Origin of the sequence: Aeromonas sobria, from assembly GCF_006243315.1 — a bacterium.
Lineage (GTDB): Bacteria > Pseudomonadota > Gammaproteobacteria > Enterobacterales > Aeromonadaceae > Aeromonas > Aeromonas sobria_A.
This window is the reverse complement of the sequence record NZ_NKWE01000012.1, coordinates 1-57,671: the sequence shown is the minus strand read 5'-3', so window position 1 is coordinate 57,671 and position 57,671 is coordinate 1. Positions and strand designations below refer to the sequence as shown.

General features: G+C 56.1%; 51 protein-coding genes (1 of these 51 running past the window's edge). 13 read left to right on the top strand and 38 right to left on the bottom strand.

Annotated elements, in window-relative coordinates; genetic code table 11:
* Positions 1-403: the 5' portion of a DUF3450 domain-containing protein gene (locus CF137_RS03415; protein WP_162515816.1), read on the bottom strand. The gene continues 359 nt to the left of window position 1, outside the view; 403 of the gene's 762 nt are visible here — the first part of the coding sequence; it begins with the start codon at positions 401-403; the stop codon falls past the left edge of the window.
* 209 nt (positions 404-612) lie between these two features.
* Here CF137_RS03415 and CF137_RS03410 point away from each other — a divergent pair, with 209 nt between their 5' ends.
* The gene (locus tag CF137_RS03410; protein WP_101317690.1) at positions 613-1,389 is read left to right on the top strand and encodes a helix-turn-helix transcriptional regulator; all 777 of its coding nucleotides are present in this window, start codon (positions 613-615) and stop codon (positions 1,387-1,389) included.
* Positions 1,390-1,448: 59 nt separating this feature from the next.
* On the opposite strand, the gene glmS is transcribed toward CF137_RS03410, so the two are convergent.
* Together glmS and CF137_RS03400 are read right to left on the bottom strand one after the other, a co-directional pair.
* On the bottom strand, positions 1,449-3,281 hold the full coding sequence (gene glmS / locus CF137_RS03405) for a glutamine--fructose-6-phosphate transaminase (isomerizing) (protein ID WP_139717948.1): 1,833 nt from the start codon (positions 3,279-3,281) through the stop codon (positions 1,449-1,451).
* 53 nt (positions 3,282-3,334) lie between these two features.
* Positions 3,335-4,108, bottom strand: coding sequence for a DeoR/GlpR family DNA-binding transcription regulator (locus CF137_RS03400; protein WP_098971462.1), 774 nt, complete (start codon positions 4,106-4,108; stop codon positions 3,335-3,337).
* Positions 4,109-4,230: 122 nt separating this feature from the next.
* Here CF137_RS03400 and blrA point away from each other — a divergent pair, with 122 nt between their 5' ends.
* From blrA to creD, 4 genes are all read left to right on the top strand, one after another.
* The gene (gene blrA, locus CF137_RS03395; RefSeq protein ID WP_139717946.1) at positions 4,231-4,905 is read left to right on the top strand and encodes a beta-lactam response regulator transcription factor BlrA; all 675 of its coding nucleotides are present in this window, start codon (positions 4,231-4,233) and stop codon (positions 4,903-4,905) included.
* Positions 4,902-6,323: a beta-lactam sensor histidine kinase BlrB gene (gene blrB / locus CF137_RS03390; protein WP_139717944.1), complete on the top strand. Its 1,422-nt coding sequence runs from the start codon at positions 4,902-4,904 to the stop codon at positions 6,321-6,323. The genes blrA and blrB overlap by 4 nt, the downstream gene beginning before the upstream one ends.
* Before the next feature lie 83 nt (positions 6,324-6,406).
* Positions 6,407-7,201: an OXA-12 family class D beta-lactamase gene (gene blaOXA / locus CF137_RS03385; RefSeq protein WP_139717940.1), complete on the top strand. Its 795-nt coding sequence runs from the start codon at positions 6,407-6,409 to the stop codon at positions 7,199-7,201.
* 120 nt (positions 7,202-7,321) lie between these two features.
* A complete protein-coding gene (gene creD, locus CF137_RS03380; RefSeq protein WP_139717938.1) occupies positions 7,322-8,698 on the top strand; it encodes a cell envelope integrity protein CreD in 1,377 nt (458 codons plus the stop codon).
* A gap of 59 nt (positions 8,699-8,757) precedes the next feature.
* On the opposite strand, the gene glmU is transcribed toward creD, so the two are convergent.
* From glmU to CF137_RS03265, 23 genes are all read right to left on the bottom strand, one after another.
* Positions 8,758-10,119 (bottom strand): bifunctional UDP-N-acetylglucosamine diphosphorylase/glucosamine-1-phosphate N-acetyltransferase GlmU, encoded by a 1,362-nt coding sequence (gene glmU, locus CF137_RS03375; protein ID WP_139717936.1) that lies wholly within the window; start codon positions 10,117-10,119, stop codon positions 8,758-8,760.
* A 95-nt stretch (positions 10,120-10,214) separates the two neighbouring features.
* Complete coding sequence (locus CF137_RS03370; RefSeq protein ID WP_162515814.1) at positions 10,215-10,643, bottom strand: F0F1 ATP synthase subunit epsilon; 429 nt, start codon at positions 10,641-10,643, stop codon at positions 10,215-10,217.
* 18 nt (positions 10,644-10,661) lie between these two features.
* Positions 10,662-12,050, bottom strand: coding sequence for a F0F1 ATP synthase subunit beta (atpD, locus tag CF137_RS03365; protein WP_101323150.1), 1,389 nt, complete (start codon positions 12,048-12,050; stop codon positions 10,662-10,664).
* A 33-nt stretch (positions 12,051-12,083) separates the two neighbouring features.
* The gene (atpG, locus tag CF137_RS03360) at positions 12,084-12,950 is read right to left on the bottom strand and encodes a F0F1 ATP synthase subunit gamma (protein ID WP_101323151.1); all 867 of its coding nucleotides are present in this window, start codon (positions 12,948-12,950) and stop codon (positions 12,084-12,086) included.
* A 43-nt stretch (positions 12,951-12,993) separates the two neighbouring features.
* A complete protein-coding gene (gene atpA / locus CF137_RS03355; protein WP_101323152.1) occupies positions 12,994-14,535 on the bottom strand; it encodes a F0F1 ATP synthase subunit alpha in 1,542 nt (513 codons plus the stop codon).
* A gap of 15 nt (positions 14,536-14,550) precedes the next feature.
* Positions 14,551-15,084 carry a F0F1 ATP synthase subunit delta gene (atpH, locus tag CF137_RS03350; protein WP_101323153.1) on the bottom strand — a complete coding sequence of 178 codons (534 nt, stop codon included), beginning with the start codon at positions 15,082-15,084 and terminating at the stop codon, positions 14,551-14,553.
* A gap of 13 nt (positions 15,085-15,097) precedes the next feature.
* Positions 15,098-15,568, bottom strand: a complete 471-nt coding sequence (atpF, locus tag CF137_RS03345) for a F0F1 ATP synthase subunit B (RefSeq protein ID WP_101323219.1) — start codon at positions 15,566-15,568, stop codon at positions 15,098-15,100.
* Between the two features lie 54 nt (positions 15,569-15,622).
* Complete coding sequence (atpE, locus tag CF137_RS03340; RefSeq protein ID WP_414731091.1) at positions 15,623-15,853, bottom strand: F0F1 ATP synthase subunit C; 231 nt, start codon at positions 15,851-15,853, stop codon at positions 15,623-15,625.
* Positions 15,854-15,892: 39 nt separating this feature from the next.
* Positions 15,893-16,672 (bottom strand): F0F1 ATP synthase subunit A, encoded by a 780-nt coding sequence (atpB, locus tag CF137_RS03335; protein ID WP_101323155.1) that lies wholly within the window; start codon positions 16,670-16,672, stop codon positions 15,893-15,895.
* 8 nt (positions 16,673-16,680) lie between these two features.
* Positions 16,681-17,070, bottom strand: a complete 390-nt coding sequence (locus tag CF137_RS03330) for an ATP synthase subunit I (protein WP_240038503.1) — start codon at positions 17,068-17,070, stop codon at positions 16,681-16,683.
* Positions 17,071-17,278: 208 nt separating this feature from the next.
* On the bottom strand, positions 17,279-18,187 hold the full coding sequence (locus tag CF137_RS03325; protein ID WP_139717934.1) for a ParB/RepB/Spo0J family partition protein: 909 nt from the start codon (positions 18,185-18,187) through the stop codon (positions 17,279-17,281).
* Entirely contained in the window at positions 18,184-18,987 is an 804-nt protein-coding gene (locus CF137_RS03320) for a ParA family protein (protein ID WP_042022953.1), read from the bottom strand. The genes CF137_RS03325 and CF137_RS03320 overlap by 4 nt, the downstream gene beginning before the upstream one ends.
* 26 nt (positions 18,988-19,013) lie before the next feature.
* Complete coding sequence (gene rsmG, locus CF137_RS03315; protein WP_139717930.1) at positions 19,014-19,640, bottom strand: 16S rRNA (guanine(527)-N(7))-methyltransferase RsmG; 627 nt, start codon at positions 19,638-19,640, stop codon at positions 19,014-19,016.
* Positions 19,641-19,661: 21 nt separating this feature from the next.
* Complete coding sequence (gene mnmG / locus CF137_RS03310) at positions 19,662-21,551, bottom strand: tRNA uridine-5-carboxymethylaminomethyl(34) synthesis enzyme MnmG (protein WP_042023015.1); 1,890 nt, start codon at positions 21,549-21,551, stop codon at positions 19,662-19,664.
* A 508-nt stretch (positions 21,552-22,059) separates the two neighbouring features.
* Entirely contained in the window at positions 22,060-22,509 is a 450-nt protein-coding gene (mioC, locus tag CF137_RS03305) for an FMN-binding protein MioC (RefSeq protein WP_162515812.1), read from the bottom strand.
* A gap of 520 nt (positions 22,510-23,029) precedes the next feature.
* Positions 23,030-24,391 (bottom strand): tRNA uridine-5-carboxymethylaminomethyl(34) synthesis GTPase MnmE, encoded by a 1,362-nt coding sequence (gene mnmE / locus CF137_RS03300; RefSeq protein WP_042022960.1) that lies wholly within the window; start codon positions 24,389-24,391, stop codon positions 23,030-23,032.
* A 110-nt stretch (positions 24,392-24,501) separates the two neighbouring features.
* Positions 24,502-26,148 (bottom strand): membrane protein insertase YidC, encoded by a 1,647-nt coding sequence (gene yidC / locus CF137_RS03295; protein WP_101345823.1) that lies wholly within the window; start codon positions 26,146-26,148, stop codon positions 24,502-24,504.
* A gap of 5 nt (positions 26,149-26,153) precedes the next feature.
* Complete coding sequence (gene yidD / locus CF137_RS03290; protein WP_010672280.1) at positions 26,154-26,402, bottom strand: membrane protein insertion efficiency factor YidD; 249 nt, start codon at positions 26,400-26,402, stop codon at positions 26,154-26,156.
* Positions 26,369-26,728, bottom strand: a complete 360-nt coding sequence (gene rnpA, locus CF137_RS03285; RefSeq protein ID WP_101317671.1) for a ribonuclease P protein component — start codon at positions 26,726-26,728, stop codon at positions 26,369-26,371. Before rnpA ends, yidD begins: the two co-directional genes overlap by 34 nt.
* On the bottom strand, positions 26,728-26,862 hold the full coding sequence (gene rpmH, locus CF137_RS03280) for a 50S ribosomal protein L34 (protein ID WP_005307156.1): 135 nt from the start codon (positions 26,860-26,862) through the stop codon (positions 26,728-26,730). Before rpmH ends, rnpA begins: the two co-directional genes overlap by 1 nt.
* Positions 26,863-27,130: 268 nt before the next feature.
* Positions 27,131-27,865: an amino acid ABC transporter ATP-binding protein gene (locus tag CF137_RS03275; RefSeq protein WP_139717928.1), complete on the bottom strand. Its 735-nt coding sequence runs from the start codon at positions 27,863-27,865 to the stop codon at positions 27,131-27,133.
* Positions 27,866-27,877: 12 nt separating this feature from the next.
* Entirely contained in the window at positions 27,878-28,546 is a 669-nt protein-coding gene (locus CF137_RS03270; RefSeq protein WP_139717926.1) for an amino acid ABC transporter permease, read from the bottom strand.
* A complete protein-coding gene (locus tag CF137_RS03265; protein WP_139717924.1) occupies positions 28,547-29,305 on the bottom strand; it encodes an amino acid ABC transporter substrate-binding protein in 759 nt (252 codons plus the stop codon).
* A gap of 311 nt (positions 29,306-29,616) precedes the next feature.
* Between CF137_RS03265 and dnaA the strand changes: the two genes are divergently transcribed.
* From dnaA to gyrB, 4 genes are all read left to right on the top strand, one after another.
* Entirely contained in the window at positions 29,617-30,987 is a 1,371-nt protein-coding gene (gene dnaA, locus CF137_RS03260) for a chromosomal replication initiator protein DnaA (protein ID WP_101317667.1), read from the top strand.
* A gap of 83 nt (positions 30,988-31,070) precedes the next feature.
* Positions 31,071-32,174: a DNA polymerase III subunit beta gene (dnaN, locus tag CF137_RS03255; protein WP_042022966.1), complete on the top strand. Its 1,104-nt coding sequence runs from the start codon at positions 31,071-31,073 to the stop codon at positions 32,172-32,174.
* A gap of 2 nt (positions 32,175-32,176) precedes the next feature.
* Complete coding sequence (gene recF / locus CF137_RS03250; RefSeq protein ID WP_042022967.1) at positions 32,177-33,280, top strand: DNA replication/repair protein RecF; 1,104 nt, start codon at positions 32,177-32,179, stop codon at positions 33,278-33,280.
* Positions 33,277-35,688, top strand: coding sequence for a DNA topoisomerase (ATP-hydrolyzing) subunit B (gyrB, locus tag CF137_RS03245; protein WP_139717922.1), 2,412 nt, complete (start codon positions 33,277-33,279; stop codon positions 35,686-35,688). The genes recF and gyrB overlap by 4 nt, the downstream gene beginning before the upstream one ends.
* A 101-nt stretch (positions 35,689-35,789) precedes the next feature.
* Here gyrB and CF137_RS03240 read toward each other — a convergent pair whose 3' ends face one another.
* Together CF137_RS03240 and CF137_RS03235 are read right to left on the bottom strand one after the other, a co-directional pair.
* Positions 35,790-36,752, bottom strand: coding sequence for a helix-turn-helix domain-containing protein (locus CF137_RS03240; RefSeq protein ID WP_139717919.1), 963 nt, complete (start codon positions 36,750-36,752; stop codon positions 35,790-35,792).
* Positions 36,753-36,843: 91 nt separating this feature from the next.
* A complete protein-coding gene (locus tag CF137_RS03235) occupies positions 36,844-37,614 on the bottom strand; it encodes an MBL fold metallo-hydrolase (protein WP_139717917.1) in 771 nt (256 codons plus the stop codon).
* A 280-nt stretch (positions 37,615-37,894) separates the two neighbouring features.
* Here CF137_RS03235 and CF137_RS03230 point away from each other — a divergent pair, with 280 nt between their 5' ends.
* Positions 37,895-38,308: an Hsp20 family protein gene (locus CF137_RS03230; protein WP_005339298.1), complete on the top strand. Its 414-nt coding sequence runs from the start codon at positions 37,895-37,897 to the stop codon at positions 38,306-38,308.
* A 92-nt stretch (positions 38,309-38,400) separates the two neighbouring features.
* Positions 38,401-38,841, top strand: coding sequence for an Hsp20 family protein (locus CF137_RS03225; RefSeq protein ID WP_139717914.1), 441 nt, complete (start codon positions 38,401-38,403; stop codon positions 38,839-38,841).
* A gap of 55 nt (positions 38,842-38,896) precedes the next feature.
* Here CF137_RS03225 and CF137_RS03220 read toward each other — a convergent pair whose 3' ends face one another.
* The 3 genes from CF137_RS03220 to CF137_RS03210 form a co-directional block, all read right to left on the bottom strand.
* Positions 38,897-40,051 carry a VopS family T3SS effector adenosine monophosphate-protein transferase gene (locus tag CF137_RS03220; protein WP_139717912.1) on the bottom strand — a complete coding sequence of 385 codons (1,155 nt, stop codon included), beginning with the start codon at positions 40,049-40,051 and terminating at the stop codon, positions 38,897-38,899.
* The gene (locus CF137_RS03215) at positions 40,038-40,469 is read right to left on the bottom strand and encodes a type III secretion system chaperone (RefSeq protein ID WP_139717910.1); all 432 of its coding nucleotides are present in this window, start codon (positions 40,467-40,469) and stop codon (positions 40,038-40,040) included. The genes CF137_RS03220 and CF137_RS03215 overlap by 14 nt, the downstream gene beginning before the upstream one ends.
* A 112-nt stretch (positions 40,470-40,581) precedes the next feature.
* Positions 40,582-41,829, bottom strand: coding sequence for a valine--pyruvate transaminase (locus tag CF137_RS03210; protein ID WP_139717907.1), 1,248 nt, complete (start codon positions 41,827-41,829; stop codon positions 40,582-40,584).
* A gap of 292 nt (positions 41,830-42,121) precedes the next feature.
* On the opposite strand from CF137_RS03210, the gene CF137_RS03205 reads away from it, so the two are divergent.
* Positions 42,122-42,355 (top strand): hypothetical protein, encoded by a 234-nt coding sequence (locus tag CF137_RS03205; RefSeq protein ID WP_139717905.1) that lies wholly within the window; start codon positions 42,122-42,124, stop codon positions 42,353-42,355.
* On the opposite strand, the gene CF137_RS03200 is transcribed toward CF137_RS03205, so the two are convergent.
* Positions 42,285-43,109 carry an AraC family transcriptional regulator gene (locus CF137_RS03200; RefSeq protein ID WP_139717903.1) on the bottom strand — a complete coding sequence of 275 codons (825 nt, stop codon included), beginning with the start codon at positions 43,107-43,109 and terminating at the stop codon, positions 42,285-42,287. The genes CF137_RS03205 and CF137_RS03200 overlap by 71 nt on opposite strands.
* A 92-nt stretch (positions 43,110-43,201) precedes the next feature.
* On the opposite strand from CF137_RS03200, the gene CF137_RS03195 reads away from it, so the two are divergent.
* The gene (locus CF137_RS03195; RefSeq protein ID WP_139717901.1) at positions 43,202-44,329 is read left to right on the top strand and encodes a multidrug effflux MFS transporter; all 1,128 of its coding nucleotides are present in this window, start codon (positions 43,202-43,204) and stop codon (positions 44,327-44,329) included.
* Positions 44,330-44,333: 4 nt separating this feature from the next.
* Here CF137_RS03195 and CF137_RS03190 read toward each other — a convergent pair whose 3' ends face one another.
* The 6 genes from CF137_RS03190 to CF137_RS03160 form a co-directional block, all read right to left on the bottom strand.
* Entirely contained in the window at positions 44,334-45,017 is a 684-nt protein-coding gene (locus tag CF137_RS03190) for a response regulator (RefSeq protein ID WP_139717899.1), read from the bottom strand.
* Between the two features lie 58 nt (positions 45,018-45,075).
* The gene (locus tag CF137_RS03185; protein WP_139717897.1) at positions 45,076-47,664 is read right to left on the bottom strand and encodes a sensor histidine kinase; all 2,589 of its coding nucleotides are present in this window, start codon (positions 47,662-47,664) and stop codon (positions 45,076-45,078) included.
* 184 nt (positions 47,665-47,848) lie between these two features.
* Positions 47,849-48,364 carry a potassium-transporting ATPase subunit C gene (locus CF137_RS03180; RefSeq protein ID WP_139717895.1) on the bottom strand — a complete coding sequence of 172 codons (516 nt, stop codon included), beginning with the start codon at positions 48,362-48,364 and terminating at the stop codon, positions 47,849-47,851.
* 63 nt (positions 48,365-48,427) lie between these two features.
* Positions 48,428-50,485 carry a potassium-transporting ATPase subunit KdpB gene (gene kdpB, locus CF137_RS03175; RefSeq protein WP_139717893.1) on the bottom strand — a complete coding sequence of 686 codons (2,058 nt, stop codon included), beginning with the start codon at positions 50,483-50,485 and terminating at the stop codon, positions 48,428-48,430.
* 67 nt (positions 50,486-50,552) lie between these two features.
* Complete coding sequence (gene kdpA / locus CF137_RS03170) at positions 50,553-52,247, bottom strand: potassium-transporting ATPase subunit KdpA (RefSeq protein ID WP_139717891.1); 1,695 nt, start codon at positions 52,245-52,247, stop codon at positions 50,553-50,555.
* A gap of 646 nt (positions 52,248-52,893) precedes the next feature.
* Entirely contained in the window at positions 52,894-57,579 is a 4,686-nt protein-coding gene (locus tag CF137_RS03160; protein ID WP_139717889.1) for an NACHT domain-containing protein, read from the bottom strand.
* Positions 57,580-57,671: the final 92 nt, after the last annotated feature.

Sequence of the window (57,671 nt, the reverse complement as noted above, 5' to 3'; positions counted from 1 at the left end):
TCAACTGTTCAACCCGCGCCAAGCGATCTTCCCGGCGCAGCGGGATGTCGTTTTGCACCAGTTGTTCCAGATCTGTCTGCATCTGCAGCATCAGCGGGATCAAGCCCTGACGGGTCTCTTGCACCGCTTCCAGCTGCTGGTTCAATTTGCCCAGCTCATTTTGCTGATCGGCCACCAGAGATTGCATGTAGCGGTTGTAGGCTTCGAGGTCGCGCAGTTGCAGCTGGGCATTTTGCAGCTCCAGTCGTGCAGCAACAGCGGCATCGGCGGCTTTTTCCACCCGCTGCTGGGAGGCTTTCCCGGCAGCTATGCTGTTGTTGAGGGCGGGAGCAACCAGCTCATCCCCGATGACAGCAAAGTGGACTGACAGTGGCAGCAGGGCCACACCCCATAAATTGTTCATTGAAACGCATCTTATTAATGATAACTATTATCATTATCTCAAATGCAACGCAGACTGGCAACGAGAGGATTTCCTTGGCCTTTATGCACAAAAACAGGATAATTTTTAAGCAGGCACGGAATAAGTGGCGCCAACCGCCACCACACAAATATAAATAACGAGAAAAATCTTTTCGATCAGTGTGATAGAGATCGAAAAAGGAGAAAGTAATGCTCAACGATGCGATCTGGGAACATATCGACAAGTTCACCAAGGCAACTAAAACCAGCGATATCCAACAGCTGCTGGAAGGCTTCAGTCATCAAATGGGCTTTGATTACTTTCGTCTGCTGATTATTTTTCCCATCAGCATGCAGAAATCCCATGTAGCGCTGTTCAATAACTGCCCTGTGGCTTGGTTTGACGCCTACAGCGAGAATCAGTATCTGACTCAGGATCCGGTGGTCTATCTGGGGCTGAAACAGACCCAGCCGATCTTCTGGAACAAGCTCGACTGCGACTCACCCTGGCTGCCCAGCGCCAGCCGGGAGGTGATGAACCTGGCGGCCGATTTCGGCGTGCGCAATGGCGTCTCCTTCCCGCTGCACACCCCGCAGGGGGAACACGGCATCTTGTCATTCATCACCAAGGACAAATCCAACTCCGACCTGATGTTTGAAAATGTCCCGCTGCTGTCGTTCTGCGCCAGCTACATCTTCAACTCGGCGCTGCAGCTGATCAAAAGCAGACCGGATATGATGAAATACCTGACCGAACTGTCGGATCGGGAGAAGGAGTGCCTGTTCTGGGCCAGCGAGGGCAAGACCTCCTGGGAGATCGCCACCATCCTCGGAATCAGTGAACGGACGGTCAACTTTCACCTGACCCAGGTGACCAACAAGACCGACTCGAAGAACCGCAGTCAGGCCATCGCCAAAGGGATCACCAGCGGCATCATAGTGCCCTCCCTCGACGAGGTAACCATCACCAACCTGCGGCTGTCGTAACCCTCAGCTGCAACAAAAAGAGCCGCAATTGCGGCTCTTTTTTCATCTCTGGGAGTGACTTACTCAACGGTCACCGATTTTGCCAGGTTGCGCGGCTGGTCCACGTCAGTGCCCTTGATCAGGGCGACATGGTAGGAGAGCAGCTGCAGCGGCACGGTATAGACGATGGGAGCGATCACCTCTTCCACATGGTTGAGGTTCATGACCCGCATGGTCTCGTCGCTCTTGAAGCCGGTGTCGGCATCGGCGAACACGTAGAGGATACCGCCACGGGCGCGCACCTCTTCCACGTTGGACTTGAGCTTCTCCAGCAGATCGTTGTTCGGCGCCACCACGATAATAGGCATCTCGGCATCGATCAGCGCCAGCGGGCCGTGCTTCAGCTCGCCAGCGGCGTAAGCTTCGGCGTGGATGTAGGAGATCTCTTTGAGCTTGAGTGCCCCTTCCATGGCGATGGGGTACTGGCTGCCACGGCCGAGGAACAGGCTGTGCTGCTTGTCGGCAAACTCTTCGGCCAGGGTTTCGATATCCTTGGCCAGCGCCAGGCTCTCTTTAATACGCAGCGGTAGGGCTTGCAGCGCCTTGACCAGTTCGGCTTCGGCAGCCGCACTCAGGTGGCCACGGCAGTGACCGACCGAGGCAACCAGCATCAGCAGACCAGCCAGCTGAGTGGTGAACGCCTTGGTGGAGGCCACGCCAATTTCGGCACCGGCACGGGTCATGAAGGCCAGATCCGATTCACGCACCAGCGAGGAGCCCGGCACGTTGCAGATGGCCAGCGAGCTCATGTAGCCGGACTCCTTGGCCAGACGCAGCGCCGCCAGGGTATCGGCGGTCTCGCCACTCTGGGAGAGAGTCACCAGCAGGCTGTTGGGGCGCACTACCGATTTGCGATAGCGGAACTCGGAGGCGATCTCCACATCGCAGGAGACGCCAGCGATCTCTTCGAACCAGTAGCGGGCCACCATGCCGGAGTGATAGGAGGTACCACAGGCGACGATCTGGATGTGATCGACCTTGTCAAAGATGGCACGGGCACCGTTGCCGAACGATTCGACCACCACGTGATCGCTGCCCAGACGCCCTTCTAGGGTGTTGGTAATGGCTTTGGGTTGCTCGTGGATCTCTTTGAGCATGTAGTGGCGGTATTCGCCTTTGTCACCGGCATCGTGGGAGAGTTCGGACTCTTTCTCTTCACGTACCACGGCGTTGCCGTTGGTATCAAAGATGTGCACGTCGCGGCGGGTCACCTCGGCCACATCCCCCTCCTCCAGGAAGATGAAACGACGGGTCACCGGCAGCAGCGCCATCTGGTCGGAGGCAATGAAGTTCTCACCGATGCCGCGACCGATCACCAGCGGTGAACCGGAGCGGGCCACCACCACGCGGCTGTCGTCGCGGCTATCCATCACCACGGTCCCGTAGGCACCGCGCAGCTGCTTCACTGCAACCTGCATGGCCACCAGCAGACTGGGGGCGGATTTCAGCTCGTGGTGCACCAGATGGGCAATCACCTCGGTATCAGTGTCGGAGCTGAACAGATAACCCAGCCCTTGCAGCTCGGCCCGCAGCTCTTCGTGGTTCTCAATGATGCCGTTGTGCACCACCACGATATGCTCGGAGACGTGGGGGTGGGCGTTGCGCTCGGAGGGCTCGCCGTGGGTGGCCCAGCGGGTATGGGCGATGCCGGTACCGCCATGGACGGACTGCTCGTCGAGCGCCTTGGCCAGCTCGGCCACCTTGCCCAGACGGCGTACCCGCTGCAGCGGCTGGTTGGCGCTGAACACCGCCACACCGGCGGAGTCATAACCGCGGTACTCCAGACGGCGCAGGCCCTCTACCAGAATTTCAGCCACATCACGTTGGGCTACAGCCCCGACGATGCCACACATACACTTCTCCTTGAGATGCAAAAACGTTGATTCGGTTATGTCCGTGCTCTGTATCAGCAGGCGAGCGGGGCACAGATAAGCTGGATGCCCTGAGCCTGAATATGTTCTCTGGCTTCGCTGGCCAAACCATCATCGGTGATGACGGTCTGAATGCTCGACCAGGGCAGTTCGAGATTGGGGATCTTGCGGCCGATCTTTTCCGACTCGACCATAACAATCACCTCCCGCGACACCTCGGCCATCACCCGCGACAGGCCCACCAGCTCGTTGAAAGTGGTGGTACCCCGCTCCGGGTCGATGCCATCGGCACCGATAAAGAGCTGGTCGAAGTCGTAAGATCGCAACACCTGTTCCGCCACCTGCCCCTGAAAGGATTCGGAGTGAGGGTCCCAAGTGCCACCTGTCATTAACAGGGTAGGCTCATTTTCCAGCTCGCGCAGGGCACCGGCCACATTGAGAGAGTTGGTCATCACAATGAGGCCGCGCTTGTTGCCCAGCATGGGGATCATGGCGCTGGTGGTGCTGCCGCTGTCGATGATGATGCGATTGTGATCGCGGATCCGCTCGGCAGCGGCCCGTGCAATGGCTAACTTTCGGTTCGAAACTTGTTCGGGATTGGCCTCGACCACCATCTCGCTGGGCAAGGGGACGGCGCCACCGTAACGGCGCAGCAGCAGACCGCCGGTCTCCAGCACCGCCAGATCTTTACGGATGGTCACTTCAGAGGTAGCAAAGTGTTTGGCGAGGGCGTCGACACTCACTTCACCCTGCTCTTGTACCAGGGTCACTATGGTGTGGCGGCGTTGTTGAGTATTACGTTTGGTCATTTTTAAGTTTCGATTCGAAAGAACATCGAAATATTAGCCCCTTTTTCGGAAAAATAAAACAGCAAATAGGATCCGATTTGGTTCGATGCCAGAATGGGGGGCCTATTTGCGACGAGGATGCCATGCAAAAGAGAGTCATCTGGCTGGTGGAGGATGAGGCCAGCATCGCCGACACCCTGATTTACGCCCTGCAAACCGACGGGTTTGAGGTGGAGTGGTTCATGCTGGGCCAACAACTGCTGACACGACTGGAACAGACGCGACCCGACTTCCTGATCCTCGATGTGGGGCTGCCCGACATCAGCGGCTTCGAACTCTGCAAGCAGGTGAGGGCGTTGACCGATATTCCCCTGATGTTCCTCACCGCCCGCAGCGAGGAGATAGACCGGCTGATCGGGCTGGAGATCGGTGCCGACGACTATGTGGCCAAACCCTTCTCGCCACGGGAAGTGTGCGCCCGGGTGCGGGTCATCCTGCGCCGCAGCCAACCGGTAGCCCCCCAACCCAGCGCCCTGCTGGTGCTGGATGAGGAGCGAGCCCGCATTCACTTTCGCGGCCAGCCGCTGGCGCTCACCCGCTACGAATATCTACTACTCAAGACCCTGATGCAGGCACCGGGGCGGGTCTACTCCCGTCAGCAGCTGATGGATCTGGTGTGGCAGGATGCGGAGGAGAGTCTGGATCGCACCGTCGATACCCATATCAAGACCATCCGCGCCAAGCTGCGCGAGCAGGATCCCGAGGCCAACCTGATCCTCACCCATCGCGGGTTGGGCTACAGCCTGGAGCTGGCATGAGACTCGGCCTGCAACTGCTGTGCGGGCTGCTGCTGATCTTCGCACTGGCCGCCTGGTTCGTGCTGGAGATCTTCGTCGAGGAGATCAAACCGGGGGTGCGCAGCGCCACCGAGGATACCCTGGTGGACATGACCCAGCTGCTGGCGCCACTGGCCCTCGACGATCTGCAAGAGGGCAATATGATGAACGGGCGACTGGCCAGCGCCTTCGCCCGCCTCAACCAGAATCCCATCAATGCGATGATCGACGGCCACCTCAAGCAGCAGGCGGAGTACCGCATCTATGTGACTGACCGGCAAGGCGTAGTGATTTACGACTCGGACGGTACGGATCTGGGCAAGGACTATGCGCGCTGGAACGATGTCTACCGCACCCTGCGCGGTCAATATGGCGCCCGCAGCACCCGCACCGATCCCGATGATGCCACCAGCTCGACCATGTATGTGGCGGCCCCGCTGCGGGAAGGGGCCCAAATCATCGGCTCCCTCACCGTCGCCAAACCCAATCGCACCCTGATGCCCGCCATCGAACGGGGGGAACAGCAGCTGCTGCGAGCCGGCGGCCAGATGCTGCTCATCTCGCTGCTGATCGGCAGCCTGCTGGTATGGTGGCTCAACCGCGCCATAGGCAAACTGGTGCACTACGCCGACTCGGTCAGCAAGGGGGAGGCGGCAACCCTGCCACGGCTGCACACCGTCGAACTGGATCGGCTCGGCCGCTCGCTGGAGACCATGCGCCACCAGCTCGATGGCAAGGGCTACATCGAGGACTACGTCCATAGCCTGACCCATGAGTTGAAAAGCCCGCTGGCCGCCATTCGCGGGGCAGGAGAACTCCTGGCCGAAACCCCGCCCCCCGAGGTCGCCAAGCGCTTTATCGGCAACATCAATCTGGAAACCGCCCGCATGCAGCGGCTGATCGAGCGAATGCTGCAACTGGCACGGCTGGAGTCGGGGCAGGGGCTGGATCGCCAGTCGGTGGAACCGGCGAAACTGGGCAAGCGCACCCTCGATGCCCGCCAGATCATCGCCCAGCGCCGTCAGATCCTGCTGACAGCCGAACTGGCCAGCGCGCCGAAACAGAAGTGGGATCCACTGCTGGTGGAGCAAGCCATCGGCAACCTGCTGGATAACGCCATCGACTTCTCTCCCGCCAACGGGCAGGTCACCCTGAGCGGCAGCCTGCAAGAAGAGGGCTACTGTTTTCGGGTCACCGACGGCGGCCCCGGCATTCCAGACTACGCCTTGCCACGGATCTTCGAGCGCTTCTACTCACTGCCGCGCCCGGACAAGGGCAAGAGCAGCGGTCTGGGGCTCAGCTTCGCCCATGAGGTGGCCCACCAGCATGGCGGTCGCCTGACCCTGAGCAACCGGCCGCAAGGGGGCGCGCTGGCCGAACTCTGGCTGCCATTCGCCTAGTCACCGCCCCACCACTTCACATTCACTACACAAAGCCGCACTAGACTGCCGCTTTCTCTTATTCAATTGCTCAAGGAATGCTTATGTCCCGTCTGCTTCTCTCCAGCCTGCTGGCCACCGGTCTGCTCGCAGCACAGCCTGCCTCCGCCGCCAGCGGCTGTTTTCTCTATGCTGACGGCAACGGCCAGACCCTCTCCAGCGAAGGGGATTGCTCCACCCAGCTGCCGCCCGCGTCCACCTTCAAGATCCCGCTGGCGCTGATGGGTTACGACAGCGGTTTTCTGGTGGATGAAGAGCATCCGGCGCTGCCCTACAAGCCGAGCTATGACGGCTGGCTGCCCGCCTGGCGCGAAACCACCACGCCGCGCCGCTGGGAAACCTACTCGGTGGTCTGGTTCTCCCAGCAGATCACCGAATGGCTGGGGATGGAGCGTTTCCAGCAGTACGTCGACCGCTTCGACTACGGCAACCGGGATATCGAAGGCAATCCGGGCAAGCATGACGGCCTAACCCAGGCTTGGCTCAGCTCCAGCCTCGCCATCAGCCCGGAGGAGCAGGCCCGCTTCCTCGGCAAGATGCTGAGCGGCAAGCTGCCGGTCTCGGCGCAGACCCTGCAGTACACCGCCAATATCCTCAAGGTGAGCGAGATCTACGGCTGGCAGATCCACGGCAAGACCGGCATGGGCTACCCGAAGAAGCTGGATGGCAGCCTCAACCGCGATCAGCAGATCGGCTGGTTCGTCGGCTGGGCCAGCAAACCGGGCAAGCAGCTGATCTTCGTCCATACCGTGGTGCAAAAACCCGGTAAGCAGTTCGCCTCCCTCAAGGCGAAAGAAGAGGTGCTGGCCGCCCTGCCCGAGAAGCTGAAGACCCTGTAATTCCTCCAGAAACCGGCGCAATGCCGGTTTTTTTATCCCCCTTCACCACCACTTCACACAAGCCCATCACGGCTTCACCCAAGGCTGACAGACTCGCTCCATCCAACAAGGAGACGTGTCATGGTCAAACAGATATTCACCCACAAGATCTTTCTGCTGTTGTTACTCAGCCTGCTGTTGATGGTGCCGGTGCAATCCATCATGGAGCTGAACCGGGAGCGTCAGGCTTACCGCAGTCAGGCCATTAACAGCATCATGGCCAGCAGCAGCGGCCCGCAACGGCTGATGGGGCCGATCATAGTGCAGCCCTATACCCGCTCGGTAACGGTCGAGCAGGAGGGCAAGCGCTTCGTCCGTCAGGAGCAAGTCTACCGCTACCTGCTGCCACAGCAGCTGGATATCAAGGCCAACATGGAGGTCACCCCGCGCAAGCTGGGCATCTATCAGGCGCAGGTCTATCAGACCCGGCTCACCCTCTCCGGCCGCCTGCCTACCCGACAGAGTCTGCTGGATGACGCGACCTCACCGCTTGATGAAGCGGCCGAGCTGGTGGCGGGCAAACCCTACCTGAGCCTGGTGCTCTCCGATGCCCGCGGTATCAACAGCGTCCCCGAGCTGCAGCTCGGCACCCAGCGGATCCCGTTTGCCCCCGGCGCCCGCCTCGGTGACGCACTGGCGGGTATCCATGCCCCGCTCGACAGCCTGCCGCAACAGGATGGCACCTTTCATCTGGAGCTCAATCTGCAGGGGATGAATGCCCTCGACATAGTACCGCTGGGCAAGGAGAGCACCCTGCTGCTGGCGGGCAACTGGCCCCATCCCAACTTTATCGGCGACTTTCTGCCGGGCAGTCGCACCCTGAGCTCGCAAGGGTTTGAGGCCAACTGGCAGACCAGCTGGTTCGCCAGCGACATGGAGACACGCTTCAACCGAATGATGAACGGGGGCGATAGCAATCTCTCCACCTTCAGCGTCAGTCTGGTGCAGCCGGTGGATCACTATCAGCTCAACGAGCGGGCGGCCAAATATGCCCTGCTGTTTATCGGCCTCACCTTTATCAGTTTCTTCATGTTCGAGCTGCTCAAGGGGCTGCGGGTCCACCCGATCCAGTACGCGCTGGTGGGGATGGGGCTGGCCATCTTCTATCTGGTGCTACTGGCACTGACCGAACACCTCGGCTTTGGCTGGGCCTATCTGGTGGCTGCGCTGGCCAGCGTGCTGCTCAACGGCTGCTATCTCAGTCATGTGCTGGGCGGCCCGAAACAGGGGATCGGCTTCGCGGCGCTGCTCGGGCTGGTCTATGCCATCCTCTACAGCCTGCTGCAAGCCGAAGAGATTGCGCTGCTGCTCGGCGCCCTGCTGCTGTTTGCCACTCTGGCGCTGATCATGATGCTGACCCGCAAGCTCGACTGGTATCAGGTGATGGACTACAGCGCCCCCACCACCACATGGGCAGCCCCCCAACCATCGGCCAGTGACACCAACCATCAGCCATAATCCATAAGCCAAAAAAAACCGGCGCCATCAGGCGCCGGTTCTATTTTATTGATCGGGCATCACTTCTTCTTGACCGGGCGAGCCCAGTTTTTGATGTGACGCTGGGGCACCCGGGTGATCACCAGCTCGTTCTCGGCCACATCCTTGGTGATGGTGGAACCCGCCCCCAAGGTCGCACCCTTGCCGATCCGCACCGGCGCCACCAGCTGGGTATCGGAACCAACGAACACATCATCCTCGATGATGGTCTGGAACTTGTTCACACCGTCGTAGTTGCAGGTGATGGTACCGGCACCGATATTAACTTTGGCACCGACATCAGCATCCCCCAGATAGGTGAGGTGACCGCACTTGGAACCAACCCCCAGCCGGGATTTCTTCATCTCGACGAAGTTGCCGACGTGGGCATCCTGCTCCAGCACGGCCCCCGGACGCAGACGGGCAAACGGACCGACCGAGCACTGATCGGCAATCTGGGCACCTTCGATGACGGAGTAGGGCTTCACCTCGGTGTGATCGCCAATGACGCAATCCTTCAACACTGCTCCGGCACCGATACGCACATGATTGCCCAAGACGACCTTGCCTTCGATGATGACGTTGACATCGATCACCACCTCTTCACCGATCTCGAGGGATCCGCGCAGATCGAAGCGAGCCGGGTCGATCAGGGTAGCACCTGCAATCATCAGCTTCTCGGCCTGCATCTGCTGATAGCTGCGCTCAAGGGCGGCCAGCTGAACCCGGTTGTTGGCCCCTTCCACCTCGGCAGCATGATCCGGATGTACCGCTGCGATTGGGCAACCATCGCCGTGCGCCATGGCGATCACGTCGGTCAGATAGAACTCGCCCTGAGCATTCTTGTTGTCCAGACGCGACAGCCAGCTGCGCAGCTGACCGCCGTTGGCCACCAGCACGCCGGTGTTTACTTCACGGATGGTCAGCTGCTCGGCGTTGGCATCTTTCTGCTCGACGATACCGACCACCAGACCGTTTTCACGAACGATACGGCCATAGCCGGTGGGGTTGTCCAGCACCACGGTCAGCAGTGCCATGCCATCGCTTGCCTTGGCAGCCAGCAGTCGTTGCAAGGTCTCTGGCTGGATCAGCGGGGTATCGCCGTAGAGCACCAGCACATCGTCTTCATCCTGCCAGAACGGGATAGCCTGGGCGACGGCGTGACCGGTCCCCAGCTGCTGTGCCTGCAGCACCCAGTTCACATCGGCGGCCACGATCCGCTCTTGTAACAGCTCGGCACCGTGGCCATAGACCAGATGCAGCTGCTCGGCACCGACCTGACGGGCAGTGTCGATCACATGGGAAACCATGGGTTTGTTGGCTACCGGGTGCAGTACCTTGGGCAGAACGGAACGCATGCGGGTACCCTTACCCGCTGCCAGGATCACGACGTTGAGAGACATGAATTCGACCTTGAACTTGTGTGGAAATACTCGGCGGAGTCTATCGAACGGGCAAAAAAAAAGCGACCCGAAGGTCGCTTTTTACATCACCGTTATTAGCGGTAATTCTTTTTGACGATATCGATGACTCGCAATTGAGCCATCGCCTTGGCCAGCTCGGTGGCGGCCTGGGCGTAGTCGATATCACCATGGGAGCTGTGGATCCGCTCTTCGGCTGCGCGCTTGGCTTCCTGGGCTTTCGCCTCATCCAAGTCATCAGCACGAATCGCGGTGTCCGCCAGCACGGTCACAGATTCAGCTTGTACTTCCAGCACACCGCCGGAGATGTACAACACCTCTTCAGTTCCGTTCTGCTTCACCAAACGGACCAAGCCCGGCTTGATGGCAGTCAGCAACGGAGCATGACCGTGGCGGAGACCCAACTCACCTTCGGAGCCTGATACCTGAGCGGATTGCACGCGACCGGAAAACAGTTTTCCTTCGGCGCTCACCACATCCAGGTGAAAGGAGATCATCTCTGCCATGGGCCCTCCTGTCGAGGCTTACAGTTTCTTGGATTTCTCGACGACTTCGTCGATACCACCAACCATGTAGAACGCCTGCTCGGGCAGATCGTCATACTCGCCTTTCAGGATGCCCTGGAAACCACGGATGGTCTCTTTCAGCGGCACGTATTTACCAGGAGAACCGGTAAACACTTCTGCTACGAAGAACGGCTGGGACAGGAAACGCTCAATCTTACGGGCACGGGCTACGGTCAGTTTGTCTTCTTCTGACAGTTCATCCATACCCAGGATGGCGATGATGTCCTTCAGCTCTTTGTAGCGCTGCAGTACGGTCTGAACCCCACGAGCGGTCTCGTAGTGCTCTTTGCCAACTACCAGCGGATCCAGCTGACGAGAGGTAGAGTCCAGCGGGTCAACGGCCGGGTAGATACCCAGTGCCGCGATCTGACGGGACAGTACCACGGTCGCATCCAAGTGGGCGAAGGTGGTCGCCGGAGACGGGTCGGTCAAGTCATCCGCAGGGACGTAAACGGCCTGAACGGAGGTGATGGAACCGGTCTTGGTGGAGGTGATACGTTCTTGCAGAACACCCATCTCCTCGGCCAGGGTCGGCTGGTAACCTACTGCGGAAGGCATACGGCCCAGCAGTGCAGATACTTCAGTACCGGCCAAGGTGTAACGGTAGATGTTGTCCACGAAGAACAGCACGTCACGACCTTCGTCACGGAACTTCTCGGCCATGGTCAAACCGGTCAGCGCCACGCGCAGACGGTTTCCGGGCGGCTCGTTCATCTGACCGTAAACCAGAGATACTTTGTCCAGTACGTTGGACTCCATCATCTCGTGGTAGAAGTCGTTACCCTCACGGGTACGCTCACCTACACCGGCGAATACAGAGTAACCGCTGTGTTCGATCGCGATGTTACGGATCAGCTCCATCATGTTGACGGTTTTGCCTACACCGGCACCACCGAACAGACCGACTTTACCACCCTTGGCGAACGGACATACCAGGTCGATAACCTTGATGCCGGTCTCCAGCAAGTCGTTGCTGTTGGACTGATCTTCGTAGCTGGGGGCAGCGCGGTGGATAGACCAACGCTCTTCTTCACCGATCGGACCTTTCTCGTCGATTGGCTCACCCAGTACGTTCATGATCCGACCCAGAGTCGATACACCGACCGGCACCTGGATGGATTTACCGCTATTACTTACTTCCAACCCACGACGCAGACCGTCGGAGGAGCCCATAGTGATGCAACGAACGACGCCGCCACCGATCTGCTGCTGAACTTCCAGCACCAGACCCTGACCTTGACCTTCGCTGACGACTGTCACTGCATCGTACACCTGGGGCACGGCATTCTGCGGGAACTCGATGTCCACCACAGCGCCGATGATTTGGACGATGAAACCGTTACTCATGTCAAATCCTCTAAACCTTTGATAACCCTTGCCTTACACCGCAGCAGCACCGGATACGATCTCTGTCAGTTCCTGGGTAATACTGGCCTGACGGGCCTTGTTGTACACCAGTTGCAGGTCGTTAATCAGGTTGCCGGCGTTGTCAGTCGCGGCTTGCATGGCAACCATTCGGGCTGCCTGTTCACTTGCCAAGTTTTCCACAACACCCTGGTACACCTGGGACTCGACGTAGCGAATCAGCAGGGTATCCAGCAGCTTCTTGGGATCAGGCTCATAGAGGTAATCCCAGTGGTGTTTCTTGGCAAGCTTGCTGTCTTCAGTTACGGGCAAAGGCAGCAGTTGATCGACCCGTGGTTGCTGCACCATGGTGTTGACGAACTTGTTGTACACCAGATACAGCTTGTCAATCTCACCGTTGTCGTAAGCCTTCAGCATGACCTTGACTGAACCAATCAGGTCATTGACGCTCGGGTTATCGCCCAGTCCTGCGACATGAGCTTTTACCTTGGCGCCGTGCCGTTCAAAGAAGTTGGAGGCTTTGTTACCGATCAGTGCCAGGTCAACCTTGGCACCTTGCGCGCTCCATTGCTTCATATCATTGAGGGCAGCCTTGAACAGGTTGATGTTCAGACCACCACACAGGCCACGGTCGGTGGAGACGACGATGTAACCCACTCGCTTGACCTCACGTTCCATGAGGTAGGGGTGCTTGTATTCCAAGTTACCCTGGGCGATATGGCCGATCACCTTGCGCATGGTTTCAGCGTACGGACGGCTGGCAGACATGCGTTCCTGCGCACGGCGCATTTTGCTTGCTGCCACCATTTCCATAGCGCCGGTGATCTTCTGAGTGTTTTTCACACTCCCGATCTTGTTACGTATCTCTTTTGCGCCGGCCATCTCTTACTCTCCATCAGGTGGCAGCTTGCGCTGCCACACACGCTTACCAGGTCTGGGTTGCCTTGAAGTTATCCAGCAACGCAGTCAGCTTGCCAACGATCGCGTCGTTGTAGTCGGCCTTGGCGTTGATTTCAGCCATCAGCTCAGCATGCTGGGTATTGGAGTAAGAGAGCAGAGCGGCTTCGAAGTCGACGATCTTGTTCAGCTCGACATCGGAGAGATAGCCTTTTTCCGCCGCGAACAGCACCAGCGACTGCTGGGCAACGCTCATCGGAGAGTACTGCTTCTGCTTCATCAGCTCGGTCACTTTCTGACCATGGTCCAGCTGCTTGCGAGTCGCCTCGTCCAGATCAGAAGAGAACTGGGCAAATGCCGCCAGTTCGCGATACTGGGCCAATGCGGTACGAATACCACCAGACAGCTTCTTGACGATCTTGGTCTGAGCTGCGCCACCAACACGGGATACAGAGATACCCGGGTCAACCGCCGGACGAATACCGGAGTTGAACAGCTGCGAAGTCAGGAAGATCTGACCATCGGTGATAGAGATCACGTTAGTCGGAACGAAGGCTGATACGTCACCGGCCTGGGTTTCGATGATTGGCAGGGCGGTCAGAGAACCGGTCTGGCCTTTCACGGCACCATTGGTGAACTTCTCTACGTACTCGGCGTTAACGCGAGCAGCACGCTCCAACAGACGGGAGTGCAGATAGAAAACGTCACCCGGGTAGGCTTCACGTCCTGGCGGACGGCGCAGCAGCAGAGAGATCTGGCGATAAGCTACGGCCTGTTTGGACAGGTCATCATAGATGATCAGCGCGTCTTCACCGCGGTCACGGAAGTACTCACCCATGGAGCAACCGGCATACGGAGCCAGGTACTGCAGGGCAGCCGCTTCGGAGGCAGAGGCAACCACCACGATAGTGTTAGCCAGAGCGCCGTGCTCTTCCAGCTTGCGTACCACGTTGGCGATGGTGGAGGCCTTCTGGCCAATCGCAACGTAGACACACTTAATGCCGGAATCTTTCTGGTTGATGATGGTGTCGATCGCGATGGCGGTCTTACCAACCTGACGGTCACCGATGATCAGCTCACGCTGGCCACGACCAATCGGGATCATGGCATCGATGGCTTTCAGACCGGTCTGGACCGGCTGGTCAACAGACTTACGCTCGATAACGCCCGGTGCGATCACTTCGATCGGCGAGAAGCCGTCGTTGTCGATCGGACCTTTACCGTCGATCGGCTGACCCAGGGTGTTCAACACCCGGCCCAACAGACCACGACCTACCGGCACTTCCAGAATACGGCCAGTACCTTTTACTTTCATTCCTTCTGACAGACCGTCATAGGAACCCATGATCACCGCACCGACGGAGTCACGCTCCAGGTTCAATGCCAGAGCGAAGCGGTTGCCCGGCAGCTCGATCATCTCACCCTGCATGGCATCGGCCAGGCCGTGAATACGAATGATACCGTCGCTCACAGAGACGATAGTACCTTCGTTACGCGCTTCGCTTTTGACATCAAACTGCGCAATGCGCTGCTTGATAAGCTCGGCGATTTCAGTGGAATTCAGTTGCATGCTCTAATACCCCAATCAAGATTGCAGCGCGTCAGCCATGCGATCCAGCTTACCGCGGACTGTGCCGTCGATTACCAGATCACCGGCCTTGATGAGCACCCCGGCCATCAAGGACGCATCCATGCTGCAATTCAGCTTCACTTTGCGCGCGAGACGTTGTTCCAGAGAAGCCTGAATATTGGCTTTCTGCTGGTCGGTCAGTTCGATCGCCGAAATCACGTCAGCCTGAACTTCTTTATCCAGTTCAGCCTTGAACGCTACAAATTCAGCAACGACCGCCGGCAGCACACCCAAGCGACCATTCTCGGCCATCACCTTGATCAGGTTCCGGCCATGCTCGTCGAGTTGCTCACCGCAGACACTCACAAACAGCGTTGCAAGTTCTTCGGCCGCCACAGAGCCGTTTACCAGGCTGTGCATGGTCTCGTTTTCCGCTACTTGCGCAGCGAAACCGAGCATCCCCAGCCACTGGTCAACCGCCTTGTGCTCAACGGCAAACTCGAAAGCAGCCTTGGCGTAGGGGCGAGCGATTGTAGTCAGTTCAGACATAGCCCCGTTCCCGTTACAGTTCTGCTACCAGTTGGTCAACGATGTCGCTGTTGGCAGCCTGGTCGATGTGACGCGCCAGGATCTTCTCTGCACCAGCAATGGCAAGAGCAGCAACCTGCTTACGCAGTTCTTCTTTGGCACGATGACGTTCAGCTTCGATCTCGGCACGGCCCTGAGTCAGGATTTTTTCCCGCTCAGTCTGAGCACCGATGGCGGCTTCATCAATGATCTGGGCTTTACGTTTGTTAGCCTGTTCAATGATTTCAGCAGCCTGCAGCTTGGCTTCTTTCAGCTGATCGGTGGCGTTGGCCTTGGCCAAATCCAGATCTTTCTTGGCTCGTTCAGCGGAAGAGAGACCATCAGCAATAGTTTTCTGACGGGACTCGATGGCAGCAATCAGCGGCGGCCATACTAACTTCATGCAGCACCAGACAAAAATGATGAAAGCAAGTGTCTGACCGAGGAGGGTGGCATTGATACTCACAACCAAGACCTCTCTATGTGAAATTTAAAAATTAAGTGATAACGACAGCATCACTTATCCGGCTGCAACCCCGAAAATCAGGTACAGAGCCATACCGACCACGATCATCGGGATTGCGTCGACCAGACCCATTACGATGAAGAAGTTGGTACGCAGGATAGGCATCAGGTCAGGCTGACGAGCAGCACCTTCCAGGAACTTGCCACCCAGCAGAGCGATACCAATAGCAGCACCGACAGCGGCCATACCCAGCATGATTGCAGCGGCGAAGTAAATCATTTCCATCTTTATATTCTCCAAACAGAGCGAGTAAACGTAACAGGATTAATGGTCTTCACTGGCCATCGACAAATAGACAATGGTCAACACCATGAAGATAAAGGCTTGCAGAGTAATTACCAGAATGTGGAACAGCGCCCAAGGCACGCTAAGCAGCCATTGGGACCACCACGGTAGCAGACCAGCGATCAGGATAAATACCAGTTCACCGGCATACATGTTACCGAACAGTCGCAGACCCAGAGAGATAGGCTTGGACAGCAGGGTAACCAACTCCAACGCGAGGTTAACAGGGATCAATGCCCAGTGATTGAAAGGACTGAGAGTCAACTCTTTCACAAAGCCCGAGACACCTTTCATCTTGATACTGTAAATGATGATTAAGGCGAAGACTCCCAGAGCCATGGACATGGTGATGTTAACATCGGCGGAAGGAACTACTCGCAAGTAGGGGATGCCCAGCACTTGTGCTGTGTAGGGCAGGTAGTCAACCGGGATGAGATCCATCAAGTTCATCAGGAAAACCCAGATGAACACGGTCAGCGCCAGCGGAGCGATCAGCTTGCTCTTACCGTGGAATATACCCTTGACGGTGTCATCCACAAACTCGACAACCATTTCTACAAAACACTGAAGCTTGCCTGGCACACCACTGGTCGCCGTCACGGCTACCTTGCGGAATATCCAGATAAACAGAGCGCCGAGGATAACGGAAAATATCATGGAGTCGATATTTACCGTCCAGAACCCCGAACCCACTTGCAGATGGTGCAGGTGGTGGGAGATGTATCCCTGAGTAGTCAGGGCTTCTCCGGTTGCAGCCATGAGTTTTCCTAGTAGCGGTTATTGAGAACGATCGTGATGACCCATTGGAGAAACAGGGAGAGCGAATAGGTGACATAAAGGGGAAGATGTTCCACCTCGACGTACAGGAGTACCGTCACGAAAAGTGCGACCGTACTTACCAGCTTAATCCCTGCTCCAACACAAAAATCCCACAACACCCAGCCCGCACTCCCGGGACCAAGTTTCCGGCTCAACGTAAACAGACTGAACAGGAGTTGTGGAATCAGATATACACCTCCCCCATAGAGGGAAGCGTACCCGGCCGGAATACCTCTTAGATGAGCCCAAGCAGCACTCACGGCCAGGATCAGGGTCAGTTGGCAAGCAATGATCGCCAAGGCCAGTGTCAAACCGTTCCAGGCTAATTTCTGCTCCACCAAATGCCCCCTGAACATTACAGAACTGTAAAAAAATGGGTTCCGAGGCCCCCATGTAAACAGCTCATAAAGCCGCTCAAATTATACCCGTGAGGGCGGTGATTGCAATATGGCAAAAATCCTTAATTTTTGCGGCCTTCCGCAGAGAATTAAGGTTACGTTCATATCAAAAGTAATGGATGTTTTATTACTACAAAAAGCGTAAAAATCACGATTCCGACATGCCAAAATAGCCCAATATGCAGTCCAAATCGGACAAGTTCTCGTAACTTATTACTAACTTGCCGCTATCCCGCTTGCCAGGCTGAAGTTGTACCTGATAGCCAATTTTTTCTGCCAACTGGCGTTCCAGATAACCAATTTGGGGATCCGTGACCGGTTCCAGCTTGGCCTTGGCCGGTTCGAGCGCCTTTTTCACCAGTTTTTCGGTATCCCGTACAGTCAGTCCCTTCTGGGCAACCAACTTGGCGAGATCTGACTGAGCCTGACCACTGAGCGTCAGGAGAGCACGGGCATGACCCATATCGAGGTCACCGTGCTCAACCAAGCGCTTCACGTCATCGTTGAGCTGATTGAGACGCAGCAGGTTGGTCACTGTCGTACGCGACTTGCCCACCGCCTCGGCCACCTGCTGGTGGGTCAGTTCAAATTCGGTCAGCAATCGTTGTAAAGCGACCGCCTCTTCGATGGCATTGAGATCTTCCCGCTGAATATTTTCAATCAACGCAATGACCACCGCGGCCTCATCAGGGACATCCTTGACGATGCACGGCACCACCTCGAGACGGGCCAACTGGGACGCGCGCCAGCGCCGCTCACCAGCGATAATTTCGAAGGACTGTTCGCCGAGCGGGCGCACTACGATGGGCTGAATAACCCCCTGAGTACGGATCGAGTTGGCAAGCTCTTCCAGTGCGTCCTGGGACATGTCCTTGCGGGGCTGGTACTTGCCTGACAGCAGCCACTCCACCGGCAGTTTGCGCAGTTCACCCTGATTGGTAGGGGCCATGGCCTGCTCGGTGCGCTGATCACTCATCACCTGTTTTTGGCGGGCAGCCGTACTGGTACTGAGCAGGGCGTCCAGCCCTTTGCCCAGTCCGCGTTTCTTTGGCGTCATATGCTCTCTCGGTCTGCGATGGGCAGCTGACACTCTTGCTCCTGGCGACGGAGGATCTCGCCAGCCAGTGCCAGATAGGCCTTGGCGCCCACCGATGATTTGTCGTAGTGCATGGCCGGGGCGCCAAAACTCGGGGCCTCCGCCAGTCTAACGTTGCGGGGAATGATGGTGCGGTAGACCTTGTCGCCGAAATGCTGTTTAAGCTGATCGGACACATCATTGGCCAACCGGTTGCGATGATCGAACATGGTGCGCAGCACCCCTTCGATCTTGAGCTGCGGATTGACCACCGCAGCCAGCTTGCTGATGGTGTCGACCAGGGCGGTGAGCCCTTCCAGCGCATAATATTCGCACTGCATCGGAACCAGCACAGAATCAGCGGCGGCCATGGCGTTCACGGTCAGCATGTTGAGAGAGGGGGGGCAGTCGATGAAGATGTAGTCGTATTTGTCCCGCACCGAGGCCAACGCATTGCGCAGGCGGATCTCGCGAGCAAAGAACTCCATCAAACGAATTTCTGCCGCGGTCACGTCGGCGTTGGCGGCAATCAGGTGATAACCACCTGAGGTTTCACGAATGATCACCTCAGCAACGGGGGCATCTTCGATCAGCAGTTCATAGGCAGTGCGCTCGACATCGTATTTATCGACACCACTGCCCATGGTGGCATTGCCCTGCGGATCCAGATCAATCACCAGCACCTTGCGCCGGGTGGCAGCCATGGAGGCGGCCAAATTCACACAGGTGGTGGTTTTACCCACACCACCCTTCTGGTTGGCTATGGCGATGACTTTTCCCACGCGATCCCCTAAATAAAACTGCGACCCTATTCGGGCTGGATATGTTTGAATTCCAGCAGATGACGTTCGCCTTCCAGCTCCGGCACCCGCAACTCATGGCAGGCGACCAGACGGATAGTGGCAGGCAACTGAGCAAGCTCCTGCTCGGGATATTGCCCCTTGAGCGCCAGGAAGCAACCCTGCTCGGATGGCAAATGATGACACCAGCTCAACATGTCCTCCAGCGAGGCAAAGGCCCGACTCAGTACACCATCAAACCCGATGTCCGGTTGATACTCTTCAACCCGGGATTTGACTGGCGTGACATTGGTCAGACCCAGCTCCTGGATCACCTGACGGATAAAGTTGATCCGCTTACCCAGGCTGTCGAGCAACACGAACTGCTTGTCCGGATTGATGATCGCCAACGGCAAGCCTGGCAAGCCAGGGCCGGTCCCCACGTCGATGAAGCGCTCACCGTGCAAGTGGGGACTCACCACCAGGCTGTCGAGGATGTGCTTGACCAGCATGGCGTCCGGTTCACGCACCGAGGTGAGATTGTAAGCCTTGTTCCACTTGTGCAGCAACTCGACTAGCTGCACCAGTTGGTTCTTTTGAGTATCAGTGATAACAATTTCGGCCTGCTTGAGCAGGCCGTTCAATCTTTCCAGCATGTTTTCCAACGGTAAGAATCCTCAGGCGGTTTTGCGCAGCAGGCCGTGTTTTTTCAGGTGAACCAGCAGAATGGAGATGGCCGCCGGGGTAATGCCGGAGATCCGCGAGGCCTGACCAATGGTCTGTGGCTTGGTATCGCTGAGCTTGGCTTTCACCTCGTTGGAGAGGCCGTTCACCTGGTGATAGTCCATATCCTGCGGCAGCAGGGTGTTCTCGTTACGTAGCTGCTTGGCTACTTCATCATGCTGACGCTCGATGTAACCTGCATATTTGATCTGGATTTCAACTTGCTCTGCGGCGGCATGATCGCTCACCGAGGGGCCAACCCCTTCGATGGCCATCAGCGCATCATAGGTCACCTCGGGGCGACGCAGCAGCTCTTCCAGACTCTGTTCACGGCTTAGCGGGGTAGTAACCAGCGCATTCACTGCCGCCAGTGACGGGTGTTGCGGGTGGATCCAGGTCGATCGCAGACGCTGACGTTCCAGCTCAACCTGTTCCATCTTGGTGTTGAATTTGCTCCAGCGCTCATCATCCACCAGACCCAGTTCGCGACCGACGGTAGTCAAACGGACATCCGCGTTATCTTCCCGCAGCAGCAGGCGATATTCGGCGCGGCTGGTGAACATGCGGTAAGGCTCGCGGGTACCCAGGGTGGAGAGATCGTCCATCATCACCCCCATGTAGGCCTGATCCCGGCGGGGATGCCAAGGATCCTTGTCCTGGGCACGCAATGCGGCATTCAAGCCCGCCATCAGACCTTGCGCAGCAGCTTCTTCGTAACCGGTGGTACCGTTGATCTGGCCCGCGAAGAACAGGTTTGGAATGCACTTGCTCTCCATGTTGGCCTTGAGATCCCGCGGATCGAAGAAATCATATTCGATCGCGTAGCCAGGACGAGTGATGTGGGCATTTTCAAAACCACGAACGGAGCGAATGATCTGCACCTGCACATCAAACGGCAGGCTGGTGGAGACCCCGTTCGGATAGAGTTCGTGAGTGGTCAGCCCTTCTGGCTCAACGAAAATCTGGTGTGCCGTCTTGTCGGCAAAACGAGTGATCTTGTCCTCGATCGACGGGCAGTAGCGTGGGCCGATCCCCTCGATCACCCCGGCGTACATCGGGCTGCGATCCAGGTTGTTGCGGATCACCTCGTGGGTACGCTCGTTGGTGTGGGTGACGTAGCAGGGCACCTGACGTGGGTGCTGGCTGGCATTACCGATAAACGAGAAGACCGGACGAGGATCATCGCCATGCTGGGCCTGCATCAGCGAGAAATCGACGCTGCGGGCATCGATCCGCGGTGGTGTACCGGTTTTGAGGCGATCGATGCGCAGCGGCAGTTCACGCAAGCGTTGAGCCAGCGCGATCGAGGGAGGATCCCCGGCACGACCACCCTTGTAATTTTGCATCCCGATGTGGATCAAACCGTTCAGGAAGGTGCCTACCGTCAGTACGACTGTCTTGCCGCTGATGCGGATCCCGCTTTGGGTCACCACACCTGCCACACGATCCCCGTCCATGATCAGATCATCGCAGGCTTGCTGGAAGATCTTCAGGTTCGGATAGTTCTCCAGCATATCCCGGACAACTGCCTTGTAGAGCAGACGATCCGCTTGAGCGCGGGTAGCTCGTACTGCTGGCCCCTTGGAGGAGTTGAGAGTACGGAACTGGATCCCGGCAAGATCGGTGGCACGCGCCATGATCCCGCCGAGTGCGTCAACTTCCCTGACCAGGTGTCCCTTGCCGATCCCGCCGATCGCCGGATTACAGGACATGTGTCCCAGCGTATCGATATTGTGGGTCAGCAGCAGGGTATTCATGCCCATTCGGGCTGCCGCTGTTGCTGCTTCGGTTCCTGCATGACCGCCACCGACGACGATCACATCAAATTGTTCATGGTATTGCATTGGGATCACCTTGATCTGCACGCCTGAAGATCATTATTTGCCTGGGCTAAAGGGCGAAACATTCTATCTGTTTCGCGCCCTGAGGGGAACGTCTACTTAACGTTCAGTAAGAAGGGAGGATCCGGTAATTAGATCTTAAGGATCTTTAGATCGATCTTTTATTGGATCTACTATTAGGATCCACCCTTTCTGTTGATAAGCGCTTTTTGATCATAAAGATCATTAATTTAAGAGCGATCCTAGCTTGTGGAAAAGCTTGGATCCTGGCTCGGTGAACAGGGGGATAACCAGCACTTTTATACACAGGGAAGTTGGCCATTGGATCTCATACATGGATAACTATAGGTTTTGCAGAGGTTTACACTGTAGTTATGCACAATCACCCTGGGCGTTGTGGGTAACCATGTAGAACAACTCATTCGGATCAATCTGTTAATAACCCAGTGGATAGTTGATCTGGGGATAAGTGGGAAGATCAAGTGTTTTTTCAGGATCTTCCACCCCCTGATCAGGCGATCATCGCCATCCAGTCGCTGATCCACTCTTCGGCGGCATCTTCCGGGATCTCGTGCTGGGTCACATCGATATCGAGCCGCTCGCCGATCCGGCTGGCGCCACACTCGGTCAGCAGCCGATCCAGCGTCTTGCCACCCTGGCAAAAGGTGTCATAACTGCTGTCGCCCAGAGCGATCACGCCATATTTCAGTAAGTTAAGATCCGGATGCTGCTCGGCAAGATCCTTGGCGAAGGGTTGCAGATTGTCGGGGACATCGCCGGCACCGTGGGTAGAGGTGACCACCAGCAGGATGGATCCCGTATCATCCACTACCTCGGCAAGCTTGGCCGGGTTGTGGATCCGGGTCTGGTGGCCAGCCTGTTCCAGCAGGTTGGCGACGTGGTCTGCGACATATTCGGCGGCGCCCAGCATGGAGCCGACGACGATATTGAGTTTGGCCATGGAATGGATCCTGATTTCAGACAAAGAAACGCAAAGCCGGATTCTACCGCCAAAGGGTGTGGATAAATATGGATAAAGCTTGGGGATAATGGATCCACTTAGATCATCGCGCCGGCGCCTGGGTGACGATCTTTTTTCGGCCTCTGCGACTTTTTTCCCGCTGAGCTCCCATTGAATGACACCTTTTTGCAGCATGCCGGTGATCGAGCGCAGTCATTTCGCCCGCTTGTTGCTGCTCATATGGTCGTTTATCGGTCAGTGATGGTGTCAGTGTCGCTATGGATCCTCTCTGTTTGAGGGAGGAAGGACCTAATTGGCTGTGAAAGGAGTCCGGTTTGTGCAGTACAGGGCTGTGTTGACCGGGGGCGCGGCCAGCAGATCTTTTCCGCGATAGATACCGGTTGGGCTGGTGAGGAGGTGCTTGCTTCAGCGGGCATCGCTGCCCGCCTCTAGGTTTTTGGATGAAGAACGTACAAAAAACCCGGGACGAACCCGGGTTTTGACTGTCTGCCGTACTGACTTATTTGCCGATACAGAAGCTTGAAAAGATGCGGCCCAGCAGATCGTCGGAGCTGAATTCGCCGGTGATCTCGGAGAGGGACTCCTGCGCGAGGCGCAGCTCTTCGGCCACCAGTTCCCCGGCGACATAGATTTCCAGCTGGTCTTTGGCGATCAGTAGTCGCTCGGCGGCACGCTCCAGCGCATCGAGATGGCGGCGGCGGGCCATAAAGCCCCCTTCGGTGTTGCCCTGGAAGCCCATGCATGCCTTCAGATGCTCACGCAGGGCGGGCAGGCCCAGCTCGGTCTTGGCGGAGATGCGGTAGACGGCATGACCCAGCTCCTGACTCGGTGCCAGCTCCTCGCCGGTGAGGTCGGCTTTGTTGCGAATGACGGTGAGGCCGATGTTTTTTGGCAACCGATCAACAAATTCTGGCCAAATTTCGCGCGGGTCGATAGCGTCAGTGGTGGTGCCATCCACCATAAACAGCACCCGATCGGCTTGCTCGATCTCGGCCCAGGCGCGCTCTATGCCGATCTTTTCCACCTGATCTTGCGTGTCGCGCAGACCGGCGGTGTCGATGATGTGCAGCGGCATCCCATCGAGGTGGATATGCTCGCGCAGCACGTCGCGGGTGGTACCAGCAATCTCGGTGACAATGGCGGACTCACGGCCTGCCAGGGCGTTGAGCAGGCTCGATTTACCGGCGTTGGGGCGACCGGCGATCACCACCTTCATCCCTTCCCGCAGCAGGGCGCCCTGCTTGGCTTCCCCGCGTACCCCATCCAGCTCGGCCATGATGGCGTAGAGATCGCCCGCCACCTTGCCGTCGGAGAGGAAGTCGATCTCTTCATCGGGGAAGTCGATGGCCGCTTCCACATAGATGCGCAGCCGGATCAGGCTTTCGACCAGCAATTGAATTTTGCTGGAGAACTGCCCCTGCAAGGAGTGCATAGCGCTGCGGGCGGCCTGCTCGCTGGAGGCTTCGATCAGGTCGGCGATCGCTTCGGCCTGGGCCAGATCCAGCTTGTCATTGATGAAGGCGCGTTCGCTGAACTCGCCGGGACGGGCAGGGCGAATGCCATCGATCTGCAGAATGCGGCGGATCAGCATGTCCATGATGACGGGGCCGCCGTGCCCCTGCAGCTCCAGCACATCCTCGCCGGTGAAGCTGTTGGGGGCTTTGAACAGCAGGGCTATGCCCTGATCCAGTACCTGGCCTTGCTCATCCTTGAACGGCAGATATTCGGCGTAGCGCACCCGCGGGAGCTTGCCGAGCATTATCTCGGCGACCTGTTCGGCGGCGGGGCCGGAGACCCGGACTATGCCCACGCCGCCACGGCCTGGCGCGGTGGCTTGGGCCACGATCGTATCTGTTGTCATCTTGCTTGGCTCGTTTGTTCGCTGATAGGAAAACGTAGTGGGAGACATTGTAATAAAAAAGGCGGCCCGAAGGCCGCCTCTTTTGTCATCACGGGAAGATTAGCTGCGCATCAATTGCGAGTGTGCAGGCCTTTCTTCTCCAGCTGACGATAGATGATGGTCTGCTGGGTAATGGAGATGACGTTGCTCACCAACCAGTACAGAGTCAGGCCAGCCGGGAACCAGAGGAACATGAAAGTGAAGATGATCGGCATGAACTGCATCACTTTCTGTTGCATCGGATCGGTGACAGTGGTCGGGCTCATCTTCTGCAGATACCACATGGAAGCACCCATGAGGATTGGCAGCACGAAGAAGGGGTCCTTCACTGACAAGTCAGAGATCCACAGGGCAAACGGCGCATGGCGCAGCTCGACGGATTCCATCAAGGCCCAGTAGAGGGCGATGAAGATCGGCATCTGCACCAGGATCGGCAGGCAGCCACCCAGCGGGTTGACCTTCTCCTTCTTGTACAGCTCCATCATGCCTTGAGACATCTTCTGGCGATCTTCACCGAAGCGCTCACGCAGGGCTGCAATCTTGGGCTGCAGCATGCGCATCTTGGCCATGGAGGTGTACTGGGCTTTGGTCAGCGGGAACATGATACCGCGCACCAGCATGGTCAGCATGATGATGGCCAGACCCCAGTTCTGGACGAAGCCGTGGAACACGGTCAGCAGCCAGTGCAGTGGCTGGGCGATGAACCACAACCAGCCGTAGTCGACGGTCAGGTCGAGGTGATTTGCCACCTTGGCCATCTGGTCTTGCAGCTTGGGACCGACCCACAGCTTGCTGGTCACTTCGGCCTGTTGGCCAGCGGCCACGTCTACCAGCGGGGCTTTGTAACCGATGATGGCCTGGCCTGTGCCAGGGGTCACGCGGCTGTAGAAGCTGTTGGTATCGTCAGCATTCGGTGCCCAGGCTGAGACGAAGTAGTGTTGCAGCATGGCGACCCAACCACCTTTGGTGGTCTTGTTCAGGTCGGCATCCTTCATTTCGTCGAAGGTGTACTTCTTGTAGCGAGTCTCCTCGCTGGAGAAAGCACCACCACGGTAAGCACTCGCTACCATGGCATGACCTTCCTGGTCTTTCGGGGTTGCTACGGTCTGCTTCAGCTGACCATAGAACTGCACCTGAACCGGCTCGGCAGATTTGTTGTCGATTTTGTAATCAACACCAACGGCATAGTCGCCACGCTTGAGCACGAACTCTTTAGTGAAGAGCACGCCCTTGCTGTCGGTCCAGGTCATCGGTACGACGACTTGATCCTGACCATCGGCCAGCTGGTAGCTGGTCTGGGCGGCGTCATAGGTAGGACGGCCCTGGGGCTGACTGTCAGGACCATCACGACCGACCAAGCCGCTTTGGGCGACATAGAGGCGATCAGGCACATTGGTCAGCAGCACGAATGACGGCTCTTTACCTTCTTCCAGCTTGTGGGCCAGCAGTTCGGCAGAGACGATATCGCCACCCTGGGTATCCAGGGTCAGTTTGAGCACGTCAGAGGAGACGGTGATCAGCTTGCGTGCGGCAGTCGCGTTGGCTTGCTCGGAAACCTGAGGAATGTCACCGGTTTGACCGGCTTCAGGTACGAAATGTTCGGTTTGGGCCACGGTAATCGGGGCCGGCTTCGGAGCCTTGTCGGACTCCCACTGTTGCCAGAGCAAAAAGCTCACGAACAGCAAACCGATCAGAAGTAGATTGCGTTGTGATTCCATAGTCTTCAGTTTCTTCGCTTTGGTTGCGGAACCGGGTCATAACCACCCTCGGATAAGGGGTGGCATTTTAATAGACGTTTGCTAGCTAGCCAAACGCCTTTTATGAAACCGTGAAGTCGGATGGCTTCTATCGCAAATTGGGAACAAGTTGGAGTAAAACGGCAGCGCGGCCCGAGCAGAGGGCTAATGATTAGCTGATACAGGCGTATCAGTTTGATAGCTACCCATTGCAACGGCGTGACAGAGTGCGCCATAGCTTTTCCAGTAACTTGAACAGTTCCTCGTTATCCATCTCTTTTACACCGGCCTTGGCGATCACCACGATGTCGATAGCGGGCAGCTGATGTTGTTGGAGGCGGAAACTTTCCCTGACCACCCGTTTGACACGGTTACGCCAGACGGCACGCTTGAGTGCTTTTTTGGGCACAGCGAGACCAAGACGAGAGTGTTCGAGTGAATTGGGGCAGGCGAGAAGCGTAATTTGCGGGGAAGCAGCCCGGACAGGCTCAGCGAAAACGCGTTTGAAGTGTTCGGGAGTTAACAGACGTAACTCCCGAGAGAAGGTGTGCTGGGTAGGCATTAGACTACCAGGCGGGCACGACCCTTGGCACGACGAGCGGCCAGAACTTTACGACCGTTGGCAGTTGCCATGCGGGCGCGGAAACCGTGAGAGCGCTTGCGCTTCAGGTTGGACGGTTGAAAAGTACGTTTCATGATTCGATTCCGTATTTCTGTACAGTTTTGATGTCACACTTAGCCGACGCGCCAGCTATAGCGTGTGACGACTAGCAAAAGAGGCCGAATTCTAAACAGAGTTCGGCTTTTAGTCAATCCGCCGTTCCCTCTCATCCTGCGATGGTCTTGAAAGGCCACTGCAGAGTGTAAGGATCCAGAGGATCGAGGGCTCCGGATTATACTGGCAACCCGGGGTTAAACAAGGGATCCTTCAATAAAAAAGGTGGTCAAGCTGCGAAAGCGGCGGCTATTTCAGAACTTTTCGCAAGAACTCCCGGGTTCGGGGATCCTTGGGATCAACCAATATCTGATCTGGCGGCCCCTGTTCGACGATCCGCCCCCCTTCCATGAAGATCACCCGATCAGCAATATCGCGAGCAAATTCAATCTCATGGGTCACCACCACCATGGTCTGGTGCCGGCGAGCCAGCGCCTTCATCAACCCCAGCACCTCGTCTACCCACTCGGGGTCGAGGGCGGAAGTGGGCTCATCAAACAGAATCACCTTGGAGTGGGCGGCCATGGCGCGGCCAATGCCGACCCGTTGTTGCTGACCGCCGGACAGTGACGCCGGATAGGCATCCTGCTTGTCGGCAAGGCCTATCTCTTTGAGGATGCCGAGTGCGGTGGCGCGGGCTTCTGCCTTCGGTTGCTTCCAGACGGTGATCAGCCCTTCGGCGATGTTGTCGAGCGCCGTCTTGTTGGCAAACAGGGCGTAGTTCTGGAACACGAAGGAGGTGCGTTTGCGCAACTCGATTGCCTGTTGCTCGCTGGCCTTGGCCAAATTCAGCTCAAGGTCGTCGATGGCCAGGGTGCCCGCATCCGGGGTTTCAAGCAGGTTCAGGCAGCGCAGCAGGGTCGATTTGCCGGTGCCAGAGGGGCCGATGATGACGACGATTTCCCCTTTTTTCACCTCCAGATCGATGCTGTTGAGTACCTGATTGCCGTTATAAGCCTTGGTGAGGCCGGTGAGTTTGATCATCGCTGACCTCCGTTAGTAGGCCCGATTCAGGCGAACTTCCAGCAGATGCTGCAAGCGGGTAAAGATAATAACGACCCCCCAGTAGACCAGCGCCACCGCCATGAAGCTCTCGAAGAACTTGAAGGAGGAGGAGGCTTCCATCTGTGCCTTGCCCATGATCTCGGCTACCCCCAGGGTGAATGCCAGTGAGGTGCTCTTGATCATGTCGATGAAGTAGTTCATCAGCGACGGGGTGGCGATACGTGCCGCTTGCGGCAGGATGATCCGCCGCATCGCCTGATAGCGACTCATGCCGATACTGAGCGCCGCTTCCATCTGGCTTTTGTGAATGCCGAGGATGGCAGCCCGGATCGACTCGGCCATGTAGGCGGCGAAGTGCAGGGTCAGGCCGACGATGGCGGCAGTAAAGGCATCCATCCCCACGAAGATTGGGAACAGCTGCGGTAGCCCGTAATAGAGCAGGAATAGCTGGACCAGCAGCGGCGTACCCCGAAAGAACGAGATATAGAGCATTGCCAGCCAGTGAATGACGGGGATGCGAAACACCCGCACTATCGCCAGAGCCAGCGACAGCACGAGTGCCAGTACGAATCCCCACAGGGCCATCTCCATCGTGGTGCCCAAGTACTTGAGCAGGATGGGAAACAGCCCCAGCGTGTATTCGAGGTCAAATTCCATCATTTATTTGTCGGTGATGTCGGAGGCGAACCATTTTTCGGAGATCTGACGCAGGGAGCCATCCTTGCGCATGGCGGTCAGGGCACTGTCGACCTTGTTCAGCACGGCCTGTTTCTCTGGGGTATTCAGGAAGGGCAGGGCGTTCTCGATGGTTTCGAACGGTGCGCCGGCCTGTTGCAGTGGCAGCTTGGATTCCTTGATCAACTGGGCAGTGGAGACGCGGTCCATCACGAAGGCATCGATACGACCCAGGGCGACATCTTGTTCGAAGTTGGAATCATAGGTACGGATATCGATTTTCTTGGCCGGATCGTTCTTGCGCAGCAACTCTTCGAAGTTGGAACCCAGGTTCACCGCTACCTTCTTGCCTGCCAGATCCTGGATGCCGTGGATGGTGCTGTTGCCCTTGCGCACCACGATCTGGGCGCCGTCATAGACGTAGGGTTGGGAGAAGGCGTATTTGGCCTTGCGCTCGTCAGTGATAGTGATCTGGTTGGAGATGGTGTCGATGCGACCGGTTTCCAGCATGCCGAACAGGCCGGAGAAGCTGGCGGTCACGAATTCGACCTTGTAGCCGGTGCGCTCGCCAATCTGGTTCCACATATCCACCTCAAAGCCCTGCAGCTTGTCCTGCTTGACGAAGGTGAACGGAAAATACTTGCCGGACATGCCGACCTTGATGGTCTCCTGGGCTATCGCCTGACCGGACAGGGTGGCCAGCAGAATGGCTGCGCCGGAAATCAGCTTGATGGATCTGTTCATGGTGTTTCTCGCTCTCAATGTCTTGTATTTGTAGTTGTAATCACTACGTTGCAACGCATGCTATTGGAATAAAACCTAATTAATAAATGACATTTAGTTATATTAAATAACAAGAGAGATGGGGGCGATCCGCCAATCTGGACAGTGGATCAAGCTGTGGGTAACTTTGGGGATGAAATCTGATCCAAAGCCGTGGGATCCTTGAAAGTCAAGGATCTTATTTGCTGGATCCACCGGGCGATGGCTGGAGATCAGATCGCTAAAAACGTAGAATAGCCGGTCTTTAGTTAATCAATCGACAGGAGCTTAGAGTGACTGCTTCGCTATGGCAGCAGTGCCTAAACCGGCTGCAAGATGAGTTGCCCTCGGCAGAATTCAGCATGTGGATCCGGCCGCTTCAAGCGGAGTTGAGTGACAATACTCTGACCCTGTATGCACCGAATCGCTTTGTTCTGGACTGGGTACGAGACAAGTATCTCATCCGGGTTAATGGCATCATCAATGAACTCTATGGGGTCGACGGCCCCGCCCTGCGTTTTGATATAGGCAATCGTCCTCATCCTGTCCCTGTCGCCAGAGCGCCAGTACAGGGTGCCGCGCCTGTGAATAACTTGCAGAAGAGCTGGGAACGCAAGGCAGAAAACAAGCCTGAGCCGAACCACAAGAGCAACACCAACGTGAACTATACCTTCGAGAATTTCGTCGAAGGTAAGTCCAACCAGTTGGCCCGTGCGGCTGCCCGTCAGGTAGCGGACAATCCGGGCGGTGCATACAACCCGCTGTTCCTCTATGGCGGTACCGGTCTGGGTAAAACCCACCTGTTGCACGCGGTTGGTAATGCGATCAAAGAGGGCAAAAAAGATGCAAAAGTCATCTATATGCACTCCGAGCGGTTTGTTCAGGACATGGTAAAAGCGCTGCAAAATAACGCCATTGAAGAGTTCAAGCGTTATTACCGCAGTGTCGATGCCCTGCTCATCGATGACATTCAGTTCTTCGCCAACAAGGAGCGCTCCCAGGAGGAGTTCTTCCATACTTTCAATGCTTTGCTTGAAGGTAACCAGCAGATCATCCTGACCTCGGATCGCTATCCGAAGGAGATCAACGGTGTCGAGGATCGTCTCAAGTCCCGCTTTGGCTGGGGCCTGACCGTGGCGATCGAACCACCGGAGCTGGAGACCCGCGTCGCGATCCTGATGCGCAAGGCGGACGAGAACCAGGTCCATTTGCCGGATGAAGTGGCGTTCTTTATCGCCAAACGTCTGCGATCCAACGTCCGTGAACTGGAAGGCGCCCTCAACCGGGTGATCGCCAACGCCAACTTCACTGGCCGTGCCATCAACATCGATTTCGTGCGCGAAGCGCTGCGTGATCTGCTGGCACTGCAGGAGAAGCTGGTCACCATCGACAATATTCAGAAGACGGTGGCGGAGTATTACAAGATCAAGCTGGCGGATCTGCTCTCCAAGCGTCGTTCCCGCTCGGTTGCCCGCCCACGCCAGTTGGCGATGGCGCTGGCCAAGGAGCTGACCAACCACAGTTTGCCGGAGATAGGTGATGCCTTTGGTGGCCGTGACCATACTACCGTTCTTCATGCCTGCCGCAAGATTGAGCAGCTGAAGGAGGAGAGTCACGACATCAAGGAGGACTATTCCAACCTGATCCGTACTCTTTCGTCCTGATAACAGCACGGAGTGGACAGATGCAGCGTGAATATTCCAACCTGATCCGAACCCTTTCCTCCCAATAACAACGGAGAGCACAGATGCAGCTCGAAATTAGCCGTGAGGCCCTGTTACGTCCTCTGCAACTGGTGTCCGGTGCTCTGGGTGGCCGACCGACCCTGCCGATCCTCGGCAACGTGCTGCTTGATGTCAGCAACGGTCTGCTGTCGTTGACCGGGACCGACCTCGAAGTTGAGATGATCGGTCAGGTCTATCTCAATAGTGACAGCCAGGATGGCCGCACCACGGTGCCAGCGCGCAAGCTGCTGGATATCTGCCGTGGTTTGCCAGAAGGTGCCGAGATCCGCTTCAATACCGAAGGTGAGCGCCTGATCATCCGATCAGGTCGTTCCCGCTTCAACCTCTCGACCCTGCCAGCGACCGAGTATCCGAACATCGAGGATTGGGAATCCGTGCTCGAGTTCGATATCAGCCAGCTGGAACTGAAAAAGCTGATCGATGCCACCCAGTTCTCCATGGCCAGTCAGGATGTGCGTTACTACCTGAATGGCATGTTGTTCGAGAGCGAAGGGCACGGTTTGCGTACCGTGGCAACCGACGGTCACCGTCTGGCCACTTGCCGCCGTGAGGTGGTTGCAGAATCGCTACCCGATCATCAAGTTATCCTGCCCCGTAAAGGGGTGCTGGAGCTGGTGCGCTTGCTGGAAGCTGACGACAAGCCGGTGCGGCTGCAGATCGGCCGCAGCAATCTGCGCGCTGCCCTCGATGGCTTCATCTTCACCTCCAAGCTGGTGGATGGTCGCTTCCCTGACTGGCGCCGCGTTATTCCGCGCAACAGTGACAAAGCCTTGATTGCCGGTCGTGAGGATCTGCGCCAGGCGTTTGCCCGTGCGGCGATCCTCTCTAACGAGAAATTCCGTGGGGTGCGTCTCAATCTGCAGGAAAACCTGCTGCGCATTACCGCCAACAACCCGGAACAGGAAGAAGCCGAAGAGCTGCTTGACGTACAATATGCCGCTGGCGAGATGGAGATCGGTTTTAACGTCTCTTATGTGCTCGACGTGCTGAATACGTTAAAATGTGACCAAATCCGGATTAGCCTGAGCGATTCGATCAGCAGTGCCATTATTGAGGATTTTGAACATCAGGATGCTCAGTACGTGGTGATGCCGATGCGGATCTAGTCGTGTCTCTGGTCAAACTCCAGCTCAGCGACTTTCGCAATATCCAGCAAGCCAGTCTCAAGCTGTCGCCCGGCCTCAATATCCTGGTCGGGCGCAATGGCAGCGGCAAGACCAGCGTGCTGGAAGCTATCCACTACCTTGGCTTGGGGCGCTCCTTTCGCACTCATTTGACCGGACGGGTTATCCGTCAGGGGGAGCGGGCCTTCACCCTGTTTGCCCAGTGTGAACTGGAGGGGCGTCAGGTTCCCATTGGCCTTGCCAAGGACAAGAGTGGCGAGACCCAACTCAAGATTGCCGGTACTCAGGCGCAACGTCTGGCCGACCTTGCCGAGTTGTTGCCGGTGCAGTTGATCCATCCAGATGGCTTCAACCTGCTGACTGGTGGGCCTCAAGCCCGTCGTGCCTGGCTCGATTGGGGTGTCTTCCATCAGGAACCGACCTTTTTTTCCCTGTGGGGACGAGTGCGGCGGCTGCTGAAACAGCGCAATGCGCTGCTGCGCCAGAGCACCCAGTATCGCCAGCTGGCGTTCTGGGATCAGGAGCTGGTGCGGCTCGGGGGTGAACTGGCCGAGTTTCGCGCCAGTTATTGTCAGGCCATTACGCCCCTGATCAAGGAGATGACGGCGGATTTTCTGCCGGAATTCGATATCAGTCTCGGTTTTTATCGGGGCTGGGAGAAAGATACTCCCCTCAATGAGTTGCTGGAGGCGGGGTTTGAGCGGGATCGGGCGCTGGGCTATACCGGCGTCGGGCCACAGAAGGCCGATGTCCGCCTCAAGGCGAGCGGGGTGCCCGCTCAAGATATTTTGTCCCGGGGTCAACTGAAGTTGCTGGTCTGCGCCATGCGCTTGGCTCAAGGGCTCTATTTGAATCAACATAGCAGCCGTGGCTGTATTTTTTTAATTGACGATTTTGCCTCTGAACTGGATGTCGACAAGCGCCGCTTGCTGGCCGCAAGGCTGAAGCAGTGTGCGTCCCAGGTGTTTATCACCGCCATCGACACCGGTCAGCTCGCAGACATGATGGATGCGAATGACTGCAAGTTGTTCCACGTGGAACAAGGCAAGGTCTCCGAAACGTTAGAGAAGGCAGAGAGTAAGCTATGACTGAGAATACTTACGACTCCTCGAATATCAAGGTACTGAAGGGCCTGGATGCGGTCCGCAAGCGCCCGGGGATGTATATCGGCGATACGGATGATGGCTCGGGTCTGCACCACATGGTGTTCGAAGTGGTCGATAACTCCATTGACGAAGCACTCGCTGGTTACTGCACCGATATTTTGGTCAAGATCCATTCCGATGGTTCTGTCTCTGTGCGTGACAATGGCCGGGGCATCCCGGTAGACATGCACGAAGAGGAGGGCCGTTCCGCCGCCGAAGTTATCATGACCGTGCTGCACGCTGGCGGTAAGTTCGATGACAACTCTTATAAAGTATCCGGTGGCCTGCACGGTGTGGGTATCTCCGTGGTTAACGCCCTCTCTGACAAGCTGTTGCTGACCATTCGTCGTAACGGTCATGTTTACGAGCAGACCTATCATCTGGGTGAGCCACAGGCGCCACTCAAGCAGATCGGCGACAGCTCAGGTACCGGTACCGAGGTGCGTTTCTGGCCGAGCCCGACCATCTTTACCGATACCCTGTATCACTACGAAATCCTGGCCAAGCGGCTGCGTGAGCTCTCCTTCCTCAACTCCGGTGTTTCCATTCGTCTGCATGACGAGCGTGATGGCCGTGAGGTGCATTTCTGCTACGAGGGTGGCATCAAGGCGTTCGTTGAATATCTGAACCAGAACAAGACCCCGATCCACCCGAAGGTATTTCACTTCACCACCGAGCACGATGGTATCGGCGTGGAAGTGGCGATGCAGTGGAACGACGCCTATCAGGAAGGGGTCTACTGCTTCACCAACAACATTCCGCAGCGCGATGGTGGTACTCACCTGGTGGGCTTCCGTACCGCGCTGACCCGTACTCTGAACACCTATATGGACAAAGAGGACTACAGCAAGAAGGCCAAGTCTGCCGCCAGTGGCGACGATGTGCGTGAAGGTCTGATTGCTGTTATCTCCGTCAAGGTGCCGGATCCCAAGTTCTCCTCCCAGACCAAGGACAAGCTGGTTTCGTCCGAAGTGAAGACTGCCGTTGAGCAGGCGATGGGCGAGAAACTGGGTGAGTTTCTGCTGGAAAACCCGAGCGATGCCAAGATCGTGGTCAACAAGATCATCGATGCGGCCCGTGCCCGTGAAGCGGCCCGCAAGGCCCGCGAACTGACTCGCCGTAAAGGTGCGCTGGATATCGCAGGTCTGCCCGGCAAACTGGCTGACTGTCAGGAGAAAGACCCGGCTCTTTCCGAACTCTACATAGTGGAAGGAGACTCTGCTGGCGGTTCCGCCAAGCAGGGTCGCAACCGTAAGAACCAGGCCATCCTGCCGCTCAAGGGCAAGATCCTGAACGTCGAGAAAGCCCGTTTCGACAAGATGATCTCCTCGCAAGAGGTGGGTACCCTGATCACCGCACTGGGCTGCGGTATCGGTCGTGACGAGTACAACCCGGACAAGCTGCGCTACCACAACATCATCATCATGACCGATGCTGACGTCGATGGTGCCCACATCCGTACCCTGCTGCTGACCTTCTTCTATCGTCAGATGCCGGAAATCATCGAGCGTGGTTACGTCTTTATCGCCCAGCCGCCGCTCTACAAGGTCAAGAAGGGCAAGCAGGAGCAGTATCTGAAAGATGAAGATGCACTGCTGCAGTATCAGACTTCTATGGCGCTGGATGGTGCAACCCTGCACGTCAACGAGTCTGCCCCGGCTATCGGTGGCGAGGCGCTGGAGCGTCTGGTCAACCAGCACCGCGCTGTCTCTCATCTGATCACCCGCATGTCCCGTCGCGCCCCGGTTGCCGTACTGACCCAGCTGATTTATCAGCCTGAGTTGCACGAAGCACTGCTGGCCAACGAGAGCGATCTGCTGGTTTGGTGCCAGAGCATGGAAGCGGTGCTCAACGAGAGCAACCACGGTATCCAGTACCAGATCCAGGTTCGTCGCGACGAAGAGCGCAGTCTGTTCGTGCCGCACGCTGTGGTACGTCAGCACGGTGTTGATCGTGAATACCCGATCAGCTACGAATTCCTGCAATCTTCCGAGTACCGTCAACTGGTTTCGCTGGGTAAGGAGATCGCCAACCTGATTGAGGATGGTGGTTTTATCAAGCGCGGCGAGAAGGTCAAGCCGGTTGCCAACTTCGTGGAAGCGGTCGACTGGCTGATGAGCGAAGGCAAGCGCGGCATCTACATCCAGCGCTATAAAGGGCTGGGTGAGATGAACCCGGACCAGCTGTGGGAAACCACCATGGATCCGGAAGCCCGTCGCATGTTGCGCGTCACCATCGACGACGCCGTCGGTGCCGACCAGCTCTTCTCCACCCTGATGGGTGATGCCGTTGAGCCCCGTCGTGACTTTATCGAGACCAACGCCCTGCGCGTAGCCAACCTCGACGTCTAATCGACGCAGTCAGACAGATAGTAAAAAGCCGCTCCTTGTGAGCGGCTTTTTTGTTTTTGGGGTGAGCTGAGAACATGTTCCACGTGAAACGTGGAGCCTGATTATGTTACCGGGCTACCACGAAAAGATCGTCGCCACTCGCTGGGGGAGATGGCAAAGCGGGCACGGAAGTGATTGCGCAGGGAGGTGGCACTCTTGAAGCCGACCAGCTCGGCGATGCGATCGATGGAATGGCCGCTTACCTCCAGCAGCTCCTGACTGCGCCTGAGCCGCTCCGCCATCAGCCATTCACCCACCGAGAGACCGGTAGCCTGATGAAAGCGGCGGGTAAAGGTGCGTCGGCTCATCAGGGTATGGGCTGCCAGAGAGTCCAGGGTGTGGGGCTCGGCCAGATGGGCGCGCAGGTGATCGAGCAACTGGTTCATCCGGACATCGCGGGTGGAGGCGGGCACCGGCTGCTCGATAAACTGGGCCTGACCCCCTTCGCGGTGGGGCGGGATCACCAGCCGCCGCGCCACCTTGTTGGCGATGGCCGAGCCGTGGTACTGGCGCACCAGATAGAGGCAGCAGTCCAGTCCGGCGGCGGTGCCTGCCGAGGTGACCAGCCCATCGTCATCGACATAGAGGGCATTGGTATCGAGCTGCACGCAGGGAAAGCGGCGGCAGAAATCCTGTTCGTACTCCCAGTGGGTCGATGCCTTGCGACCATTTAGCAGCCCGGCGTAGGCGAGCACATAGGTGCCGAGACAGAGCCCGACCAGCCGTGCCCCTCTGGCTCTGGCGGCGATCAGGGCATCGAGCAGCACCGCCGGTGGTCGTGCTGCCGGGTCGTGCCAGAAGGGGATAACGATGATCTCAGCTTCGGCCAGCACCTCCAGCCCATGGGGGGGCTGAATGGTGAAGCCTTGCGCCGAGTGTGAGTGACGGTTGCCGTCGCCGCAGCAGAGCTTGAGCTCGAACAGCGGCTGGCCCGGCAGGATATCGCCGAAGATGAGGCAGGGGACTGCGCAGTGAAAAGGACTGAAGTGATCGAAGGTCACCACGGCAACGATCGGGGTGGGCATGGTGTTGGCTCCTCTCTGCGCGCAGGACTCTCATCATAAGCGTTCGGTAGTGAAAGCCGAAGGGCCATGTCTGGCATGGCCCTCCTGCGGATCACAGCGATAACGTCTCGCCATCTTGCGGCACCCGTACCCGATCCGTCATGCTCCGTTCCGCCAGATAGTCGCGCAGCTCCTGGCGTGACAGCACGGCGTGGTTGACCGCCTCCATATGGCTGGCGATCAGCGTAGCCTGCGGTGCCGCCTGATAAACGGCGGCGACATCCTCCTTACCCATGATGATGGAACCGAGTCCGGGCACTTGGGCATCGCCGCAGTTGAGGATGATGACCTTGGGCTGATGCTGTTGCAGAGCTTGCTCGACCGAGGGATGCCAGATGGTATCACCGGCCAGATAGAGGCTCTGTTCATCGGGGTGGGAGAAGACCACGCCGCATACCTCTCCCATGCGCTCGCCCAGTACCGCCATCAGTTGATCGCTGCCGTGCTTGCCACCGGTTTGCTGCAGGCGAATACCGGCAAATTCGGGCTGCTCGCTCAGCAGGCGCACATTCTCAAAACCACTGGCTCGAATGGCATCGGCATCTTTCTGGTGTTGTACAAACAGTGGCAGATGCTTGGGGACCAAGGCTCTGGCGGCATCGTCCCAGTGGTCGGGATGATCGTGGGTGACGATAACGGCATCCACATCGACCAGCTCATCGATCGACAGCGGTAGCTCGACCAGCGGATTGCGCAGCTGGCTGTTGGCGGTGCCTTCAAAGCCGGGGAAGGCCCCTTTGGCCGAGAGCATGGGGTCGATCAGAAAGCGGGTGCCGGCATAGTCGAGCAGCAGGGTGGCGTTGCGAACCTGGGTAATCTTCATGGGATGGCTCCATGTTGGCTGGTGGATATGCAACCAATTATGGTGGATAGCTTGGTCAGCTATTAGTGGCCCGCGGGTCGATTATCATCACTATCGGGCCAACAGGTTGATGTTCTACAGGTCGGTGCGGCCATTTAAAAAATTTGAAAAAATCCCCTTGAAAGGAAAAAGTGAGCCCCTATATAGGTAACAAGGCCGGAACGCTCGACAGAGGTTTCGACCAGACGCCCGTCCATAAGGAGGGCAAACAATCCGTTATCGCTCATAAGAGGGTAATACTATGCGTTCTATCGACTTTTCTCCGCTCTATCGTTCTGCCATCGGTTTCGATCGTCTGGCCAATCTCATCGAATCTGCGGCCAGCAATGGCAATGCCGGTTATCCCCCCTACAACATCGAGCAACTGGGTGACAACGACTACCGCATCAGCATGGCGGTGGCGGGCTTTACCCAGGAAGAGCTGGAGCTGAGCTTTCAGGAAAATCTGCTGACTGTGAAGGGCAACAAGCAGGCCGACACCGGGCGCAACTATCTCTATCAGGGGATTGCCGAACGTGGTTTCGAGCGTCGCTTCCAGTTGGCCGACTATGTGCGGGTGAAAGGGGCCGACCTGAAAAACGGCTTGCTGCACATCGAACTGGTGCGTGAAGTGCCCGAGGCGATGAAGCCGCGCAAGATCGAGATCAACGGCTGATAGCCTGAATTCACTGAAATTTTAAAATTTCCCGGGTGCCGATGACGGGCCTGTGGAGAGTTGACCCTGTTGCTTATTAGAAGGATAGGATTATGCGTAACCTCGATTTTTCTCATCTCTATTCCAACGCCGTCGGCTTCGAGCGGATGGCCCGTGAGCTGGAAGGTCTGTTCGAGCAGAAGACCGCAGCTTACCCCCCGTACAACATTGAAAAGCGCGATCAGGATGGCTATCGCATCACGGTCGCCGTGGCTGGCTTCGAGCGCGAAGAGCTGGAGCTGGAGACCGAAAACGGCACCCTCAAGGTGACGGGGCGCAAGGGGGCGGCAGCTGGTGAGCGTCAGTTCCTCCATCAGGGGATTGCCGAGCGCGACTTCGAGCTCGCCTTCAAGCTGAGCCAGCACGTGGAAGTGCAGGGTGCCAAGCTGGAGCATGGTCTGCTGACCATCGATTTGGCTCGTGAGCTGCCGGAGGCGCTCAAGCCCCGTGCCATTCCCATCGGCAAACCCGACCAGCTGGCGCTGCCCGGTTAAGCAAACCGGGTCACGATAAACAACAAAGGCCTGCATCTGCAGGCCTTTGTGTTCTTTATTTGATCCCGTGCAGTGAATTTTCTGCTGGCAAATCGAGAGGGGCAAACCGTCCTTCACGCAGTTCGCTCAGTGCGTATAGCAATCTTCCCATTCTGCCATTTCCATCGGTAAAGCCATGGAAACCAACAACAGCCGCAAACAGCTTTTTGCCCAGTTGGGGATCCTTGCTATCAAGAGTTGCCAGATGTTTCTCCAGCATGGCAGCACCGCCAATGCTGGATGGCAGGCTGCCCCCACTGATAGCTGGTCCACGATAGTCACGGGTCAGATTGGGGACCAACTGGTGATGAAGTTGCTTGAGAACCGAGCTGTCTGTCAGGCTCTGAGAGTTCTCGCTATATTCCCTGAGCAGGGCGGTAAAATTGCTCCACTCATTGCCACCGGATGTTGAAGCCTTAAGAATCCATGCTGCTGCGCGATCTACATTTTCGGTAAAACCGGTTGGGTTGTAGAACGATTCCTCGAGGGTACCAGAAAAGACGCCTTGACCAAGATCCTGGGTGAGGAGTGCTTGCTGGTGTTGTTGGGCTACCTGCAGGTTCTTTATTTCTATCTTCAGCAAGGGGTCAAGAGCGTTGATTGCTTGTGCCGCAGACGGTTGCCGGTAAAGTTGCTCCAGGCTGGTCATGGACTGCTTTGGATCGGTAAGCTTATTCAACAGCTGAGTCATAGCCTGCTCGCCAACAAGGGCGAGTAGCTCATTTCCGGCTGGGCTCTGCTTGAGTGCCTCTGACATGGCCCGTTGAAACAACAGGGCATGTTCGCTGTCGTGTGTGGCTGGTCGCTGGGTTCTCAGTCGTTCTAACACATCTTCCGGTGTCGTAATAAGGCGGTCTTTAAACAGCATGCGAGCATGAGCAACAGCGTCATCGCTTTGCAGGCGTTGTTGTTGGGCTCCCGGGGTAGAGAAGAGCTGCTGAGTTGCGGCTTTGGCAACAGAAGTTGAGGATCCCAGACTGAACAGCTTGCCGACCCCTTCAAAAAAGCGAGCAATGTTGCTGCTTTGAGGGTGGGTACGTAAAACCTGCTGCAAGTCGGCATCGATGCGATACTCCTTGCCTGCGATCTTCAGGGAGCCTTCATTTTTAAACTGTTCTTGCTGCGGTGGCGTTGCATGCAGCAGGGCGGCCACACTTTTAAACTCGATCATGAATGCCTCTTGTTGTTGCTGTTGCTGGGGTAGAGCGCGGTAGCGAGGTCACAAATGTTCGCATCCACTCGATGAAGTCGCCCAGATGTTGTGCCAGTTGGCTGCCAGTCATCCCATCCAGCATATGGCGCCGATAGGCAATCAACTGGAACTCTGGGTGCCAGCCAATCCCGGGTTCTTTGTCGAAAGCAGGATTCAGTGCGGCCATGAGCATGCGGCGCTGTAACTCGGCATTGTCGAAAGAGAAGGTGGGGAGCACTAAAGGAGCCATGATGAGTAAGGCACATGGCTCCAAGTGCAAGATAAGCGGAAGTTCACTGTCGATAAGAAGCGGGCAATTGCCGTTCTCATCAATGGTAAGCGAAGAGAGTTGTAACAGCGTGGCCAGTTCAGCCAGCAGCATTTCACCAATATCCATGATCAACCCTTCAGTATGATGATACGGAAGGGAATTCTAGTGGGCCTCCTGATATCTCTCTGTCTAATTCAGTCCGGCTTTTTTAGAGTAAGGTTGATACTCGTGGCCATTTTCATGCATAGAGAGCGTTGATCTCCTCCGCCAGAATGGCGATACCGCGGCGCACCAGCTCCTCGCTCTGGGAGTAGTTGAGGCGGATGCACTCTTGGCTGTGACGCCACTCGGGGTCATCAATGCCGGGGAAGAAGTAGTGACCCGGCACGATCAGCAGGTTCTTCGCCTTCAGTCGCTCATAAAGTTCCTGACAGTGGATCGGCAAGCCCTCGAACCAGAGCCAGAGGAAGAGGGCCCCTTCCGGTTTATGAATGTGGAAGCGCGGGTCGAGGATCGCTTCGCGCAGCAGCTGTACCGCCAGCTCCGCCTTCTGTTGATAGAAGGGTTTTACTACCTGCTCGCTGAGGGTGATGATATCGCCGCTCTCGATCATCGGGATGGTGATGGCGGGGCCCAGACTGCCCGGCGCCAGATTGATGATGCCGCTCAGGTTGGTGATGGCCTGGATGATCTTCTCGTCGGCAATGACGATGCCGCAGCGGGTGCCTGGCAGGCCGAGCTTGGAGAGGCTCATGCAGAGGATGGTGTTGGCGTTCCAGAATGGCTTGGCTTCGCTGAAGATGATGCCCGGGAAGGGGACGCCGTAGGCGTTGTCGATCAGCAGCGGAATCCCCTTGTCGCGGGCGATCTGATCGAGGTGTTCGATCTCTTCATCGGTCAGCACATTGCCGGTGGGGTTGGTTGGGCGGGAGACGCAGATCACCCCGATGTCGTCACCCACCTGCAGGCTCTCGAAATCCACGTGGTATTTGAACTGGCCATCGGGCAGCTTCTCGATGGTGGGCTTGTAGGCCACGAAGTAGTCGTCGGTCAGCGCCGAGTCGGCATAGCCGATGTATTCGGGGGCGAGCGGGAACAGCACCTTCTTCTTGCGGCCATCGGCAAATTCACCGGCCAGCAGGTTGAACAGGTAGAAAAAGGCATTCTGGCTGCCGTTGGTCAGGGCGATATTGCGGGCCGAGATATCCCATCCCAGCTCCTTGCTGAGCAGGGCTGCCAGCGCTTTGGTGAACCTGTCTTTGCCCTGTGGGCCGTCGTAGTTGGCCATCGCTTTGACCAGCTCGCCGTTGTCGAGCAGGGTTTTGGCCTCGGCCTGAAAGCGCTCCAGCATGGCGGGGATGGGGGCCGGATTGCCTCCACCCAGCATGATGGCGTCCGGATTGGTCAGCCCCTGATTGAGGTCATCCATGAGTTGGGTAATGCCGGCGTGGCGAGTGAACTTCTCGCCGAACAAGGAAAATTCCATTCGGTGACAGATCCAGAGTCAGTTACGAAGATGTAGCACCATAGCTCAGTTTAAAAGCGGGTGTCGATCAAAAAGATGGGACGTTCCACGTGGAACATGGTGCAAAAATCAAGCGTGGTTAAAAGCACCAACTGTTGGTTTAAAAATGACCGTGTGGGATGCATTTTGCGACTCAATTTGGTATCGATATATAGTTAATTTAAACAAAATCATCATGTTATGAATTGCGTGAGGATTGGCACAACTATTGGAATAGCTATCTGGTCATCTCAACCATACCGGAGCAAACCAGATGAAAAGCCTGATCGCTACCCTGATTGTGAGTGCCCTGAGCCTGAACGTGATGGCCAACGAAAACCCGCGGCCCGAGCTGGAGAGTGTCCAGCTGGAGCAGGATGTGCAGAGCGAGTTGCTGCAGGCATCCCATGCCGTAGTGCAGGATGCGCTGCACAACCTCAAGCCGCTGGCGCTGGATACCCTGGTGGTGGAGGCGAGTCAGGCTGTGGCGACTCACCCCGAGAGTTGAGATAGCGCAGGGGGGTCTGCCCCATATGTTGTTTGAAGAAGCTGATGAAGGCGCTGTCGCTGGAGAACTCCAGCGCAGCGGCAATCCGGCTGATGGGCTCGCTTTCTGCCAGCAGCTCCATGGCGCGCAACAGCCGCCACTGCTGACGCCACGCCTGATAGCTCATGCCGGTCTCTCGCATAAAGATGCGGCCAATGGTCTTGTCACTGGCACCCACCCGTTCGGCCAGCCGGTTGAGCCGATCGGGCAGGGCATCTCCCCGTTTCAACTGCTGTAGCCAGTCGCCCAGTCTGGGGTCGGTCGGCAGTGGCAACTGCCACGACTCCCGCGGTGCCTGCCCCAACTCCTCCATAAACAGCGCTACCGTCCGTTGTTGCTGCTCTTGCGGTTTGTCCCACGGCCAGAGCGCCATCCGTTCGATCAGTTCGTGCAGTAGCGGATTGACCGCCAGCACCTCCACCGTGCCGGGCAACTCTGGGTGTGGTGTGAAGTAGAGGGAGCGGTAGGCCACCACACCACGCATCAATACTCGGTGAGTTGTGCCCGCTGGCAGCCAGGCGGCGCGGGTGGGTGGCAGCAGGCAGACCCGACCTGCCAGCTCCATGGTCATGCAGCCGGATTGGGCGAACAGCAGCTGATGGCGCTGATGCTGATGCAGGCCCGAGTCGTGCCAGCCGAGGGCGGAGGCAATGCCGATCACACTGCCCGTCAGCTGGTCGGGGTCAAAAGGGTGATCGGGAAGAATAAAGGCCATATGTCCGATTTTTGATGTTTATAGTCCTGCTTATTGTAATCAGACAATCGGCATCTCTCTAGAATGGCGACCTCTTGTGAAGGAGGTTGGTCATGAACAACAAGTTGCCACCGCTCTGGCTGGTGGTGGGATTGATGATGTTTCCCCAGATAGTGGAGACCATCTACAGCCCGGTGTTGACCCAGATCGCCAGCCAGTTTCGGGTGAGCGAGGGGCAGGCATCCCAGACCCTGTCGGTCTATTTTCTGGCGTTTGCGGTGGGAGTGGTCTGTTGGGGGCGGCTCTGCGATCTGATCGGGCGGCGTCCCGCCATGCTGGCGGGTCTGCTCACCTATGGTGTCGGCACCCTGCTGGCGCTGCTGGCTGATCAGTTTGAAACCCTGCTGCTGGCCCGTGTCATCTCGGCCTTTGGCGCCGCGGTGGGATCCGTGGTGACCCAGACCATGCTGCGCGACAGCTATCAGGGTAGCGATCTGGCGCGGGTCTTCTCGGTGATGGGTATAGCGCTCTCACTCAGTCCGGTGCTGGGGCTGCTCAGTGGCGGTCAGCTGGCGAGCGGGTTCGGCTATCTCGGGGTATTCAGCGGTTTGCTGATACTGGCGGCTCTCTTGCTGCTGGTTGCCTGCTGGCAGCTGCCGGAAACCCGCCCGGCCACCAGCCAGCGAGTCGCGCTCTGGCCGCTGGCGTGCCGGATGATGAAGGATGGCGGGCTCTGGCGTAGTGCCATGCTGGTCGCCCTGTTCAACACCATGCTGTTTGGCTACTACAGTCTGGCGCCCTTCCTGTTTGCCGGGTTGGGATTGAGCACCGGCGAGTTTGGTTACTCGGGGATCTTGCTGGCGCTGGCGACCCTGCTCGGCAGCCTGCTCAACAAGTATCTGTTGGGGAAGGGATGGCTGCCGTCCTCTCTGGTCAGGCTGGCTTGTGTGCTGGCGCTGGTCGCCGGGCTGCTGGTCTGGGCGAATCAGGCCAACCTCTGGTTTCTGTTGCCCATGATGGGCGTGGTGGTGGCTTTCGGGCTGGCGATTCCCAATGTGCTGAGTCAGGCGCTGCTGGCTTATCGCGAGGTAGCGGGTAGTGCTGGCGCCCTGTTCGGGCTTGGCTACTACCTGCTGCTCAGTCTGGGGTTGGCGGTGGCGGCCGGATTGCAGGATCTCGGCCTGTTGCTCAGTGGCTGCGGTCTGTTGGCGCTGCTCTGCTGCGGGCGCCGTTCCACGTGAAACATCAGTTGCCGATAAAGCGGTAGCCAATACCGGATTCGGTCTCGATAAGCGTCGGTTGCTGGGGGTTATCCCCCAGCTTTTTGCGCAGACTGGCGATGACGATGCGCAGGTAGTGGGTGTCCTCCTTGTGGCTTGGCCCCCAGATGTCGTTGAGCAGCTGGGTCTGCATTACCAGCTTGCCGGGGTGGCACACCAGCGCCAGCAGCAGGGCGAACTCCTTGCGGGAGAGAGGGATCTCTTCCTCCTTCATGGTCACTTTGTGGCTGCTGGCGTCAAGGGTCAGCCCGCATTGGGGGAAGTGGCGTCGCTCGCCGCTGCTAACCCCGGCTCGCTGGCGCAAGAGCACGCGGATACGGGCCATCATCTCGCTGATGCCGAACGGCTTGCTCATGTAGTCGTTGGCTCCCGCATCCAGCAGCCGCACCTTCTCCTGCTCCGAATCGCGGGCCGATAGCACCAGCACCGGGTTGGGGTGATGCTCGCGAATGGCCTGCAACACTTGAATGCCATCGCCGTCCGGCAGACCGAGATCGAGGATCACCAGGTCGGGGTTGAGGTGGCGATACTGCTCCAGCCCTTCATTGACCCCCACCGCTTCACTCACCTGATGCCCCTCGGCAATCAGGCTGATCCGCAGAAAGCGACGGATCGCCGCTTCATCATCTATGACCAGAATGTGCGCCATCGAACCTCCAGAGGCGAATGGTGGGAGGGGCTGAGTGACCCGATCTGGCGGTCAGCCATCAGACCTCCGGTGAATTGAGGGCGAGCGGCAGGGAGATGCGCATGCAGGTGCCGTTGCCATTGGGGCCGGAGAAGGCCCAAATCTTGCCGCCGTGGGCCTCTATCATAGCGCGGGAAATGGCGAGGCCAAGCCCGGTACCGCGGCTGCCGCAATCGCCCACCGGCTGGGTGTAGAAGAGGTTGAAGATCTTCTCCCGATCCGACTCGGCGATGCCGACCCCGATATCGATGATGTCGATGATGAGATCGGGCTCTGCCAGCATCACCTTGAACTCGATGGGGGTGCCAGCCGGCGAGTAGCGGGAGGCGTTGTCGAGGATATTGACCAGCACCTGCTCGATCAGGGCGCCGTGCACATAGAGCTGGGGCACATGCTGATCGAAATGGACCAGCAACTTGTGCTGGCGCCAGGAGGAGTCGAGCCGCTTGCGGGCGCTCTCCACCAGATCCGCCAGATCGACCCAATCCCGTTTCAGCTGGAAGTCGGGGGAGCCGATGCGGGTCATATCCAGCAGATTCTGCACATAGCTGTGCAGGCGGCGCGCCTCCTCCTGCACCGAGTGGAGCAGTTCGTTGCGATCCTCGGCGGGGATCCGGTCACCATATTCCAGCAGGGTACTGCCAGCGCCCATGATGGTGGCCAGCGGGGTCTTCAAATCGTGGGAGACCGAGGAGAGCAGGGCCGCCCGCATCCGATCGGTCTCCGCCTGCAACTGGCTGTCGGCCAGCCGCTCGTTGAGATCGATCCGCGCCAGCGCGGCGCGAATATCGGTGAGCAGCGCCTGCAACTGGTGCTCGGCGGAGGAGGAGAGCGGATTGGCCAGCGTTATGCCGATCACCAGATCATCGCTGAGGTGGTGATACTGGGCCTCGGCCGCATTGAGGGTGGCGGTGTGGGCCCCGGCGCTCTGCTTCTGGGCCAGACACCAGTCGATGGCCGCCTTGTCGGTCTGTCCGGGCCTGTGCTTCTCGTTGCCGAGTCGGTCGTGAAAATCCTGATCCAGTACCACAGTCGGCTGACCGAGTGCCAGCGAGATGGCCTGGGCGCCCTGCCTGAGCACCTCTTCCGGGCTGCTGGCGGTGGCCAGCCCCTGACTGAGGGAGAGCAGGGCATTACCCAGCTGTTGGGTCTCGCGCAGGCCGATCAACTGTTGCCGCTGGCGAGAGGCGAGCCGTCCCGCCGTTATGCCGACAATAAGCAGCACGAACAGGGTGAGCAGGTCGCTGTGGTTGGCGACACTCAGGGAGAAGTAGGGGGCAGTGAACAGCAGATTGTGAGCGACGAAGCCCAGTACCGCCGCCAGTATGGCGGGCACCAGACTGGTGGTGAGGGCGGTTGCCAGTACCCCCAGCACAAACAGTAGCGGCAGGGCGGCGGGCGGCAGCCAGTAGGAGAGCCCCCAGGCGGCGGCCGAGGTGATCCCCATGATCACCACCGCCAGCAGGCTATGGTGGATATCCTTCGGGGTCGGAGGTTGTATCCCTACTCCGGGCTTTTTCTGCTCGGTATCGACCAGGGTGATTTCGAGCCCCTGCGCCTGCTTGAGCAGATGTTGTACCAGCGAGCGGCGCCAGGGCGCCTTGTGGGGTTTGCCGAGTAGCAGCTGGGAGACCTGCTGCTGCTCGGCGGTCTCCAGCAGGGTATTGGCCACCGCCGGGCTGGAGAGGGTCAGCACTTTGGCACCGAGGTGGGAGGCGAGCGCCAGCGCCTGCTCCACGTCGGCATCGCGGCGGCCATTGCTGTCGATATGCACTACCAGCCAGGGCAGTTGACGACGCTGGGCAAAGCGGTGGCCATAGCGTACCAGTGCCGAACCGTGCTGATCGCCGAGGCAGACCATCAGCTTGCCCCGCAGCGGCAGGGTGGTCTTGCCTGCTGCCTGCCACTGCAGTTGCAGATCCCCCTCTACGTGGCTGGCGGCGGTCTGCATCGCCAGCTCCCGCAATGCGGTGAGGTTGTTGAGGGAGAAGAAGGATTGCAGCGCTGCCTTGGCCTGATGGGGCACATAGACCTTCCCCTCCCGCAGGCGGCCGAGCAGCTCTTTGGGGGGGAGGTCGATCAGGATAATACTGTCAGCTTCAAGCAGCACTTGGTCGGGCAGGGTCTCTTTCACCCTGACCCCGGTCAGTTGCCACACCAGATCGTTGAGACTCTCAAGATGCTGCACGTTGAGGGTGCTGTAGACATCGATACCGGCGTTGAGCAGCTCCTCCACATCTTGCCAGCGCTTCTCGTGGCGGCTGCCGGGGGCGTTGCTGTGGGCCAGCTCATCCACCACGGCGATGGCCGGTTTGCGGGCGAGCAGGCCGTCGAGATCCATCTCCTCCAGTCGCTGCTGGCGGTGCATGTGGATCTTGCGTGGCTGGATGGCGAGCTTGTCGAGCAGGGCCAGGGTCTCCTGCCGGCCGTGGGTCTCCACCACGCCGATCAGGATATCGATCTCCTCTTTGGCCTGCTCCCGCACAGCTTGCAGCATGGCGTAGGTCTTGCCTACGCCGGGAGCGGCCCCGAGAAACACCTTCAGCCTGCCCTTGTTCTCCTGTTCCAGGCTCGCCAGCAGGGCGTCGGCCCTTGCTTCATCACGCATCCCCATACTCCTGTTCCAGGCTCGCCAGCAGGGCGTCGGCCCGAACTTCATCACGCATCCCCATGCTCCTGTTTCAGGCTTGCCAGCAGGGGGTCAGCTCTTGCCACATCAGCCATTGTTATCCCTATCGAGCCAACCGCCCGTTGCGAAAATCGAGGTCATCACCAAACCGGATGGGGCGCCATCAGGCGCCCTTTTTATGATCCAGTTGCAGATTCAGCTGGAGAATGTTGACCACCTGCGGGCCAAGGATACCAGCTTGTGTGGCCGACTTTACCTGCTCCGTCAGCTGGGCGGGATCCAGCCCACGTTGTTTGGCGACACGGTCCACCTGAGCCAGCACCGCATCCAGCGGCAGATGAGGGTCGAGGCCTGAAGCGGAGCGGGTCAGCATGGCCGGGGACTGAACATTGCCCTGCGCCTTGGCGAATTCGCTGCGCAGCGGCGAGCTCATCCCCAGGTTGCTGGCGCTGCCGCCAATGGTGTTGAAATCGCTGGCGGAGGGGCGGGGATGGAAGTAGTCAGCCCGCTCGAATTTCTGCCCCAGCAGGGCACTACCGATCAGTTGCTGCTTGCTGTCGGTCAGCTGGCTGCCGTTGGCTTGCCAGGGGAACAGCAGTTGGGCCAGCCCGGTGACCGCCAGCGGATAACCCACTCCCAGCAGCAGGGTCAGGGTCAACAGGGTTCTGATTGCTATCATGATTCTCTTGCTCCAAAAAAGATGGCAGGGGATGCGGGTCTGCCCCGCATCCCGGTTACGTCGTTACACCAGACCGAGGCCGGTGATGACCAGATCGATCACTTTGATTCCTATAAACGGCACCAGCAGGCCACCGACACCGTAGATCAGCAGGTTGCGGCGCAGCAGGCTGGCGGCTGACCCCTTCAGGTTGACGCCGCGCAGAGCCAGCGGCACCAGCGCCACAATGATCAGGGCGTTGAAGATGATGGCCGACAGGATGGCGCTCTGCGGGCTTCCCAGTTGCATCAGGTTCAGCGCCCCCAGTTGCGGGTAGGCGGCGATGAACAGGGCCGGCAGGATGGCGAAGTACTTGGCCACGTCGTTGGCGATGGAGAAGGTAGTCAGGGCACCACGGGTCACCAGCAGTTGCTTGCCGACTAGCACCACATCCAACAGCTTGGTGGGGTTGGAGTCGAGATCCACCAGGTTGCCCGCCTCCTTGGCGGCCTGGGTACCCTCGTTCATGGCCAGCCCCACATCAGCCTGCGCCAGTGCTGGCGCATCGTTGGCACCGTCGCCGCACATGGCAACCAGACGACCATCTGCCTGCTCCTGACGGATATAGGCCAGCTTCTTCTCCGGCGTTGCTTCGGCGATGAAGTCATCCACCCCGGCTTCGGCGGCGATGGCAGCGGCGGTTTTCGGGTTGTCGCCGGTGATCATCACGGTGCGGATCCCCATATGGCGCAGGATCTGGAAGCGAGCCTTGATGCCGGGCTTGATGATGTCCTTGAGGTATACCACTCCCAGCAGTTGCTCATGGGTACAGACCAGCAGCGGGGTGCCACCCTGACGGGCGATATTGTCCACCGACTTGAGCACCAGCTCCGGCACCGCCTTGCGGTCGAGGGAGAGGTAGTTGAGTACCGCATCCACCGCGCCTTTGCGATATTGATGACCGTTGCGATCCAGTCCGCTCAGGCGTGTCTCGGCGCTGAAGGGGATCACCTTGTCACTCTCCAGCTGGCTTGGCTTGGCCATGCTCTTGCCAGCCAGGGTCAGGATCGATTTTCCCTCCGGGGTGTTATCACCCAGCGAGGCCAGCATGGCGGCCTGGGCCAGCAGGGATGGATCGACACCGGGTGCCGGGATCAGCTCATCAGCCATCCGGTTGCCGAAGGTGATGGTGCCGGTCTTGTCCAGCAGCAGGGTGCGCACGTCACCGGCCGCTTCGACGGCACGGCCAGACTTGGCGATCACGTTCAGCTTCACCAGTCGATCCATACCGGCAATGCCGATGGCGGAGAGCAGGCCGCCGATGGTGGTCGGGATCAGGGTGATGAAGAGGGCGATCAGGTAGAGGCGCGGCACCTGGGTGCCGTTGTAGTTGAGGAACCACGGCAGGGTCGCGACCACCAGCAGGAAGATCAGGGTCAGCCCCACCAGCAGGGCGTCGAGCGCCATCTCGTTGGGGGTCTTCTGACGTTTGGCCCCTTCCACCAGTGCGATCATCCGATCCAGTGTGCTCTCGCCCGGATTGTTGCTGACCCGCACCCAGATCTCGTCGGAGACCACAGTGGTGTTGCCGGTCACGCCGCTGCGGTCGGTGCCTGACTCACGGATCACCGGCGCGGATTCACCGGTAATGGCTGCTTCGTTGACCGAGGCAATCCCTGCTACCACTTCACCATCTGCCGGGATCATCTCGCCGCTGCGTACCAGCACCAGATCACCCTTCATCAGGCTGGTGGCAGCTACCCACTCGCCCTGACCATCTTTGGCATCGGTCACCCGACGGGCCTTGAGTTGGCTCATGCCCTCTTTCAGGCTGTCAGCGCGCGCCTTGCCGCGCCCTTCGGCCAGAGTTTCGGCAAAGTTGGCAAACCAGAGGGTCAGCCAGAGCCAGGCAGTCAGCTGCCAGGCCAGCGAGGGTGCAACCCCCGAGAAGGGTTGTCCCAGCAGGGATTCCACGGTGGCCATCACGGCGGCCAGCCAGAGGGTGAACAGGATGGGGCTGCCAAACAGCGCCTTGGGATTGAAGCGATAGAGGGCCTCAACCATTGCCTGTATGACTTGCGATTTCTGTTTCTTGCCCTTCACCTGCATGGTGTCGGTGCTCATTGCAGTGGACTTGCTCATTGGAAAGCTCCCAGCATCAGATAGTTGGCCATTGGCATCCGGATGGTGATCGACAGGGTCAGGTTCATCAGAATGCCCCTCCGATCAGGCTCAGATGTTCGGCCACCGGGCCCAGTGCCAGTACCGGCAGGAAAGAGAGGCCACCTATCAGCAGGATGGTGATGATCAGCAGGGTAATGAACAGCGGGCCGCTGATGGGGAAGTCCCCTTCGCTTGTCTCCTGGCGTTGGGCACGAGCGAGCTGACCAGCAATGGCCAGTACCGGAATGATGTAGCCGAAGCGACCGAGCAGCATGGCCAGACCGATGGCGATGCACTGCCAGTTGTCACCGGCGGCAAAGCCGGCGAAGGCGGAGCCGTTGTTGCCGGCAGCCGACGCGTAGGCGTATATAAGGCGTGACAGACCGTGCGGGCCATCATGGCCGATGATGGTGCTGGCATCCGGCATCAGCAGGGTGACGCCGCCGATCACCAGCACACCAACCGGCATCACCAGCATACTGGCAACCACCCATTTCATCTCGGTGATGCCGAGGCGTTTGCCCAGATAGGTCGGGGTACGTCCCACCATCAGGCCGCACAGGAACACGGTCAGCAGCACGAACAGCATCATGCCGTAGATACCGGCACCTACGCCGCCGAACACCACTTCACCCAGCAGCATGTTGATCATGGCGACCATGCCGGAGAGCGGGGCAAAGCTGTCGTGCATGGCGTTGACCGAACCGTTGGAGGCGGCGGTGGTCGCCACTTCCCAGATGCTGGAGAGCACCGGGCCGAAGCGGCTCTCCTTGCCTTCCCAGTTGCCAGCCATATTGCTGGCGTCAGTGGTGAGGTGGGCAAGGGCCGGGTCCAGCTTCATCTCCTGAGTGATGGAGACGAAGAGCCCCAGCACCAGCATGAGGGTCATGGCGCCGAGAATGGCACGGCTGTGGGCCATGTCTTTCACATAGCGGCCCAGCGTAAAGACCATGGCAGCGGCGATGGTGAGTAGGGTCACCATCTCCAGCCAGTTGGAGAGGGCGGTCGGGTTCTCGAACGGATGTGCCGAGTTGATGCCGAAGAAGCCGCCGCCGTTGGAGCCAAGCTGCTTGATGGCGATCTGCGAGGCAGCCGGGCCTAGGGGCAGCAGTTGCTCCTGACCTTCCACACCGTGGAACGGCAGATAGGCGGAGAGGCTTTGCGGCACCCCTTGCCACACCAGCAGCAGCGCCATGATCAGCGCGATCGGCAGCAGCACATAGAGGCAGAAACGCACCAGATCCTGCCAGAAGTTGCCAAGGTTGGTGGTCTGCTGGCGGGCGATACCACGGAACAGCGCGACTGCAACGGCGGCGCCAGTGGCGGCGGAGACGAAGTTCTGGGTGGTCAGACCCACCATCTGGCTGAAGTAGGAGAGGCTGGCCTCACCGGAATAGGCTTGCCAGTTGGTGTTGGTCATAAAGCTGACCGCGGTGTTGAAGGCGAGTTGCCAACTCATGCCCGGCAGTTGCTGCGGGTTGAGGGGCAGCAGCCCCTGCGCCATCAGGATCAGGAACAGCAGGCCGAAACCGGCGCCGTTGAAAGCCAGCAAGCTGAGGGCGTAGGACTTCCAGTCCTGCTCCCGACCATCGGTGCCACAACAAGCCAGCGTGGCGCGCTCGACCGGTGCCAGCCAGCGGATTTTGCCTTCAAATACCCGGTAGATGTAGTTGCCCAGCAGCGGTGCCGGCAGCAGAACCAGCAGCACGAAGGCCACCGGATAGATTATTTCTTGCCACATGTTCTAGTTCCTCACTCGTGGTCGCGGTGCGTCAGGGCACGCATTGGATTGCTCACGAGGCTCGGCAGTTTGCTGGCCACCGGGTAGATAATTTCTTGCTGCATATAGATAGCCCCTCACTCGTGACTGCGCGTTAGTGCGCGCATCAGATAGGCCATCAAGGCGAGGACGAGCAGCAGATATAGCCAATTCATATCGACTCCATTGAGATAATTAGCTGCGAGAGCCGATGTAAAACCATATCGACTCTGTTGGTGTCATTGACGCTGAAAAGGGTATGTAAAACAGGCGTAAAGGCGCCATAAAGCGGCATGGGGCGGGCGTAAAATCGGCGTAAAAAGAGCAGGTTTGTCGGGCTGGCGAAGGGCAGATATGAAAAAAACCGGCTGCTCGTGACAGGTGATAACTAGATCTGTACAGACAGGCCAACTTCATCTGCCCTTGGTGCATAGTGTTGGCTTACTCCCACAAGTCGATTCTGAAATAAATATTGAAAGCCTTGTAGGGTAATATTTAGTAGCCTTTTCCAACTTCAAGTATCAAAAGCAGATTTAACTTGCTCCAACTTTAATCCTCGTTATTAACCCGGCTTGGTCTCATTTCGAGACGAAACTTAAATACTTTGAGCTAATTTATTTAAATGTTTTTAGCCAAGCATGCCTGTGCTAAGTTTAGTTGTTGCGTTAATCGCTGAGTAAACTTGATTTTTTAGCAAAAGGTCCCAAATATCTAGGCATTGGTTAATAACCTCATCATTTTCATCATCTCCTGCTTCTTCATACAATCGCTGGAGAACTTTGATTAAATCTGAATCCCTAATATTCATAGCTCGCTGGTTTTTATCAATAGCATCAGAATTTACGATGTTTTTGACAAGCTGCAATAACTCGTTAGAGATACCAACAAGGTTGACTTTGTTTTCATCTAGATAGTGGAATATTTGCCAAAGGTTATATAACGCAGCTTTTGCATTTGCTAACACTGAGAAGAATGCTGCAGTATCAGTTCTTGACCAATAATTTTTGTTACTAACACTTCTACCAATTTTTTCCAATATAAGCTTATCATCATCATTCGACAAAACTTCATACAGTGGAAGTAACTTTTTTATTGTTGAATTATAACGAGATTCTGTTAAAAATTGTGAAATTACGCTTGTTGCACCACTTTTTAATTGAGTGTCCCACCTTTTAAGTGTATGAATTTGTTCACTAAATAGTTCATAGAAAAACCAACGAGCAGCGATTTGACGACCTGCTTCTTTCTTCACTTCATCAAAAGGCGAGCACTTCATTCTTAAAGTCAAATTTAGATACTGTTCACGAAATGAGCTATCTTCTGTGAAGCCATCGTTAAAAAAGTAATGATTACCCCTGATACAGGACATTCTCAAATCTTTATTACATAATGCTAAGAATTTTTGGTGCGCCAACTGTCGGTTGTAATTGTATATTGGCAATAGAAGTTCAGAAGCTGAATAATTTACTGCTGGATGAGGGTCATTAATTACGTCATCCAAAGAGTTAATTAATTCACTTGCCAGCTTTTCACTTTTCCAATATAAGTGACCAATTGCACTAAAAGCAATGCCTCTGCAACAATTTATTGCATTGGAAGCTAAGGTTCTAACAAGAACATCTTCAACTACATTAGGTTCGTTATTTACTATTACATTTAGCTTTTCTGGTTCAGGATCTTTAGCTGTTTTTGAAAGTTTTACTAATAGATCAATTATTTTGTTTGACCAGCCATCTTCAGCTATTCGTCTATCAAAAATTCTAACTATTTGATATTCATATCCTTCATATCCAAAGTGATTTATAACTTTTTCTATAAGTTCTACAGGGCAAAGTTGCCACCCACTTCTATATTGTTCACTAACTCTATTTTTATCTGTATTAGATAAGCCATAATAAATCCACTCAATATAATCTGAATCTATATTGGGAGGTAGTGTTAATGCTAAACTAGCAAACCTTTCTGGCTCATTAATTACGGCTGTCTCTAGGCTTCTGGCAAATTGTTCTACGCTTGATTCATGAACAACTTGCTTGCCTGCTTGACGCCAAGTTTTCCTATTGGTTCTCTCTTTGGGAGTTAAAATCAACTTAGTCCAAGTAAGGTTTGATAAAACATTACCTAATGGAAGTGGTGAAGTTACCATGCCTCCTGAGCGCCTTAAATGGAAAGCACGACAAAAGTCTCTTTCGGTGTATTCAATAAATTTCCTATTCAAAACGCCGATTAACTGATTTGATTTTTTAGAGCGTCTTGATTGCGATAACTTAGGTAATAAGAAGTATTGAGGCTCACCCCAATATGAATAATAAATACCTTTTCGTCTGCACTCTAGGCGCCATTTATAGTCATCAATAGATCTATTTTGTGTGTAGTTATAAATTTTTTCTTCTAGCTGTAGAAATAAGTATTCACTACAATGGGGAGAAAATTTCTCAATTAACTCACCTGGTAGTTTCCATTCCGCTTCAATATAGGTATTTCCACAGTTCAATCTTTTTTTCGGGGTATAGAGCAACCAACTAACAACAGTGTCGGCTTCACTAGTGGGGTAATATTTTAGAACTTTTGCTATCAGGTGGTTCAATACTGGGCTTGCAGAGTTTAGGTGTGTAGCAATCGCTTCAGCGAGCTTTTCTGGTTGATCTTTAAGGCGTTTTGCGGCTTGCTCTATCACTGAAAAAACACAATGAGTAATGCTTTCAACGGCATCGTAGTTTGATTGCCTGTCTTGGCACAGCCATGCCTCATGTATTTGCTCATCATCAATATCGCGAACAATAGAATGGACTATATTAAGTAAGCGGTTTAATGCTTCAAAAGGTATTTGGTGTGAAATTTTTTCAATACCTTCTAAGTCAGACTCGGTAAATATATCTCGGTGAGATATGGCATCGACCTTATCTCTAGACATATATTTTTTTGTACCCAAAACTTCCTTGTAATGCTTAAGAAGCATTTCAATAAGATCTAAGGTTCGTATAGGTGTTTTCTTAGCTAATGTTTTCCAGTGAATGAAATGAGCACTTACGCCTGCCGTTAATAGCTGTTTTCGAATCTCAAACATATCATCAGAATCGTTTTCAATATCCCAGCATAAGGACTCATAAACTCTATTGTTCCATTCTTGGGATATTCCAATGTATGGAACTACCGTTTTCAACACAACGTCAGGCTTTTGATCTGCTATAGATCTTAAGATTCGCAGTAATTTCGATACAAGCTCTTCATCTGTAGCATTATCCAACCATGCGTTTAGAGCGCCTTGTTCTGACAAATAATGAACTAACTCAGGATTTGAGTAGCATGTTGATGATAATAGGTGGGGTAAAAGTTCAGGTGATTTAACAATGCTATCAACTAAATTTTTTGCTGGAGCTTTAAATTTTTTAATTTCTTTAAGTGAGTTAAATAGCAAATACTTTAAGTGAAACCTTATATTTTTACTTTGAAGTAGTGAAGACACTATGTTGCAAAAATCTTTTTGGCTTTCTGTAAGCAACATGCTCATTGCGTACTTTAAGTGCTCTCTTCTTGTTAATGTTTGTTGGGAGAAGTCACCAATCTCTTCTAGAAGTTTATCGAATGAATCCTGTGCTGCGATAAATAACCTGACACCTACTTGGTAATCGAAAAGTGCTTGATGGCTAAAGCTTATTTGCTTGTTTTGTTTTGTAATCAGACCGACAGACAGTAATGCGCTCAATGCAGTTAGCGATATATTGTGTAGGGATGTTTCTGATACAGAGAACTTTGATTTACTAATCATTTGATGTAAAAGTTCATTTATCACCAACAAGTTTTGGTTGGGATCTGTTATTTTATTTGCTTCTAATACTCTATTGTCCCAATAGCGTTTAACAAGTTCAAGCTTGTTCGTAAAGTCAGGGGCACATTTTTCCGAAAGAGCTATAGATATGTATATGCCAAGCCAGAGAGGAATTTTAAGTGTATCTTGTTGCTCTGCTGATAAAGTCTCATATTTCTCATAAGGTTGAACTAATTCTTTAACCGTTTCCTCTGAAAGACTAGACAGTTTTACTGTGTTTAACTCATCATTTATCGAACTTAACCAAGCATTTAAAGCAACATCTTCGCTGATATCAAAATCTCTTGAGGCGAATACTATACTAATATCGACATTAGAATTCCTGAGTGTTAATACTTGTCTTACGATCTCTTGACACACATGAAGAGCATTGTCTGAGTGAGCAGCTGTCCACCTAATAGCATCTAATTGGTCTAACACTAGTACAATTTTATTATTCAAAGCATATTTTGCTAGAGAATACGTTGGGGTATATGAAAAACCTAATGCTTGGCCAAAAGCATCAGCACTAGTTTCTACCTTACATCTGTCTAGCCTAATTGGTACAACAATTGCGCCTTGCAACTCTAGATCATTCTTTAATTCGAGCAATAGGGCACTTTTACCCATTCCAGCCTCAGCCATTAAAAGAGTTATTGCGTGGCTTTGCGTAGATTGAATGAGCTCATCTAGTTCAGGTCTATGAATATTGGTATTTGAAATCAAATAAGGGGTTATTGATTGTTCAAAGTTGGTGTTTAAATTGTTAATTATTGGCGATATTCTATCGTCAGCTTCAAGTACTTTAGCTTTAAAGCCTGATTTTTGTAGATCTTGAAAAAGGTCGTGAGCGGTTATCTTAGTTCTCAATTTGTCGTCATTATCAGCGTAGTGTTTTAGAAAACTGACAAGTTTGACTGAATTTCCTACGAATAGCTTATTCGCATAATCATTGAGCTGTTCATTCGAGTGTGTGTCGATTGTATATGCGAACACATGAAACTTGGCTAGGAATTGACGAGCACTATCTAAATGCAATTCATTATTAGTATTTAATCCTAACTTGTCGCAAATATAGTCAAAGTCTTTTTTACGAGTTTTGCTTTTTGATATTTGATGCTCGTAATATTGATTAACATCTTCTGGACTATTTCGGGAACTATCCTTTAAATCGGACATCTGCTTTGATGGGAGTGGAGAAATTACATAAAACTCTCGTTTACCTCTTTCAATTTGTTCAAAGGCATTTTTTAGTATTCCTTTCTCATAAAGAAGAGCAACACTCCAATGTTCCGCATCACCAGCTCCAACTTTACATTGATGATGTTCAAGGCTTGTGTCTGAATTTTCAACTATGACATCAGTACCAACTTCATCATTACCTAATGGTTCGATCGTTACAGATGCTATCTTTTCGTCCAACAAGCGCAGTAACTGATAAGCAACCCAATTTGCTTCGTAGCGATTACCTAATTTCTCGGCATACCCGCCTGCTTCCATTGCCATGTTAATCTCCAAAGAGCAGTCGCATTGGCTTAACTTATGTCACTCTAAGCCACTAATCTTAGACACTTTGTATGGTAATCCCCCCGAAAACC

Bases quoted from the DNA above. Each gene is read 5' to 3' on its own strand.
- CF137_RS03410 (WP_101317690.1), top strand. From the start codon at position 613: ATGCTCAACGATGCGATCTGGGAACATATCGACAAGTTCACCAAGGCA.
- glmS (WP_139717948.1), bottom strand. From the start codon at position 3,281: ATGTGTGGCATCGTCGGGGCTGTAGCCCAACGTGATGTGGCTGAAATT.
- CF137_RS03400 (WP_098971462.1), bottom strand. From the start codon at position 4,108: ATGACCAAACGTAATACTCAACAACGCCGCCACACCATAGTGACCCTG.
- blrA (WP_139717946.1), top strand. From the start codon at position 4,231: ATGCAAAAGAGAGTCATCTGGCTGGTGGAGGATGAGGCCAGCATCGCC.
- blrB (WP_139717944.1), top strand. From the start codon at position 4,902: ATGAGACTCGGCCTGCAACTGCTGTGCGGGCTGCTGCTGATCTTCGCA.
- blaOXA (WP_139717940.1), top strand. From the start codon at position 6,407: ATGTCCCGTCTGCTTCTCTCCAGCCTGCTGGCCACCGGTCTGCTCGCA.
- creD (WP_139717938.1), top strand. From the start codon at position 7,322: ATGGTCAAACAGATATTCACCCACAAGATCTTTCTGCTGTTGTTACTC.
- glmU (WP_139717936.1), bottom strand. From the start codon at position 10,119: ATGTCTCTCAACGTCGTGATCCTGGCAGCGGGTAAGGGTACCCGCATG.
- CF137_RS03370 (WP_162515814.1), bottom strand. From the start codon at position 10,643: ATGGCAGAGATGATCTCCTTTCACCTGGATGTGGTGAGCGCCGAAGGA.
- atpD (WP_101323150.1), bottom strand. From the start codon at position 12,050: ATGAGTAACGGTTTCATCGTCCAAATCATCGGCGCTGTGGTGGACATC.
- atpG (WP_101323151.1), bottom strand. From the start codon at position 12,950: ATGGCCGGCGCAAAAGAGATACGTAACAAGATCGGGAGTGTGAAAAAC.
- atpA (WP_101323152.1), bottom strand. From the start codon at position 14,535: ATGCAACTGAATTCCACTGAAATCGCCGAGCTTATCAAGCAGCGCATT.
- atpH (WP_101323153.1), bottom strand. From the start codon at position 15,084: ATGTCTGAACTGACTACAATCGCTCGCCCCTACGCCAAGGCTGCTTTC.
- atpE (WP_414731091.1), bottom strand. From the start codon at position 15,853: ATGGAAATGATTTACTTCGCCGCTGCAATCATGCTGGGTATGGCCGCT.
- atpB (WP_101323155.1), bottom strand. From the start codon at position 16,672: ATGGCTGCAACCGGAGAAGCCCTGACTACTCAGGGATACATCTCCCAC.
- CF137_RS03325 (WP_139717934.1), bottom strand. From the start codon at position 18,187: ATGACGCCAAAGAAACGCGGACTGGGCAAAGGGCTGGACGCCCTGCTC.
- rsmG (WP_139717930.1), bottom strand. From the start codon at position 19,640: ATGCTGGAAAGATTGAACGGCCTGCTCAAGCAGGCCGAAATTGTTATC.
- mnmG (WP_042023015.1), bottom strand. From the start codon at position 21,551: ATGCAATACCATGAACAATTTGATGTGATCGTCGTCGGTGGCGGTCAT.
- mioC (WP_162515812.1), bottom strand. From the start codon at position 22,509: ATGGCCAAACTCAATATCGTCGTCGGCTCCATGCTGGGCGCCGCCGAA.
- mnmE (WP_042022960.1), bottom strand. From the start codon at position 24,391: ATGACAACAGATACGATCGTGGCCCAAGCCACCGCGCCAGGCCGTGGC.
- yidC (WP_101345823.1), bottom strand. From the start codon at position 26,148: ATGGAATCACAACGCAATCTACTTCTGATCGGTTTGCTGTTCGTGAGC.
- yidD (WP_010672280.1), bottom strand. From the start codon at position 26,402: ATGGCGCACTCTGTCACGCCGTTGCAATGGGTAGCTATCAAACTGATA.
- rnpA (WP_101317671.1), bottom strand. From the start codon at position 26,728: ATGCCTACCCAGCACACCTTCTCTCGGGAGTTACGTCTGTTAACTCCC.
- rpmH (WP_005307156.1), bottom strand. From the start codon at position 26,862: ATGAAACGTACTTTTCAACCGTCCAACCTGAAGCGCAAGCGCTCTCAC.
- CF137_RS03275 (WP_139717928.1), bottom strand. From the start codon at position 27,865: ATGATCAAACTCACCGGCCTCACCAAGGCTTATAACGGCAATCAGGTA.
- CF137_RS03270 (WP_139717926.1), bottom strand. From the start codon at position 28,546: ATGATGGAATTTGACCTCGAATACACGCTGGGGCTGTTTCCCATCCTG.
- CF137_RS03265 (WP_139717924.1), bottom strand. From the start codon at position 29,305: ATGAACAGATCCATCAAGCTGATTTCCGGCGCAGCCATTCTGCTGGCC.
- dnaN (WP_042022966.1), top strand. From the start codon at position 31,071: ATGCAGCTCGAAATTAGCCGTGAGGCCCTGTTACGTCCTCTGCAACTG.
- gyrB (WP_139717922.1), top strand. From the start codon at position 33,277: ATGACTGAGAATACTTACGACTCCTCGAATATCAAGGTACTGAAGGGC.
- CF137_RS03240 (WP_139717919.1), bottom strand. From the start codon at position 36,752: ATGCCCACCCCGATCGTTGCCGTGGTGACCTTCGATCACTTCAGTCCT.
- CF137_RS03235 (WP_139717917.1), bottom strand. From the start codon at position 37,614: ATGAAGATTACCCAGGTTCGCAACGCCACCCTGCTGCTCGACTATGCC.
- CF137_RS03230 (WP_005339298.1), top strand. From the start codon at position 37,895: ATGCGTTCTATCGACTTTTCTCCGCTCTATCGTTCTGCCATCGGTTTC.
- CF137_RS03225 (WP_139717914.1), top strand. From the start codon at position 38,401: ATGCGTAACCTCGATTTTTCTCATCTCTATTCCAACGCCGTCGGCTTC.
- CF137_RS03220 (WP_139717912.1), bottom strand. From the start codon at position 40,051: ATGATCGAGTTTAAAAGTGTGGCCGCCCTGCTGCATGCAACGCCACCG.
- CF137_RS03215 (WP_139717910.1), bottom strand. From the start codon at position 40,469: ATGGATATTGGTGAAATGCTGCTGGCTGAACTGGCCACGCTGTTACAA.
- CF137_RS03210 (WP_139717907.1), bottom strand. From the start codon at position 41,829: ATGGAATTTTCCTTGTTCGGCGAGAAGTTCACTCGCCACGCCGGCATT.
- CF137_RS03205 (WP_139717905.1), top strand. From the start codon at position 42,122: ATGAAAAGCCTGATCGCTACCCTGATTGTGAGTGCCCTGAGCCTGAAC.
- CF137_RS03200 (WP_139717903.1), bottom strand. From the start codon at position 43,109: ATGGCCTTTATTCTTCCCGATCACCCTTTTGACCCCGACCAGCTGACG.
- CF137_RS03195 (WP_139717901.1), top strand. From the start codon at position 43,202: ATGAACAACAAGTTGCCACCGCTCTGGCTGGTGGTGGGATTGATGATG.
- CF137_RS03190 (WP_139717899.1), bottom strand. From the start codon at position 45,017: ATGGCGCACATTCTGGTCATAGATGATGAAGCGGCGATCCGTCGCTTT.
- CF137_RS03185 (WP_139717897.1), bottom strand. From the start codon at position 47,664: ATGCGTGATGAAGCAAGGGCCGACGCCCTGCTGGCGAGCCTGGAACAG.
- CF137_RS03180 (WP_139717895.1), bottom strand. From the start codon at position 48,364: ATGATAGCAATCAGAACCCTGTTGACCCTGACCCTGCTGCTGGGAGTG.
- kdpB (WP_139717893.1), bottom strand. From the start codon at position 50,485: ATGAGCAAGTCCACTGCAATGAGCACCGACACCATGCAGGTGAAGGGC.
- kdpA (WP_139717891.1), bottom strand. From the start codon at position 52,247: ATGTGGCAAGAAATAATCTATCCGGTGGCCTTCGTGCTGCTGGTTCTG.
- CF137_RS03160 (WP_139717889.1), bottom strand. From the start codon at position 57,579: ATGGCAATGGAAGCAGGCGGGTATGCCGAGAAATTAGGTAATCGCTAC.